This window comes from Butyrivibrio sp. ob235 (assembly GCF_900109475.1).
Classification (GTDB): Bacteria; Bacillota; Clostridia; order Lachnospirales; family Lachnospiraceae; genus Butyrivibrio.
Genome location: NZ_FOBE01000010.1, coordinates 57,672 through 115,342, shown reverse-complemented (window position 1 = coordinate 115,342; position 57,671 = coordinate 57,672). Strand labels below are relative to the sequence as shown.

General features: G+C 42.7%; 52 protein-coding genes (2 of these 52 cut by a window edge). 45 read left to right on the top strand and 7 right to left on the bottom strand.

Annotation, left to right across the window (positions count from 1 at the left end; translation table 11 throughout):
- From argJ to BMW61_RS09550, 10 genes are all read left to right on the top strand, one after another.
- Positions 1-1,189, top strand: partial view of a bifunctional ornithine acetyltransferase/N-acetylglutamate synthase gene (gene argJ / locus BMW61_RS09595; RefSeq protein ID WP_091821356.1) — the 3' portion only. It extends 35 nt beyond the left edge of the window; 1,189 of the gene's 1,224 nt are visible here — the last part of the coding sequence; its start codon lies beyond the left edge, outside the window; it ends in the stop codon at positions 1,187-1,189.
- 32 nt (positions 1,190-1,221) lie between these two features.
- Complete coding sequence (gene argB / locus BMW61_RS09590; RefSeq protein ID WP_022762868.1) at positions 1,222-2,106, top strand: acetylglutamate kinase; 885 nt, start codon at positions 1,222-1,224, stop codon at positions 2,104-2,106.
- Between the two features lie 11 nt (positions 2,107-2,117).
- A complete protein-coding gene (locus tag BMW61_RS09585) occupies positions 2,118-3,296 on the top strand; it encodes an aspartate aminotransferase family protein (protein ID WP_091821353.1) in 1,179 nt (392 codons plus the stop codon).
- A 33-nt stretch (positions 3,297-3,329) separates the two neighbouring features.
- Positions 3,330-4,871 (top strand): sugar ABC transporter substrate-binding protein, encoded by a 1,542-nt coding sequence (locus BMW61_RS09580; protein WP_091821318.1) that lies wholly within the window; start codon positions 3,330-3,332, stop codon positions 4,869-4,871.
- Positions 4,872-5,033: 162 nt separating this feature from the next.
- Positions 5,034-5,807 (top strand): helix-hairpin-helix domain-containing protein, encoded by a 774-nt coding sequence (locus BMW61_RS09575; protein ID WP_091821315.1) that lies wholly within the window; start codon positions 5,034-5,036, stop codon positions 5,805-5,807.
- Between the two features lie 22 nt (positions 5,808-5,829).
- Positions 5,830-6,510, top strand: a complete 681-nt coding sequence (locus BMW61_RS09570; RefSeq protein WP_022762864.1) for a response regulator transcription factor — start codon at positions 5,830-5,832, stop codon at positions 6,508-6,510.
- A gap of 31 nt (positions 6,511-6,541) precedes the next feature.
- A complete protein-coding gene (locus tag BMW61_RS09565; protein WP_022762863.1) occupies positions 6,542-8,014 on the top strand; it encodes a sensor histidine kinase in 1,473 nt (490 codons plus the stop codon).
- A gap of 8 nt (positions 8,015-8,022) precedes the next feature.
- The gene (locus tag BMW61_RS09560; RefSeq protein ID WP_022762862.1) at positions 8,023-8,961 is read left to right on the top strand and encodes a GerMN domain-containing protein; all 939 of its coding nucleotides are present in this window, start codon (positions 8,023-8,025) and stop codon (positions 8,959-8,961) included.
- Positions 8,962-8,999: 38 nt separating this feature from the next.
- Positions 9,000-11,225, top strand: coding sequence for a DNA internalization-related competence protein ComEC/Rec2 (locus tag BMW61_RS09555; protein ID WP_091821312.1), 2,226 nt, complete (start codon positions 9,000-9,002; stop codon positions 11,223-11,225).
- 147 nt (positions 11,226-11,372) lie between these two features.
- Positions 11,373-11,663: a hypothetical protein gene (locus BMW61_RS09550; protein ID WP_026498067.1), complete on the top strand. Its 291-nt coding sequence runs from the start codon at positions 11,373-11,375 to the stop codon at positions 11,661-11,663.
- Between the two features lie 84 nt (positions 11,664-11,747).
- On the opposite strand, the gene BMW61_RS09545 is transcribed toward BMW61_RS09550, so the two are convergent.
- Positions 11,748-12,152: an acetolactate synthase gene (locus BMW61_RS09545; protein ID WP_022762859.1), complete on the bottom strand. Its 405-nt coding sequence runs from the start codon at positions 12,150-12,152 to the stop codon at positions 11,748-11,750.
- An 89-nt stretch (positions 12,153-12,241) separates the two neighbouring features.
- On the opposite strand from BMW61_RS09545, the gene holA reads away from it, so the two are divergent.
- The 3 genes from holA to BMW61_RS09530 all read left to right on the top strand — a co-directional run bounded on the left by holA (position 12,242) and on the right by BMW61_RS09530 (position 15,133).
- Positions 12,242-13,258, top strand: coding sequence for a DNA polymerase III subunit delta (gene holA / locus BMW61_RS09540; RefSeq protein WP_022762858.1), 1,017 nt, complete (start codon positions 12,242-12,244; stop codon positions 13,256-13,258).
- 20 nt (positions 13,259-13,278) lie between these two features.
- Entirely contained in the window at positions 13,279-14,037 is a 759-nt protein-coding gene (locus tag BMW61_RS09535; protein ID WP_242876684.1) for a DUF1653 domain-containing protein, read from the top strand.
- A 70-nt stretch (positions 14,038-14,107) separates the two neighbouring features.
- Positions 14,108-15,133 (top strand): glycosyltransferase family 2 protein, encoded by a 1,026-nt coding sequence (locus BMW61_RS09530; protein WP_022762856.1) that lies wholly within the window; start codon positions 14,108-14,110, stop codon positions 15,131-15,133.
- A 77-nt stretch (positions 15,134-15,210) separates the two neighbouring features.
- Here the strand turns inward: BMW61_RS09530 and BMW61_RS09525 are convergent, their stop codons facing one another.
- Together BMW61_RS09525 and BMW61_RS09520 are read right to left on the bottom strand one after the other, a co-directional pair.
- The gene (locus tag BMW61_RS09525; RefSeq protein ID WP_044958795.1) at positions 15,211-15,927 is read right to left on the bottom strand and encodes a phosphatase PAP2 family protein; all 717 of its coding nucleotides are present in this window, start codon (positions 15,925-15,927) and stop codon (positions 15,211-15,213) included.
- A gap of 130 nt (positions 15,928-16,057) precedes the next feature.
- Complete coding sequence (locus BMW61_RS09520) at positions 16,058-17,032, bottom strand: diacylglycerol/lipid kinase family protein (RefSeq protein WP_022762854.1); 975 nt, start codon at positions 17,030-17,032, stop codon at positions 16,058-16,060.
- A 145-nt stretch (positions 17,033-17,177) separates the two neighbouring features.
- Between BMW61_RS09520 and glyA the strand changes: the two genes are divergently transcribed.
- Positions 17,178-18,416 carry a serine hydroxymethyltransferase gene (glyA, locus tag BMW61_RS09515; protein WP_022762853.1) on the top strand — a complete coding sequence of 413 codons (1,239 nt, stop codon included), beginning with the start codon at positions 17,178-17,180 and terminating at the stop codon, positions 18,414-18,416.
- Positions 18,417-19,264: 848 nt separating this feature from the next.
- Entirely contained in the window at positions 19,265-20,557 is a 1,293-nt protein-coding gene (locus tag BMW61_RS09510; RefSeq protein ID WP_049946116.1) for a glycoside hydrolase family 3 N-terminal domain-containing protein, read from the top strand.
- Between the two features lie 102 nt (positions 20,558-20,659).
- On the opposite strand, the gene fliD is transcribed toward BMW61_RS09510, so the two are convergent.
- On the bottom strand, positions 20,660-21,454 hold the full coding sequence (fliD, locus tag BMW61_RS09505; protein ID WP_022762851.1) for a flagellar filament capping protein FliD: 795 nt from the start codon (positions 21,452-21,454) through the stop codon (positions 20,660-20,662).
- 249 nt (positions 21,455-21,703) lie between these two features.
- Between fliD and BMW61_RS09500 the strand changes: the two genes are divergently transcribed.
- The 5 genes from BMW61_RS09500 (at position 21,704) to BMW61_RS09480 (ending at position 26,565) form a co-directional block, all read left to right on the top strand.
- On the top strand, positions 21,704-22,021 hold the full coding sequence (locus tag BMW61_RS09500; protein WP_022762850.1) for a hypothetical protein: 318 nt from the start codon (positions 21,704-21,706) through the stop codon (positions 22,019-22,021).
- Positions 22,022-22,126: 105 nt separating this feature from the next.
- On the top strand, positions 22,127-23,380 hold the full coding sequence (rlmD, locus tag BMW61_RS09495) for a 23S rRNA (uracil(1939)-C(5))-methyltransferase RlmD (RefSeq protein ID WP_091821306.1): 1,254 nt from the start codon (positions 22,127-22,129) through the stop codon (positions 23,378-23,380).
- 800 nt (positions 23,381-24,180) lie between these two features.
- On the top strand, positions 24,181-24,939 hold the full coding sequence (locus BMW61_RS09490) for a hypothetical protein (RefSeq protein ID WP_049944874.1): 759 nt from the start codon (positions 24,181-24,183) through the stop codon (positions 24,937-24,939).
- 143 nt (positions 24,940-25,082) lie between these two features.
- A complete protein-coding gene (locus tag BMW61_RS09485) occupies positions 25,083-26,240 on the top strand; it encodes a helix-turn-helix domain-containing protein (protein ID WP_026498075.1) in 1,158 nt (385 codons plus the stop codon).
- A gap of 100 nt (positions 26,241-26,340) precedes the next feature.
- On the top strand, positions 26,341-26,565 hold the full coding sequence (locus BMW61_RS09480; RefSeq protein WP_175475153.1) for a polysaccharide deacetylase family protein: 225 nt from the start codon (positions 26,341-26,343) through the stop codon (positions 26,563-26,565).
- A 75-nt stretch (positions 26,566-26,640) separates the two neighbouring features.
- Here the strand turns inward: BMW61_RS09480 and BMW61_RS09475 are convergent, their stop codons facing one another.
- Positions 26,641-27,402 carry a helix-turn-helix domain-containing protein gene (locus BMW61_RS09475; protein ID WP_091821299.1) on the bottom strand — a complete coding sequence of 254 codons (762 nt, stop codon included), beginning with the start codon at positions 27,400-27,402 and terminating at the stop codon, positions 26,641-26,643.
- A gap of 195 nt (positions 27,403-27,597) precedes the next feature.
- Here BMW61_RS09475 and BMW61_RS09470 point away from each other — a divergent pair, with 195 nt between their 5' ends.
- From BMW61_RS09470 to truA, 11 genes are all read left to right on the top strand, one after another.
- Complete coding sequence (locus BMW61_RS09470; RefSeq protein ID WP_091821296.1) at positions 27,598-28,200, top strand: rhomboid family intramembrane serine protease; 603 nt, start codon at positions 27,598-27,600, stop codon at positions 28,198-28,200.
- Between the two features lie 24 nt (positions 28,201-28,224).
- Complete coding sequence (locus tag BMW61_RS09465; protein ID WP_091821293.1) at positions 28,225-28,806, top strand: phosphotransferase; 582 nt, start codon at positions 28,225-28,227, stop codon at positions 28,804-28,806.
- Positions 28,807-28,861: 55 nt separating this feature from the next.
- Positions 28,862-29,608 carry an aminoglycoside adenylyltransferase domain-containing protein gene (locus tag BMW61_RS09460; RefSeq protein ID WP_091821290.1) on the top strand — a complete coding sequence of 249 codons (747 nt, stop codon included), beginning with the start codon at positions 28,862-28,864 and terminating at the stop codon, positions 29,606-29,608.
- Positions 29,609-29,679: 71 nt separating this feature from the next.
- Positions 29,680-30,444, top strand: a complete 765-nt coding sequence (locus BMW61_RS09455) for a class I SAM-dependent methyltransferase (protein WP_022763072.1) — start codon at positions 29,680-29,682, stop codon at positions 30,442-30,444.
- Between the two features lie 38 nt (positions 30,445-30,482).
- The gene (locus BMW61_RS09450; RefSeq protein WP_091821287.1) at positions 30,483-31,604 is read left to right on the top strand and encodes a DUF362 domain-containing protein; all 1,122 of its coding nucleotides are present in this window, start codon (positions 30,483-30,485) and stop codon (positions 31,602-31,604) included.
- Between the two features lie 23 nt (positions 31,605-31,627).
- Positions 31,628-32,326: a DNA alkylation repair protein gene (locus tag BMW61_RS09445; protein ID WP_091821284.1), complete on the top strand. Its 699-nt coding sequence runs from the start codon at positions 31,628-31,630 to the stop codon at positions 32,324-32,326.
- Between the two features lie 114 nt (positions 32,327-32,440).
- A complete protein-coding gene (locus tag BMW61_RS09440) occupies positions 32,441-32,983 on the top strand; it encodes a glutathione peroxidase (protein WP_022763075.1) in 543 nt (180 codons plus the stop codon).
- Positions 32,984-33,024: 41 nt separating this feature from the next.
- Positions 33,025-34,209, top strand: coding sequence for an aldo/keto reductase (locus BMW61_RS09435; protein WP_091821281.1), 1,185 nt, complete (start codon positions 33,025-33,027; stop codon positions 34,207-34,209).
- 114 nt (positions 34,210-34,323) lie between these two features.
- Positions 34,324-36,066 carry a putative bifunctional diguanylate cyclase/phosphodiesterase gene (locus BMW61_RS09430; RefSeq protein ID WP_091821278.1) on the top strand — a complete coding sequence of 581 codons (1,743 nt, stop codon included), beginning with the start codon at positions 34,324-34,326 and terminating at the stop codon, positions 36,064-36,066.
- A 102-nt stretch (positions 36,067-36,168) separates the two neighbouring features.
- Positions 36,169-36,774, top strand: a complete 606-nt coding sequence (thrH, locus tag BMW61_RS09425; protein WP_026498081.1) for a bifunctional phosphoserine phosphatase/homoserine phosphotransferase ThrH — start codon at positions 36,169-36,171, stop codon at positions 36,772-36,774.
- Positions 36,774-37,526 (top strand): tRNA pseudouridine(38-40) synthase TruA, encoded by a 753-nt coding sequence (truA, locus tag BMW61_RS09420; RefSeq protein WP_091821275.1) that lies wholly within the window; start codon positions 36,774-36,776, stop codon positions 37,524-37,526. The genes thrH and truA overlap by 1 nt, the downstream gene beginning before the upstream one ends.
- Positions 37,527-37,544: 18 nt before the next feature.
- Here the strand turns inward: truA and BMW61_RS09415 are convergent, their stop codons facing one another.
- On the bottom strand, positions 37,545-38,195 hold the full coding sequence (locus BMW61_RS09415) for a hypothetical protein (protein WP_091821272.1): 651 nt from the start codon (positions 38,193-38,195) through the stop codon (positions 37,545-37,547).
- A 331-nt stretch (positions 38,196-38,526) separates the two neighbouring features.
- Here BMW61_RS09415 and BMW61_RS09410 point away from each other — a divergent pair, with 331 nt between their 5' ends.
- The 10 genes from BMW61_RS09410 (at position 38,527) to BMW61_RS09365 (ending at position 51,605) form a co-directional block, all read left to right on the top strand.
- Positions 38,527-39,576, top strand: a complete 1,050-nt coding sequence (locus BMW61_RS09410; RefSeq protein WP_091821270.1) for a polysaccharide deacetylase family protein — start codon at positions 38,527-38,529, stop codon at positions 39,574-39,576.
- Positions 39,577-39,594: 18 nt separating this feature from the next.
- Entirely contained in the window at positions 39,595-40,575 is a 981-nt protein-coding gene (locus BMW61_RS09405) for a polymer-forming cytoskeletal protein (RefSeq protein WP_242876682.1), read from the top strand.
- Positions 40,575-41,267: a UMP kinase gene (pyrH, locus tag BMW61_RS09400; protein WP_022763083.1), complete on the top strand. Its 693-nt coding sequence runs from the start codon at positions 40,575-40,577 to the stop codon at positions 41,265-41,267. Before BMW61_RS09405 ends, pyrH begins: the two co-directional genes overlap by 1 nt.
- Before the next feature lie 24 nt (positions 41,268-41,291).
- A complete protein-coding gene (frr, locus tag BMW61_RS09395) occupies positions 41,292-41,843 on the top strand; it encodes a ribosome recycling factor (protein WP_022763084.1) in 552 nt (183 codons plus the stop codon).
- A gap of 165 nt (positions 41,844-42,008) precedes the next feature.
- Positions 42,009-42,737: an isoprenyl transferase gene (locus tag BMW61_RS09390; RefSeq protein ID WP_091821267.1), complete on the top strand. Its 729-nt coding sequence runs from the start codon at positions 42,009-42,011 to the stop codon at positions 42,735-42,737.
- 19 nt (positions 42,738-42,756) lie between these two features.
- Complete coding sequence (locus BMW61_RS09385; protein ID WP_091821264.1) at positions 42,757-43,584, top strand: phosphatidate cytidylyltransferase; 828 nt, start codon at positions 42,757-42,759, stop codon at positions 43,582-43,584.
- Positions 43,585-43,738: 154 nt separating this feature from the next.
- Entirely contained in the window at positions 43,739-44,881 is a 1,143-nt protein-coding gene (gene dxr / locus BMW61_RS09380; protein WP_091821262.1) for a 1-deoxy-D-xylulose-5-phosphate reductoisomerase, read from the top strand.
- The gene (gene rseP / locus BMW61_RS09375) at positions 44,882-45,937 is read left to right on the top strand and encodes an RIP metalloprotease RseP (RefSeq protein ID WP_091821259.1); all 1,056 of its coding nucleotides are present in this window, start codon (positions 44,882-44,884) and stop codon (positions 45,935-45,937) included.
- 10 nt (positions 45,938-45,947) lie between these two features.
- Positions 45,948-47,006, top strand: a complete 1,059-nt coding sequence (gene ispG / locus BMW61_RS09370; protein WP_091821256.1) for a flavodoxin-dependent (E)-4-hydroxy-3-methylbut-2-enyl-diphosphate synthase — start codon at positions 45,948-45,950, stop codon at positions 47,004-47,006.
- Between the two features lie 21 nt (positions 47,007-47,027).
- Entirely contained in the window at positions 47,028-51,605 is a 4,578-nt protein-coding gene (locus BMW61_RS09365) for a PolC-type DNA polymerase III (RefSeq protein WP_091821253.1), read from the top strand.
- 267 nt (positions 51,606-51,872) lie between these two features.
- Here the strand turns inward: BMW61_RS09365 and BMW61_RS09360 are convergent, their stop codons facing one another.
- Entirely contained in the window at positions 51,873-52,754 is an 882-nt protein-coding gene (locus tag BMW61_RS09360) for an acyltransferase domain-containing protein (RefSeq protein WP_091821250.1), read from the bottom strand.
- Positions 52,755-53,480: 726 nt separating this feature from the next.
- Here BMW61_RS09360 and BMW61_RS09355 point away from each other — a divergent pair.
- The 4 genes from BMW61_RS09355 to BMW61_RS09340 all read left to right on the top strand — a co-directional run.
- Positions 53,481-55,139: a beta-N-acetylhexosaminidase gene (locus tag BMW61_RS09355; protein WP_091821247.1), complete on the top strand. Its 1,659-nt coding sequence runs from the start codon at positions 53,481-53,483 to the stop codon at positions 55,137-55,139.
- 127 nt (positions 55,140-55,266) lie between these two features.
- Entirely contained in the window at positions 55,267-56,754 is a 1,488-nt protein-coding gene (locus BMW61_RS09350; RefSeq protein ID WP_022763093.1) for a GGDEF domain-containing protein, read from the top strand.
- Positions 56,755-56,767: 13 nt separating this feature from the next.
- Positions 56,768-57,532, top strand: a complete 765-nt coding sequence (locus tag BMW61_RS09345) for an inositol monophosphatase family protein (RefSeq protein ID WP_091821244.1) — start codon at positions 56,768-56,770, stop codon at positions 57,530-57,532.
- Between the two features lie 20 nt (positions 57,533-57,552).
- Positions 57,553-57,671: the beginning of an AlkZ-related protein gene (locus BMW61_RS09340; protein ID WP_026498088.1), read on the top strand. The gene runs 571 nt beyond the window's last position; 119 of the gene's 690 nt are visible here — the first part of the coding sequence; its start codon is at positions 57,553-57,555; its stop codon lies off the right edge, out of view.

Sequence of the window (57,671 nt, the reverse complement as noted above, 5' to 3'; positions counted from 1 at the left end):
AGGTTTCAAGGCAGCAGGCGCAGAAGCAAATATAAAATATAAAGATCGCAAGGACATGATGCTTATTTACAGCGAGTCACCTTGCACGGCAGCAGGCGTTTTCACAAGCAACGTGGTAAAAGCGGCTCCGGTCCTTTGGGACAAGGAAATATGCAGTGGAATTCAACCCGTACATGCAATAGTAGGTAATTCGGGAATTGCCAATGCCTGTACCGGTGAGGAGGGTAAAAAGGTTTGTGCAGATACAGCTGCCGAAGTGGAGCTGCTCCTAAACCTTCCGGAGAATTCTGTTCTGGTTGCATCCACAGGTGTAATCGGTATGCAGATGAACATGGATGCAATAAAGCGCGGCATTGCGCAGATGGTTCCGCAGCTTTCGGATTCAGAAGAAGCCGGGACAGATGCAGCGAAGGCAATAATGACAACAGATACTTATCCCAAACAGATGGCTGTTACATTTGAAGTGGGTGGTAAGCAGTGCACCATGGGAGCCCTGGCAAAAGGATCCGGGATGATTCATCCTAACATGTGCACAATGCTTTCATTTATAACAACAGATGTTTCGATATCACATGAACTTCTTCAGAAGGCCTTGAAGACAGTGGTTGTGGATACCTTTAACATGATTTCCGTTGACGGAGACATGTCAACGAATGACTCTCTCATGGTTCTTGCAAACGGAGAAGCAGGAAATCTGGAGATCACGGAAGAAAATCAGGATTACGAAGCCTTTAAGGAAGCTCTTTTCACTATCTGTAAGGAGATGGCGAGAAAGCTTGCGGGTGACGGAGAAGGTGCAACCGCACTTTTCACAGCACATGTTATGAATGCGGATACAAAAGAAAATGCCAGGACACTGGCAAAGTCTGTTATCTGCTCATCCCTTACAAAGGCTATGATATACGGACACGATGCTAATTTCGGACGCATTTTATGTGCACTTGGCTACTCGGGTGTACTGTTTGATCCGGATAAAATCGAGCTTTCGGTTGAGAGCTGCGATGGAAGCCTATTGTTATTTAAAAACGGAGAGCCGCAGGCTTTTGATGAGGAATATGCATCTAAAGTACTTTCGGCAAAAGAGGTTATCGCGAAGGTGGATATGCATTCGGGAAGTGAGGAGGCCTGTGCCTGGGGCTGCGATCTCACCTATGACTATGTAAAAATCAATGCTGATTACAGAAGCTGACACCCGGTATTTAAAGAAAAAGGAGAGGAACCATGGATACAGATATGCAGGAAGTAATGAAAAAAGCTGAGGTGCTGATCGAGGCACTTCCTTATATTCAGAAGTTTAACCGCAAGATCATCGTCGTAAAGTATGGCGGAAGTGCTATGGAGAGTGAAGAATTCCAGAAGAATGTCATCAAGGATGTGACACTGTTAAAGCTCGTCGGCTTCAAGCCCATCATCGTCCACGGCGGCGGAAAAGCAATCAGCAAGTGGGTAGGCAAAGTCGGAAAGGAAGCGGAGTTTGTAAACGGCCTTCGCGTTACCGATGAAGAGACCATGGAGATAGCTGAGATGGTTCTTAATAAGGTGAACAAGTGCCTTGTAAGAATGGTTCAGGAGCTTGGCGTTAAGGCAATCGGAATAAGCGGCAAGGATTCCGGACTTTTGAAGGCTAAGAAGAAGTTTTCAGGAGGTCAGGATATCGGCTTTGTCGGGGATGTCGAGAAGGTAGATCCCAAGATCCTTTACGATCTTATGGACAATGATTACCTGCCTATCATCGCACCTGTAGGAATGAATGAGAACTTTGAGACCTTCAATATAAATGCGGATGATGCGGCCTGTGCCATAGCTAAAGCCGTAAATGCCGACAAGCTTGCTTTCCTTACGGATATTGAGGGAGTTTACAGGGATATCAATGATCCATCCTCGTTTATTTCAAGACTTACCTGCTCTGAGGCGGATGCGCTTATTGCGAGCGGTAATATAGGCGGAGGAATGCTCCCCAAGCTTGAAAATTGCTCAAATGCAGTAAAAGAGGGAGTTCACAGAGTGCATATTCTTGACGGAAGAATACCGCATTGTCTGCTGCTTGAGTTCTTTACCAATAAGGGTGTCGGAACCATGTTCATGCCCGACGGAGAGGAGATTTGAAAATGGCAACCATGAAAGAATATATTGATGAAGCCGAGCGTGATCTGCTTCACACCTACAACAGATATCAGGTGGTACTTGATAAAGGCGAGGGTGTTCATCTCTATGACATAGAGGGAAAAGAATATCTGGACTTTGTATCAGGCATAGGAGTTTTTGCTCTGGGATACGGTAATAAAGAGTACAACGATGCTCTTAAGAACCAGATTGATAAGGTTATTCACACCTCAAATTATTATTACAACGTGCCCGCAATAGAAGCGGCCAAAAAGCTTAAAGAAGTTTCCGGTATGGACCGTGTATTTTTTACAAACAGCGGGGCAGAGGCTGTTGAGGGTGCGCTCAAGGCAGCAAGAAAATACGGCTTTTTAAAGGACGGAAGGACAGATCATGAAATAATCGCAATGAATCATTCCTTCCACGGAAGAACCTTCGGGGCACTTTCCGTTACCGGAAATGCTCACTATAGGGACGCTTTTCAGCCTATGATAGGTAACATCCGTTTTGCAACCTACAATGATTTTGAGAGCGTTAAAAAGCAGGTTACAGATAAAACAGTTGCCATAATAATGGAAACCGTTCAGGGTGAGGGTGGAATTTATCCTGCAACTGAGGATTTCTTAAAGAATGTAAGAGCACTTTGCGATGAAAAGGATATTCTTCTTATTCTTGACGAGATACAGTGCGGTATGGGAAGAACAGGCTATATGTATGCATGGCAGAAGTTTGGTGTTAAGCCCGATATCATGACAACAGCCAAGGCGCTTGGATGCGGAGTGCCGGTAGGTGCTTTCTTGATGACTGAAAAAGTGGGACAGAATTCACTTGTGGCAGGTGATCATGGTACTACTTACGGTGGTAATCCCCTTGCCTGTGCGGCAATCGACAAAGTCCTTGATTTATTCGAGACTAAACATATAATAGATAACGTGAGACAGGTTTCGGAATATCTCGAAGAGCGTTTGGACGATCTGAAAAATCGCTATGATTTCATCGTGGATCGCAGAGGCAGCGGACTTTTACAGGGACTTGAACTTGATCGTCCCGTAGGAGAGATTATCGGAAAAGCGCTTGATAAAGGACTTATTCTTATAAATGCAGGAACAAATGTTATCAGATTCATTCCTCCGCTTGTAATAACAAAGAAGGATGTTGACGATATGCTGGATATTTTGGAAGCTTGTCTTTAAGTAATCACTAAATATTTTTATGTGAGGTTATCTATGAAGATAAGATTCAGGCTGCTTGGAGCGGTTCTGGTTATAGCACTGCTCGGAGCAGCTTTTTATTATTCCAGGTCAGGAATAAATCTCCATGAGGAGCGTTCGATTTTCGGCGCAAATGACAAGACAACCATAAGACTGTGGTACACTGATGATTCCATGACGGATTATCTTACCGGTAAGGCTGTTGAGTACAATAAGAAGAGTAAGACCACCAGAGCTGAGATACAGCTGGTTTCCGGTCTTGAGTATCTTGAGGAGATAAGTAAGGCATCTGTTCAGGGTGACAATTATCCCGATGTTTTCATCATGACACACGACAGCCTTGAGAAGGCTTATCTTGCAGGACTTGCTGAGGAAATAAAAAAGCCGGAGCTTCTGGAGGATGAGACTCTTGGTTTTAGTGATGCTGCGAAGAATTCGATTACCTATAAGGGAAAATATATCGCATATCCCTACTATTTTGAAACAAGTTCACTTTTATATAACAGAACTTATCTGGAAGACGAGGTACGCGCGCGCAGACAGGCTGAGCTTGATGCTGCGGAAGGCGAACTTGCGCAGGCAGCTGCGGATGCCGGAGAGATAGAGGGCGAGGATATCACAGAGGCCGAGGATGCACCTGTACCTGAAATCAGTGAAGATGCCGAAAATGCAGATGGCGCAGAGTATGTGGAAGAATCCGCGATTTCCGCTGAAGAGGTAGAGGCGGGTGTTAATGAGATGCTTCCTTCCACTATCGAAGATATTCTTCTTTTCGCAGATAATTATAATGCCCCTGATACTGTTGAATCGGTATTCAGATGGGATGTTACCGATATTTTTTATAATTATTTCTTTGTGGGTAATTATCTTAATCTTGGTGGACAGTCTGGAGACGATACCAGTCAGATCAATGTCTACAATGAAGATACTATCAACTGCATGAGCTTTTATCAGCAGCTCAATCAGTTCTTTGCCATAGATGAGAGTGTGGTTACTTATGAGAATGTTTTGCAGGACTTTATTGACGGCAAAACAGTATTTACCGTTGCGACAACCGATGCTGTAGCTAAAATAGAAGAGGCTAAGGCTGCCGGCAACTGCAGCTTTGAGTATGGGGTGACCACAATGCCGGCTCTTAACGATACCTATGGAACAAGAACCATGTCCGTTACTGAGTGTCTGGTGGTTAACGGATACTCGGAGCATCAGGAAAAAGCGAATGATTTTGCAGCTTTCCTTTGCAGTGAGAACACAGATACTTGCTATACAATGAGTGGCAAGCTTATCGCGCACGAGGGGATCCCTTACGGAAATGATTCGCTTGATTCCTTTGTCAGCGTTTATGCCAAATCGGTTCCCATGCCCAAGCTTATGGCTACCAGTAATTTCTGGGTACAGCTTGAGATTGCCTTTTCCAATATATGGGAAGGTGCAAATGTTAACGATACCTTAAAAACATTGTCTGAAAATGTTAAGCTTCAGATAGGCGGAACAGAGGTTACTGAGGAGCGGCTTCCGGATGCTTCTATCGTTATTACCGAGGGGCAGGAAGAATAAATGTTTACAAATTAAACAAAAGAATACTCTTTATGGCTGTCTTTTTTGTAATTGTTACGAAAATATTACAGCCATCTTGTTTTTAAAAATCTTTTCCGTTATTATGTTTATTGGACTTAACTAAGTCTATGCGTGGTGGGGCCTCCACATTGTGGAGGAAACATGCATAAAAATATTACGAAAAGCTTTATAATTTCAATTTTGACCGGGATGCTTATATTATCCGGATGCAGCAGGAAAAATGCTGAACTGGTGCTCACAGAGCCGGACAGAACCTCTGAGACTGTTTCAGTACAGGATGATAGGCCGGAGTCTGATGCTTCAGGGAGCGAATCTGCCGAAACTCAAAATTCTTCATCAGCAGATTCAGTTAGCTCTGCGGAGGCGGATACAGCCTCAGATACGACAGTAAAAGAGGAAAAAAGCAATCTTCCCGAGACAATCATGGTTCATGTGTGCGGAGCAGTTCTCTGCGAGGGAGTGTATGAACTTCCGGGTGGCAGCAGAGTTGTTGATGCTGTTAAGGCAGCAGGTGGCTTTTCAGAGGAAGCGGACAGCGATTATATAAATCAGGCGTTGGTGCTTTCCGATGGTGTTAAAGTCAAAATTCCGACTCTGGAAGAAACTGCAATTTCTGCGCAAAACGGGAATGTTCAGACAGATATTTCCGTTGAACCGGGTAGTGATACAGCGGGTGTGACCGGGATGAATGAGGACAGTTCTTCTTCCTCTGAATCTGAGGGCGGCAAGGTCAATATCAATACAGCTGATGAGACCCAGCTGTGCACAATTCCGGGCATAGGACCGGGCAGGGCAAAAAATATTCTTGCCTATCGTGAAGAAAACGGTAAATTCGGAACAATCGATGATATCAAAAAAGTTTCAGGTATCAAAGATAAGTTCTTTGCAAAAATAAAAGATTATATAACAGTTTAAAGAATTAAATGGAGTGGAAGAAATGGCGAAGAAGGTACTGGTTGTTGATGATGAAAAGACAATTGTAAAAGGAATACGTTACAGTCTTGAGCAGGATGGTATGAAGGTTGATAGCGCTTTTGATGGTGAGGAAGCCTTGCAGCTTGCACATGCCAATACCTATGACATTATTCTACTCGATGTTATGCTTCCGAGAATGGATGGTTTTGAAGTTTGTCAGCAGATAAGGGATTTTTCATCCGTACCGATTGTTATGCTTACAGCTAAGGGTGATGATATGGACAAAATCCTTGGCCTTGAGTACGGAGCTGATGATTATATTACAAAGCCTTTCAATATACTCGAGGTTAAGGCCAGAATAAAGGCAATCATGAGAAGAACCACTAAACCTGAGACACAGGCTAAAGTGCTTACATTTGGAGATCTTACGATCAATGAAGAGTATAGAAGAGTATATGTTGGCGACAGAGAGATAAATCTTACCAGCAGGGAATTTGATGTTCTTGAGTTCCTGGTATCTACTCCGGGCAAGGTTTACAACAGAAGTGAACTTCTGCACGCTATATGGGGAGAGGATTTCCCCGGAGATGAGAGAACGGTTGACGTTCATGTTAGGAGACTCAGGGAAAAGCTTGAGGTTAATCCCAGCGAGCCAAGGTATGTAAGAACAAAGTGGGGATCAGGCTATTACTTCCAGGCATAAATGAGATTCAGGCAAAAATTTTGGAGCCAAGATGATATACAACCCATTTAAAAGTCTTAGATTTAGAATATTTTTGATTGTTTTTCTCACGGGGCTTGTTTCATGCCTCGTGATTCATTCTGCAATTCTTGAAAGCTACGAGGATCGTGCTGTCAATGTCAGAGAATCGGAAGTGTCTACGCAACTGATGATTCTGGCGAATCACCTGATAAATTACAATTATTTTTCGGATACGACTTCTGATGTCATAAACGCAGAGCTTGACCTTATTGCGAACCTTTATGACGGGAGAGTTATTGTCATTGACAGTGATCTGAAAATTCGCAAGGATACATACGGCATAAGTGAGGGAAAAACCATAATTTCCGACGAGGTAGTCAAGTGTCTGAAGAATGGTACCTCAGGATCAACTGCCGTTTATGACAAGAATAACGGCTATATTGAGATGACGGCGCCGATCATGGAGACGCTGACCTATGAGACAGGAGATGTGGCCCGGAAGGAAGAAAAACAGGATGTTGTCAGAGGCGTTCTGCTGATAAGTGTTTCGACCGATTATATCAGTGCTACCATGGATATTCTGACAAGAAGAGCGATGACGATAGAGGTTATTGCCATAATTGTAATCCTTGTTATGGCCTTATATATGTCAGGAAGACTTCTTAAGCCTTTTGACAGAATTACATCTGCTATCAATGACGTTAAGGCAGGATTTACAAACGAACCTATAGCAGGATCTGATTATTATGAGACAGAACACATTATAAATGCGTTTAATCAGCTTCTCCTCCGAATGAATGCACTTGACGCCTCAAGACAGGAATTTGTTTCTAACGTTTCTCATGAGCTTAAAACGCCCATTACATCCATGAAGGTGCTGGCAGATTCTCTAATTATGCAGGAGGATGTTCCGAATGAGGTCTACAGGGATTTTATGGAGGATATAGCAGCTGAAGTAGACAGAGAGAATCAGATAATAAATGACCTTCTTGAGCTTGTCAGAATGGATAAGAAGGCTACAGCACTAAATATCACTTCAGTTGACGTGGTTCAGATGATGGAGATAATCCTTAAGCGAATCAGGCCTATTGCTCAGAAGCGTAACATAGAATTGACATTGGAAACTACAAGAGAGATAACAGCTGAAATTGATGAGGTTAAGCTGTCACTGGCACTTATGAACCTTGTCGAAAATGCGGTTAAATATAATAAGGACGACGGATTCGTCAAGGTTAAACTGGATGCAGACCATCAGTATTTTACCTGTGAAGTGAGCGATTCGGGAATAGGTATTCCTGAGGACAGTCTCGACAGGATTTATGAGAGATTCTATAGAGTCGATAAATCAAGATCCAGAGAGATCGGTGGCACAGGACTCGGTCTCGCAATTACTCACAGTGCGATACTGATGCACAGAGGAACAATAGAGGTTAAGAGCGAAGAAAATGTGGGAACTACCTTCACGGTTAGAATCCCTCTGATTTACATGCAGTCACTGGAATAACGGGAGATATGAATACTACATTAAAAAGATTAGTAAACTTAATATTGTGTCTTATGCTTGTTGTTCTGTGCATGACCAGCTGCGCGAATCAGGCTAAGGAAGATGATCCGAACAGGGTACAGGTATACTACCTCAAATCTGATGAGAACGGTATGGTATGCGAAGACTATCATGTTCTCTCTGATATGACAAACACAAAGGCAGTAATAGAAGAGCTTCTCGCAAAGATGAGAACAATGCCGGAAAAGCTCGAATATGAGGCACCTATTTACGGCCCGGTTAATCTTCTTTCGTATAAAATAAATGGTGATGTACTTACGCTTAATTTTTCAAGTACCTACACCACTACCGAGAAGACTACGGAAATTCTGGACAGAGCGGCAATGGTTCGTACACTGACACAGGTTCCCGGCATTCAATATGTGACTTTTACTGTTGAAAATACACCGCTTTTGGATAGTAATGGGAATATCATAGGCAACATGTCTGCAGATAACTTTGTTTATAACGCAGGTAATGAGATAAATACCTATGAGAAGGTTGAACTCGTTCTCTATTTCGCTACGGATGATGGGGAGGAACTCATACCGGTTTACAGAAGTGTCGTGTATAACAGTAATATTCTTATGCAGAGACTTGCTATAGAACAGTTGTTGAAAGGACCAAATACAGATTTGGCACTTCCGACGCTCAATCCTCAGACAAAGATAAATTCCGTTTCTGTAAGAGACGGCGTATGTTATGTTGATTTTGATGAAGGAATCCTTACGCAGGTGGGCAATGTCAGCCCTAAGGCGGCGTTATACTCTCTTGTTAACACTATTTGTGAAACCGCAGATGTTAACAAGGTTCAGATATCTGTGAATGGGCAGACTTCTGCCACTTTCATGGAAAATGTATCTCTCGATACAATATTCGAGAGAAACCTTGATATAGTCAGGGAATAATCTGCTTTTTGCGGTTTATATTTGTTGGGAATATATAAATGAAGCGACCGCTATGCGCTGTTGGGGGATTATTCGCGGCGGCTGTCTTTTTTCTGCTACTGGTAATACAGATGCAGGAAGGCTCAGAACTGCCTGATCGGGCAGTTGTTACAATTACCGGAACCATATGTGGTAAAGAAGAAAAAATCAGTTCCTATACAGGAGAAAAACAGATTGTTTTGTACCTGAAAAAGGAAGACGGAAGGAAGATTATGCTCTATCTGGATGATGCAGGGTATAAGCTTCCTATGGGATGTATCCTCAAGGTCTCAGGAAAAGTGAGAAACTTTCCGGAGAGTAGGAATCCCGGAGAGTTTGACAGTCGAAGCTATTACAGAATTTTGAAAATTGAATACAGTCTTACGGATGTGAAAATTCTTGGAATCGGTGGAAGAGAAAATGTGCCGGAGGAATTGTTGTACAGAGTCAAGCAGAGCTTTGAAGAGATTCTGGATAGAACAATGAATTCCGAAGATTCCGGAGTAATGAAAGCTATACTTCTGGGAGATAAGAATTGGCTATCAGATGATATTAAAGATGCATTCAAGAAAAACGGCATTATCCATATTATTGCGGTGTCCGGCGTGCACATATCAATTATTGGAATGTCTCTTTACAGGCTTCTTAGGAAAGTGGGCGTGAAAATTCCGGCAGCAGCTGCTATTTCGGTTATAGTAATGCTTATGTACGGAGTTATGTGCGGAATGAGTGCATCAGCATTCAGAGCAATTGTTATGTTTGCTGTCCATCTGGGAGCGGATATTATAGGCAGAACCTACGATATGTTGTCAGCTATGTCTCTTTCCGGAATAATGCTTCTTGTCTCATGTCCGTTATATTTGAAACACAGTGGTTTTTTAATGTCCTTTGGCGCTGTTATAGCGATAGGCTATGTGCTTCCTGTTATGCCTGACACTATCAGAACAGGTAAGCTTAAGTTTATGGCAGCAAGCCTTTCCATAATGCTTGTTACCTTGCCGGTGAATATGTGCTTTTATTACACATATCCGGTTTATTCCATAGTCCTCAATCTGTTTGTTCTTCCGCTTATGTCTGTGCTGATCCTTTTGGGAATAGCGGCTATTATTTTTGGCTATGTATTTCTTCCCGCAGGGATAGTGAGCGGAATAGGATGTCACCTGATATTGAAATGGTTTCTGCTTTGTTGTAATACCGGAAGTTCAATACCCGGCAATACATGGTATGCGGGACATCCTGAGATTTGGCAGGTTTTGATTTACTTAATCCTTTTGGGAGCATTTGTTATTATTAAGCTCAAAACCCATAAGCCGGTTCCGAGTACAGATTCTGCAAAAAGACGATTGGATGAAATCAGAGAGCGGAAGTTTGACATAATAAGGCATGTTTTTTTGTTTGCAGGTTTATGCGTTTTATGCCTGAGAATAAGGCCGGAACTGCGGATAACTGCTTTAGATGTCGGCCAGGGTGATGGAATAGTTATAGAGACTAAAACCGCCAATTATCTTATAGATGGCGGTAGTACATCCAAGAAGCAGGTTGCGAAATATCAACTGATACCTTTTTTGTCATATCAGGGAATCGGCAGGCTTGATGCAGTGATCATGACACATGAGGATGAAGATCATGTGAGCGGAATCCTCGAACTTTTTGATGAGGTGGAAAAATATAAGGGAGCCATAAAAATCGATAATTTGATTCTCCCTAAGGTTGGTGACAGCTCAAAGGGTGAAAAATATAGAACTCTTGAAGAAAAAGCAAGAGAGCTGGGGATAAATGTTTCATACATCGGCAGAGAAGATAAGATCAGAAACAGAGATGTTGAGATAGAATGTCTTGGCCCCGTTAAAAATATGATAACAGATGAACCCAATGCATATTCAACCGTTCTGTATATAAAAAAAGGCAGTTTTAAAGGGCTTTTTACCGGTGATGTGGATGGCGTGGGCCAGGATAACCTGCGTGCCTATGTGGGAGCTCACAGAGATGAATTTGCGGACATAACACTGCTTAAAGTGGCTCATCATGGCAGCAGATATACTACGGATGAGGCTTTTCTTGATATAGTTCATCCCAAAGTAGCATTTATAAGCTGTGCACAGAATTCACAATATCATCATCCGCATAAAGAATTACTTGAAAGACTTGACAATATAGGTGCAAAGACCTATATAACCGCGCAAAATGGGGCAATTACAGCATTAGTGAATGATAAAAATGTGAAAATAAAAACGTACTTGGATTAATCTTATAATCGTGAGAATTATGATTTGGGCATAAAACGGCATTATTGTCAAGTACGAGTTATGAACAAAACTGTTCATTTTCCGTAAACTATAGACTAATTCATTCCTTTATAATGTGTGTTAGAGAAGGAAGAGATGAGGTGAGTAATGAAGAAATTTGTTGCGGGCGCCATGTTAGTATTTTTGGTGCTGCTGGGAGCTTTTAGTTTCTCAGGAATAGTTCATGCTTCATCAGCTGAGAATTCAGCTGTTATGTATGAGACAACAGAAAATTCTGAAAATGCAGACTCAGACGATAGCGAGGGGGAGGAAGAGGCTGAGGTTCTCGGTGAGAAGCGAGATCAGTCTGATAAGTTTGTCCTCGGTATCGAAATTGCTATATCTCTGACCTTCGCAATTGGACTCATCGCTGCCAGTCATGGCGCAGATGTCAAGTGAGTCGGGTATGAAATTATATATATACTTGAAGACCGCAGGCTGGGGAGCCTGCGGTCTTATTCGTGTATAGCATTTTATATGTTATTAAATGGATTTGTATCCCTTGTTTACCAGGATATTCTCAACAGCGTAAATATCATCTGTATGCATAACCATGATGGGAAGACCTGATTCACGATTGAAGGACAGATAGATATAGTTAACATTGATATTGCTCTCGTAAAGTGACTTCAAAATGTTGTCCAGAGCTCCAACAGCATCTGGACACTCTATTCCAAGAACATGAGTGGTCTTGCAAATATAACCTTCATCACCGAGAACCTTGATACATTTTTCCGGATCTGAAACGACCATTCTGATTATTCCGTATTCGGCAGAGTCATTCGTAACCGATCCGAGAATATTTATGTCATTTTTCCTGAGAATTCCTGTGATATTCTGAAAACACCCCTTTTTGTTTTCAGCGTAAATAGATACCTGCTTTAACATTATGACTCCTCCCATAAAAGATTAAGCCGAAACCTCGCTTATTATGTTATAATATACAACATATTGTGATTGTGGGGCAAGGAAATAATATGGCTGCAAAGAAGACGACAGATTATCCTGTCAAGCAAAAGCAGATAAATGAGGATATTCAGACAGGTAAATTCAGGCCATGCTATCTTGTATACGGCGAAGAGGCCTATTTGCGCAACCAGAACAGGGATAAACTTCGTGAGGCCCTTCTTGGCGGTGGAGATAAGATGAATCTCCAGCACTATGAGGGCGCAGGGATTAATCCCGCTGAGGTAATTGACATGGCCGAGACGCTGCCATTTTTTGCAGAGAGACGTGTCATAGTCATTGAGGATAGCGGATTTTTTAAAAACGGATGCCCCGAACTTGCTGATTATTTAAAGAACCCTGCCGAAACAACTGTTTTTTTATTCGTGGAATCGGCAGTTGACAAGCGAAAGGACATGTATAAGGCAGTAAGTAAGGCCGGCCTTGACATAGACTGCGAGACACCGGATGAACAGATGCTATATAGATGGATTACCGGGAAAATGAAGGCTGAAGGTAAAACGATTAGCGCCAGGGCTATTGCGTATTTTATCAGCCGTGTCGGAACCGATATGTCCAATATGGTCCACGAGATGGAGAAACTCATCAGTTACACTCTCGGAAGAAATGAGGTGACTGAAAAGGATATAGATGCTGTTTGCGCCAACTGGCTTACAAGCAGGATTTTTGAGATGACAGATGCTATTGTTATGAAAAATCAGGCGAAGGCGATGAACATCTACTATGAACTGCTTGCGTTAAAAACCGCACCGGAACAGATTCTTGCGCTCATTATGAGACAGTTCAACCAGCTCCTTCAGGTTAAGGAGATGACCGAGTATTCTGCCAATAAGGGCGATATAGCCAAGAAGCTGGGAATACATCCGTTTGTTGCGGAAAAGCTTATGGGATGGTCCAGAAGCTACCAAATGAAGGATTTAAAGGATTCGCTTGAGATGTGCCTTTCCAGCGACGAGGCTGTAAAATCAGGCAAGCTTGACAGAATCATAAGTGTTGAAATGATTATAGTTAAAGCGTCATCAAGATGAATGTAAGGAGGGAAATCATTTTGCATAGACCTAAACCACAGGAATTTTACAGACATTTTAAAGGAGGAAGATATCAGGTTATCACCATTGCAAGGGATGCGGATACAGGTGAAGAACAGGTAGTGTATCAGGCACTTTACGGTGATTACACTGTTTACTGCAGACCTCTTAGTGAATTTGTCTCGGAGGTTGACAGAGATAAATATCCTAATGCGGATCAGAAGATGAGATTCGAACTTTTTGCGCCCTATGAGAACAAGGCGGATGAGGAAATATCAGCTGCTCCCGTAAAAACGAAAGAAGTAACACCTGTTACTCCTGTAGAAACAAAAGAAGTAACACCTGCTTGTGAAAAAGAGGAACAAGATAATGTTATAAGGCCTCAGACGGATGTGATAAAAAAACGGGCGATTGATATGCTGAAAAGTGCCAATACTCCGATGAAAAAGGAGGAGAAGGAAGACAAAACGTCTGATAAGGTGATTAAGCCGGATCCTGATAATGAGATTAACAGCAATTATATGAATCGCACGATCGAGGAGGAAGCCGAGGACTTTGGAATGAACCCTCTCGTGGTAAGATTCCTTGATGCAAGGAATTCCGCTGAGAGAATTGAGGTTCTCAATCTTATAAGACCGGTTGTTACCAATGATATGATTGATGTGATGGCAATGTCCATAGATACAGAGATTCCCGGGGATGATCCGGATGTAAGATGCGCAGAGCTCAGAGAGTGCCTTGTGACAAAGCAGCGATTTGAGGTTACCAGACTTCGCTGACAGGCTAGAATGCCGTTACGAAAAGATAAAAATGCAAATCCATATGATTTTTAAGGAGATATGAAAAGAGATGAAGTTATTAAGTATTGCAGTTCCATGTTACAATTCGCAGGATTATATGAGAAAGTGTATCGATTCACTTCTTGTCGGAGGCGAAGAGGTAGAGATTCTTATTGTGGATGACGGATCAAAAGACGATACGGCAGCAATAGCTGATGAGTATGCTAAGAAGTATCCCACAATCTGCAAGGCAATCCACAAGAAGAACGGTGGACACGGATCAGCAGTAAATACTGGACTTGAAAATGCTACAGGTCTTTATTTCAAGGTTGTTGACAGTGACGACTGGGTAAAAGAGATAGCTTACAGAAAAATACTTACAACTCTTGAGGAATTTGTTGTAAGTGGCGAGAGACTCGACCTTCTTATCAGCAATTTCGTTTACAACAAAGAGGGTGAGCAGCGCCATAAGGTGATGCGTTATAACAGAATGTTCCCCATTGAGGAGCTTTTCACCTGGGATGATGTTAAGAAGATATCCATAGGACATTATCTTCTGATGCATTCCGTAATATTCAGAACAAAGCTTCTTAGAGACTGCGGTCTTAAGCTTCCGGAGCACACATTCTATGTGGATAATATCTATGTATTTAATCCGCTTCCGTTTGTTAAGACGATGTATTATCTTGATGTCAATTTCTATTATTACTACATCGGAAGATCAGATCAGTCTGTAAACCAGGAGATCATGATCTCAAGACTTGATCAGCAGGTAAGAGTTAACAAGCTGATGGTTGATTATTATGTTGAAAATATCGGAATGATAAAGTCAAATAAGAAAAGACATCACTATATGTTTAATTATCTTGAGGTTATCACTGCTATTTCAACAATACTTATGGTTGTGTCCGGGACAAAGGAAAATCTTGAAAAGCGCAAGGAGCTCATGAAATACATCAGAAACAGAAGTTTTCTCTTGTATGCTAAGCTTCGCTATCGTATCGAGGGAATTTTTGTATATCTTCCCGGAAAGGGCGGAAGAAAGGTTACAATGGCAGGCTATAAGATTGCCCGGAAATTGTATAATTTCAATTAAAACTGTCGCAGTACAAGTTCAAATAAAAAAGCATGGCTGTTTTCATAAAGCCATGCTTTTATTGTTGTTGTTATAATTTACTGCAGCGCTCTTCTGGTCTTTTGCCTTTCGTCGAAACGGTGATATGCGTTCACGATAAGCTCACTCTTATATACTACCAGGTTGGAACATACTGCAAAGATGATTCCTCCAAGAACATCTATTACCGAATGCTGCTTAATGAACATTGTTGAAAGAATGATCAGTATGCAGAAGACGAGAGAACTGTTCTTGAGCCACTTCTCAAAACGCTTGGAATTGGAAATGGCAAGGTGTGTGCCGATTGCATTGTACACATGAATGCTTGGCCAGAGATTGGTCGGCGTATCCGTCTTGTACAGATTCTGAATCATGTGTGTGAAAATGTTATCCCTCGGCATTACCGCAGGTCGCATATACTGTATATTGGGCCAGATAGATGAAATGATCAAAAACAGCGTCATTCCGGTGAAGAAGAATGCTGCATTCTTGAAAAAGTCTTCCATATCGTACATTAGCAGGAACAGGAAGAAGAAGAATGAGCAATAAACAAACCAGCCCAAATACGGGATGATGAAAATCTCCAGGAACGGGATTTTGTCATCTAAAGCTGCGTGAATTTCTGTATAATGTAACTCCTTGGTACCTTCCAGATGGAAAAACCATGTGAAGTAAACAAATGCGTAAATTATTACCGGTATGAGGCATCTGATGGTATCTTCCAGTCGTTCTTTGGTCCAAGGCTTGTCAAACCACTTTGATGTTCTCTTTTTCATAAATAAATACACCTTTTAATGATAGAAACAAACTAATACTACCGATTTCTACTATATCGCAGTGCAAATCTTTTATCAAACACAAAACTGTACAAAAATTATAAAAAAAATATAAAATACTATACGTTTTTCACGATAAAAGGCTCAGTTTTTGCTGTAAACAGGTGAGCGTAATAGCATCGGATTTTAATAAAACCTCTCCGTCGGTATGAACCCATAAAGGAAGAGCGGTACGGATTTTTATTTCCTTTGCTCTTATATGGTGGATTCCTTTCTGACCATAGTGTTTACCAAAAAAGGCCAGGGGCAGTGCTTTAAAGATCCGAAATGTGCTCATGTCGCCGCCTGCAATGAGATCAAAATAGCCATCCTGCAGATCCGCATCCGGGGCGAACTTAAAGCCGCCGCCTTCATAGTGGTGGATCATGGCTGCTGCAAAAATGAGATGGTCTATGTGAATGTGTTGATTATCATCCGTCTCAATATCACAGGAGGGCTGATCGGCGTGAAGTATTTGCCTGATTGCAATCGAACCGTAGGTGAGTTTACCAAGGCCCAGCCTGTTCAGGAAATTCTTAGTATTTGAAGAAAGTGCTTCTTCACAAACCGCGGCGTCAAAACCTATTCCTGCACTGACATCAAAACGTCTGTCGGAAGCGATTCTCTCATCGTGAAGTCTGGAGAAGGTCTTTGTCATATGATCATAATGAACATTGCCTATATCCAGCTTTCTTACTACTTCTTCCTTCAAAATTCGATCTATCAGGTCTTCTGGATTTTTCGGAAAATCCAGATCGCGGACGAAATCATTTCCGGATCCAAGCGGAACAACGCCGAGGCGCACTCTATCAAAATCCTGAATGCCGGATATTACTTCATTTAGGGTGCCGTCTCCACCCATTACAACAATATTTATAGGCTCTGAAGAATCTTCACCGATCTTCTTTTCAGTAAGCTTCTTCACAACGCTCATGGCGTGCCCGGGGCCCTTGGTAAAGACAACCTTGTAGGGTTTCCCCAGAGTCTTGCATTTTTCCTCAAAAATGTTGTAGATATTTTTGCCGTTCCCCGATCTTGCTGAAGGATTAACTATACAGTAAAACATTATTTCATACGCTCCCGAAATAAAACTCTTATTCATTTTAGCAAATGATTTCTGTTTTGACACCTATATCATTATATGCTATGATACTTCACAATTGCTTTAGCACATTAAAACGTCAAATTATCGAAGTGGAGGAAATGCCGGTATGTATTCATTGGATGAAGTAAAAAATGTCGATCCTGAGATCGCTGACCTCATCGTAGAGGAGATGGAGCGTCAGAACGATCATATTGAGCTGATCGCATCTGAAAACTGGGTAAGTAAGGCTGTTATGGCAGCTATGGGTAGTCCCCTTACCAACAAGTATGCGGAGGGCCTTCCGGGAAAACGTTACTACGGCGGATGCTATGTAGTAGATAAGGTAGAGAACATTGCAAGAGACAGAGCAAAAGAGCTTTTCCATTGTGACTATGCAAATGTTCAGCCTCATTCCGGAGCGCAGGCTAATCTCGCAGTTCAGTTTGCACTCTTAAAGCCCGGTGACACAATTCTTGGTATGAACCTCAGTCAGGGCGGACATCTTTCACACGGAAGCCCGGCTAATATATCCGGTACATATTACAATGTAGTGGCTTATGGTGTTGATGAGAATGGCTTCATCGATTATGAAGAGGTCAAGAGGCTTGCCAAGGAGCATCAGCCCAAGCTTATCATCGCAGGTGCATCTGCATACTGCAGAACAATTGATTTTGCAAAGTTCCGTGAGGCAGCTGATCTTTGCGGTGCTGTTCTTATGGCTGATATCGCTCATATTGCAGGACTTGTTGCAGCAGGCGTTCATCCGAGCCCGTTCCCGTATGCTGATGTTGTTACAACGACAACTCACAAGACCTTAAGAGGCCCCAGAGGTGGTCTTATTCTCTGGAATCAGGCAGCTCAGGATAAGTATAAGTTCAACAAGGCTGTATTCCCCGGAATTCAGGGTGGCCCGCTTGAGCACGTTGTAGCTGCTAAGGCAGTATGCTTCAAGGAAGCTCTTACTCCCGAGTTCAAGGAATATCAGCAGCAGATTGTGAAAAATGCAAAGGCACTCAGTGAAGGCCTTATGAGCAGAGGTGTTAAGATCGTTTCGGGCGGTACAGACAACCACCTCATGCTTATCGATCTTACCAATTTTGATCTCACAGGTAAGGATGTTGAGGCATGGCTTGATGATGCACACATCACTGCAAACAAGAATACAATACCCAATGAAAAGCAGTCTCCCTTTGTTACAAGCGGTATCAGACTCGGAACTCCTGCAGTTACTACCCGCGGAATGAACGAGGAGGATATGGATAAAATTGCGGAAGCAATTTCAATCGTAATCAAAGGAAAAGGCGAGAAAAATGATGAGGCAAGAGCAATCATCAAAGAATTGACTGCAAAATATCCGCTTATATAAAAAATTTAGCAAAATATTAGAGCTGACCTTAAATTTTTATATTTAGGGCCAGCTTTTTTCTTTTGATTTTATACTTTATTTCGAGAAGAGAATTCGGTATTTTGAATTGTACAAATATTATGACTATTACAAACAATTTATCAGATAATCGATATTTTTATACGAAATAATCTAATATCAAAAATATTTTTTAAAAAATGTATTGACAATTATATCCGGCATGTGTATACTACGATTAAAGATAAGAGAAAGAGAAAACTTCTTTCAGAGAATTCAGCAGGGTGCTGAAAGAAATGGAGGTACGGTCCAAAGGGAACTTAAGTTTTTACTCTAATTCTTAGTTATTAAATTTTTCGGAAAGGAAGGTACAGACCGCCGAACTATTTAACACCACAAACAATAGTGAATTTCCATCACAACGAGTCTTAGTACATGACATGGTGGCGTTTAGCATGATCGTCGTATCATCCGTCACAGCATACGAGTGCAAAGGTTAATGGAACGGGCAGAGTTGAGAAAGTGGAGGAAAGTCCATTGGACAACGAAACACAATTTGAACATGAGTAAGGGCGAATGCATAGATAGAAATGCACTCGCCCTTATTCGTTTTGCTGCGCAAAACAAATAAGGGAATTATGCACACGAGCGCATATTGAATTTGTTGCCTTCGGCAACTGCGCTCGGCGCAGGTATTTTGCAAGCAAAATTCCATCTCTGGCGTTTATGGTGGCCTTCTACATAATTCTACAATATTTTGTGTCCAACATCTTCCGAAGTGGTAGAAATTGTGGTTTTAGTATGATATACTAAATCTAAGTTTTTTAGGGGATTTTCCATGGGGAGGATATATGGAAGACAAAATGAATATTAGTAACGGTTCTGAAAGAGATGTTCGCAGAGAGCTTAGGAGACAACGCAGGATCAAGGCCCAGGTTACAGCATATGTTATAACCGGTGTTTTGGGTGTTTCTGTTGTTTCGGCCGCCTTTCTTGGCGTTAATAGCATCGTGAAGGCCGTTAAGGACTATAATGCTTCAGTGGAGGAGGCAGTGGCTGAAGCTAAGCAGGTGGGAGCAGAGCAGGCAGCAGTGGCTTCTCCTGAGGAGAATATCACTGAATCAGAGGTTCAGAGTACTGATGCTATGCTTGATAATATTGTGGATACCTGCATTTCCGAGATGCCGCTTGAGGACAGAGTGGCAGGCCTGTTTATGGTATCACCCGAGCAGCTTACAGGCTCGGATGCTGTAGTTAAGGCCGGGACAGCAACACAGGATGCCCTTTCACAGTATGCAGTTGGTGGACTTTTCTATGTAACCAAGAATATTAAGGATGAGGCTCAGATCAAGGATATGCTTAGTTCTACCGCATCAATGAGCAAGTATCCGCTTTTCATATCAACCACAGAGGTTGGCGGAGAGAAGAGTCTTGTGGCAAATGGTCTTGGACTTGATCCGGTGGCGTCTCCCACAGAGCTTGGAGCTTCCGGTAATGCCGATGAGGCTTATAATACAGCTTCAAGAGTTGCTGACTATCTCAATGCCTACGGCTTTAATCTGAATGTTGGTGTAAATGCCAACCTGACTGATTCAGGCACATCATTCGGTACAGATCCGCAGAACGTATCGGCAATGGTTGCCAAGACGGTTGAGGGACTTCAGTCCTTTGGTGTATCCGCAGGACTTCAGTATTTCCCGGAGACTATTAACAGCGGCAATTCCATAGAAGGGCTTCAGGATGCACTTAGTCCCTTCAGAGCAGGAATTGATGCCGGTGCAAGTATGATTATGGTATGTACTGCGCCTTCGATGGGAATCACAGGTGATGAAACACCTTCATGCCTCAGTTCTGTTGTTGTACAGGATCTCCTTAGAGGGCAGCTTGGATTTGACGGAATAATAATTACCGATTCACTTTCAGATCTTGCAGACAGATATTCCTCTGCAGATGCAGCAGTAGCAGCCATCCAGGCAGGTGCGGATATGATTTTCCTTCCTGCGGATTTCGTTGATGCTTATCAGGGAGTACTTGCAGCAGTGCAGAATGGTACGATAAGTGAGGAGAGAATAAATGAATCTCTTCGCAGAGTATACAGAGTGAAATATGCTAACCGTGTTGAGGAGATTACCTCCGGCCAGTAATTTTTTTACAAATTTGAGCAATCAAATGCCGCCGCATCAGCCATAAGGCCGATAGCGGCGGCTATTCTTAAGTACGCCTTTCGGCGAACGTTCACCATTTCATCAGATAAAGGAATCCAAAATAGAGGATAGATCCGAATTCATGGTTCCTGCCTTTGAGTAGGTTGAAGAACTTGAAGCGGCTCTTGAAGCGGAGGTCTCAAGACTTGTTGCGGCCTGAGATACTTTATAACCAAAGCCTGCTTTCTGGGTAAAAATATTCTGTGTGGCTTCTGCTCCTGCAGCTTTAAGTTTATCTTTGTCGAGCGAGAGCTTGCCATCATCTTTGATACTGATTCCTATGGAGGAGAGTTCACTCTTATAGGAATTTGTAATCTTTCCGAGATAGCTTGCTCTTGTATCTGTTGTTACATCAGAAATATCTCCGGTGGAATCAATAAGCTTATTATAGCTGCTTACAAAGTTTGAAACAGCACTTGATATTTTTGACATGTCATAGTCATAAACCTTTGATTCAGCACCATCCTCATCTTTGACAGTCTGCCACGTCTTTTCGAAAACAGAGTTGTCGCCGGTCTTGGACAGAGTATCAAGTTTTGATGCAACATCCTTAGCATTGGATGAAATAGCTGAATATTGTTTTTTTTCTGCGGCTTTGGACTTTTCAGTCTCGGTGGTCTGTCGCGTGGATTCTTTTTCGGTTTTATCTGCAGAATCTGCTTTTTCGCTGTCTATTTTCTTGTAATATGCTGAAACCAGCTTTCCATAACTTCCGTTTTGGATGGAGGAGTAATCGGAAAGCATACTTGACAGTCCGGACATGAAGTTGGTCGATGAAGAGCTACCGGACATACTGCTAAATAGGGTGGAATAATCCATGTTAACGTTTATTCCCATATACATCACTCCTTTGATCTTCGGGGCTATAGACACCCGGAAAAACAGCATCCATGCTGTTTGTATACTACTCCTACTTTATTTTTACACCCATACCCCTGATTTTTCAAATGAAAAGACCATTAACACTATAAAGAATGTGTAAAAATAAGCGGTTTTGCGAATGTTCTGAAGTGTTATTTACAAACATGATTGGGCTAGTGTAAAATATAGTGGATTTCAGATAGATTGAGAGGATTTGAACGATTTATGTCATCTATTATACAAAATGATCAGGTGTTTAATAATGAAGTTTCTTTTTGCAGAGTTTACAGCAAAGAGAGCAAGAGAATATTAGAAGAGCGTTTTCTGGCGAATCGTATTTCTTACTACATTGACTGGCAGGACAAGAGCTTCCTGCAGCGTCTGTTTGGTTCTGATAAGGATAAAATTATGTGTACAATCCGCATCAACAGAGCAGATGTTGAACGCGCGTTGGAACTTGTTTCCGGCCTCGAAGATGTCAAGATCAGAGATTTTGGCGATAGGAAGGGCAGAAACAGTAAGAACAAACCCAAGAAGAAATAATGTCAGACCTCCGGAATAGCCGGAGGTTTTTCAGGCTATAGAGGGTATATGCTTTCTCATTAAAGGAGAAGGTGTCAGCGAAGCTGACGGATGAGGGTATAAATAATGAATAAAGATAATACACCAAGAAAGAACGAAACAACTAAAAGTCGCGTGACTCCCAAGGGAGACGGTGCTGCAAAGAAGCCTTCTGTCAAAAGGACACCCGGCAAGTGTCCTGTTTCCAAGAAGTGCGGCGGCTGTCAGATGATCGATGTGTCCTACAAGGAGCAGATCAAAAGAAAGCACAAAAGAGTTGAAGAACTGATCGGAAAATATGGAAAAGTTGAGCCCTTCATGGAGATGGAACATCCGGAGCATTACAGATGTAAAGTTCATGCGGTTTTCACTCATGACAGAAAGGGTAATCCTGTATCCGGAATATATAAGGAAGGGACTCATGATGTAGTCCCTGTTGACGCATGCTATCTTGAGAATGAAAAAGCAGATGCTATTATTGCAACCATCCGAGGAATGCTCAAGTCCTTCAAGATTAAAACTTATGATGAGGACAACGGATTTGGCCTGTTCAGACATGTTCTTATAAGAGTTGGACACAATACTGGAGAGATAATGGTTGTTCTTGTGTTGACATCGCCGATTCTTCCTTCGAAGAACAATTTCGTGAAGGCGCTGCTGAAAGAACATCCGGAAATAACAACAATTGTTATTAACGTCAATGATAAGCATACAAGCATGATTCTCGGCGATAAAGAGAAGGCAATCTACGGACCCGGCTTTATCTACGATACCGTATGCGGCATGAAATTCAAGATTTCACCCAAGTCCTTCTATCAGGTTAACCCTGTTCAGACAGAGAAGCTTTATTCCAAAGCGGTTGAACTTGCGGGACTTACCGGAAAAGAGACAGTCCTTGACTGCTACTGCGGCGTTGGAACTATTGGTATTATTGCAAGTCCGAAGGCCGGTGAAGTTATCAGTGTGGAAATCAACAAGGATGCAGTTCGTGATGCAAGATTAAATGCAAAAATGAATGAAATTAAGAATATCACGGTATATGAAAATGACGCCAGCAAGTTCATGGTGCAGATGGCAGAGGCGGGAGATCACGCAGATGTTGTCTTCATGGATCCGCCTCGTTCAGGTTCAACCGAGATTTTTCTCGGCTCCATGTTTAAGCTGAACCCCGACCGTGTTGTATATATTTCCTGCAGCCCCGATTCTCTTGCAAATGACTTGGAGATCATAACCAAGAATGGGTACAAAGCGGAGCGAATCATACCGGTTGATATGTTCCCGTTTACCAGGAGTTGTGAGACAGTAGTTCTCTTGACGAAGAGAAGCGTAAGCGCAGGCTGAGCCTAGAGACTACGCGTTGTTCCGCTCTCGCCTGCCTGCAGGCGAAAGCGGAACTTCCACGCGAAGTAGTTGTGGGAATTGAGATAATTTAGTTTAGGAGTGTATTAGAGACATTTCGTGATGGGATGTCTCTTTTTAATTTGCACTTATTTAAATTTGTTGCTATAATCTGTCTCATTCTGAACGAAGGCAGTGAGATGCGTATCGGAGACACTGCTGATTTCCATTTTGATAATAAAGATAATTGAATATAGTCCATTTATTTATGAGGATATGAGCTGCTTGATTCTTCTTTATCGTATTTTGAGGTGTTAAGCACCTTTTCTGTTGTGCCGGAGATATGTACAGGGTACCTTTGGCGAAATAGCACTGCTGAAAGATAAGTGATGAATGTTTGCGGCAGTTGTATTAACCATTACTGTACTGCTACAAAGTTTATTTTTAATAAATGCGGTAGTTAAAAAAGTATGCCGCTACTGCCACTATAAAAATATATGCATAATGCGGCAGTGTCATATATGTATATTGAAATGCTACAAAAACAAATATTTGGATATGTGGCAGTACAGGAAGTAAAAAAATAACTGCCGCAACAATACAATATGGGAGTTGTGACAGAAAAGATGGGGCGAAATGCGCTGCTACAAAACTGAAAATAATAGTTTGCGGTAGATGTAGTAAGCCTAAACATAATGCTGCAAAAGCTTGGTTCACGATATGCAGCAGAATAATTGAGATTAAGAAAGGAATATTTTATGCAAGGACTGGAAGAATTACTAAAGGAGGAACAAAAACGGCTAATGAAGATAAAGAAATGTGTAGAAGATAGGTTATCTTCAGCACCGGAAGGAACTCTAAGAATTACAAATTGCGGAAAGAGACCGCAGTATATGCTTTGTACAGGCAAGAATGAAAAGTGTAAAAGGCAGGGTGAGTACATAAGGCGAGAAAATAGCAATATAGTGAAGCCTCTTGCGCAGAAAGCATATGACAAGAGAATTAAAAGAATTGTTGACCGAAGACTAAAGCAACTGGAAAACATTTGCAATGAATATAAAGACGATGAACTACTGGAGATATACAATTCACAAAGTGATATAAGGAAAAACATGGTAGAACCTGTTGAAACCCCATTCGAGCAGAGAATTCAGAAGTGGAAGGAGGTTCCATATCAAGGGAAAGGATTTGCTGAAGGGGCTCCGGTGATACTTAGCAAAAAAGGAGAACGAGTACGATCAAAATCAGAGAAAATTTTGGCGGATACATTTTATGATATGGGAATTGAGTATAAATATGAGTGTCCACTGTTACTGAAAGGATATGGTACCATATATCCGGATTTTACATTGCTTAGTAAAAGAACCGGGAAAGAAGTATACTGGGAACATGATGGGAGAATGGATGATCCCGATTATGCAGATAAAGCTATTAGAAAAATAGATTCATATATTGCTAATGGAATAATTCCCGGAGACAGATTGATAGTAACCTATGAAACATCAAATTTTGTTTTAAGGGATAGGACAGTTAAAGAACTTATACATGCTGCCATATTATAAATACATAACAGTAAAACATTCTGATTCAACGCTAAGTTGTATTTTCTCCGAGAACAAGTTGTTAGGAATCCTCTTTGGTTTCTGCTAAATTGAAGTTATCAAAGATGCATCTATTGAAAAAAACTGAAAAGAGGTAAATGCATATGTCGCTAGGAAACAATATAAAAAAATATCGTCATGATTTAGGATATACACAGGAAGAACTGGCAGGTATTCTTTGCATTACAAGCCAGGCCGTTAGCAAATGGGAGAGCGGGTCAGGGCTTCCTGATGTTACTCAGATAGTTCCGTTGGCACAGGCTTTAAACGTATCAACAGATGCATTGTTTGGATTTAATACTGAGATCTATGATGTGAATTTTGCAGAGGAAGTGGAGCAGAAAGCTAATACTCTTCGAGATAGTGGAGAACAGTCTCAGGGAGCTTTAAATGCAGTTCAATATTTGGATCAACAGTGCGAAGAGAATATATTTAATTATGGTATTATGACTAGCTTTGTTCAGGCTGTTGGGCATATGAGCCGCTATGTAAATCCAAATAATTCTTATTACTCCGGGCTTATGGAGAATGATGGTAAGGAATGGAAACAGCTTATTAGGAGAACTGAAAACAGAGCGATGCAGGTTATTCGATACTCAGGAGATAAGGCGCTTGTGGATAAATGCCACTTTTCACTTGCATGGCTTTGCTGGCACTCAGGTGAATGGGAAAAGGGCATGCAGCATGTTGAAGCCCTTCCTTCTATCAGCAACAATATGCTTAAGGAAACGCTTCTACCATACTTTATAAGCATTGACACGGAAGAAGGCAGGGAGAATTGGAAGGGACAAATCCGTGACAATTATCAAAACTTCATAAGAGCTTTAAACAAGCAGATTTTATATACTGCTGAAAGTATGATGTGGGTCAGTCCATTAAATGAAGTCGAGGAAAAATGTTTTTGGGGATTATCCATCATGGACAAATTTATGGAAAATGAAAAGATGAAAGCGCATTGTCAGGGATATTATCGAGATACCTATAAGTTTTTAGTTGCAGCATATTTGAGGAATGATATGCCGGGGAAAGCTGCCGAGGAATGGAAGAAGCTATTAGGGAAAATTGATGAATATGTTGAATTCTGTTCTGAGATAAATAAGAAGGAACCAAAAGAAGTAGTGCGCATTTATGGCAATGCCGCCGCTCGCAATATGGAAATTTATACCAGAGAGTGGATAGACAGTAAATTACAGTTTATGCTTGGCCAACTTCGAAGCTGGAGTAAAGAAGATGTATTTTCTGAATTTGAAAAATTAGTCTAACGTTGTGATAAACGCCGCACATATTATATGTTGACTGTGTTATTATAAAGGCATGTGTTTTCTGGTGGGAAAACATATGCCTTTTATTGGAGAAATAGCAATGATAAGAGCATTACTTACAATGGATGATTTTTCAACAAGGAATACGCCTGCAATTGTGGATTATCTGGAAGAAAAGAATATACCGGTAATCATGTTTGCGTGGGGACAGAATGTAGAGCAGTATCATGATGAAACTGAAGAAATGGTGCCTGGATATTACAAACAGTTTCTGGATGAATGCCTTATGAAAGGCGTTGAATTTGTTGCACCGAAATTTAAGTAAAAGTTAACGAAATGATTATGAAAAAAAGTCCGTTTCAAGCGAAAATGAAACGGACTTTTTGATACTTTATTTGGATCAGTTTTCACATAATCTATGTAGGAGTCCTTTGATCACATACAAAAATAGCGCAATAAGACAAGCGTAAAATAGCGTTAATACGCATACTGCCAAAGTGGGGCCTATGGCTTCAGGGACGGAGAGATTCTGCATAGTAAGAACAAAACCAATGAGACTTGAGATTGCGCCTGCAAGAATTGTAATCTTTATTCCCAAACCTATAGCATCTGCAGATCTTTGTGCCAATGCCGGAAGTTCTTCCGAAGAAACTGACTTGTGTGCGAATGTAAGTTTAATGCCTCTGAAGAAATTGTAAAACTGTCCTGATGCCGCAAGACCTATAAGCTGAATACCAAGAACAGCAAACAGAGAAGGTGCATCAATAAACCATATCACCTGACCGACACCGCCTGATATTATGACTATAATATATAGAAACATTACCAGAAGAATGAGCCCTATAACAGTCCCGATAACTCGGCCTTTTTCCCTTTTCTTTTCATTTTCACTATCTTTAATAAGTTGAACCATATTGTCTTCCGCCTTTCCGTTATAATTCTCTGTGGTCAGGTGCTCGCCGGATAATAGTTCGTTGATATTTATCTCCAGAACTCTGCACAAATCAGGCATGATTGAAGTGTCGGGCATTCCGCGGCCATTTTCCCATTTTGAAACCGTTTTGTCGCTAACGCCAATTTCATCAGCAAGTTGTTTCTGGGTAAGACCTTTTTCTTTCCGTAAATCGCATATGAACATTCCGGTTTTCGTCTGATCGAGCATAAATGCCTCCTATCCACAGGTTTTCGGTTACAACTATAGCGTAAAGCAGATACATTATCATTGTAACCCTACGCAAAGGAAAGTGACTATACCCTGGCGCTACATTGTGCTCTACTAACCGTAGAGATACAAGATTTAGCATGATATTATAAGAACAAAAAGTTTGCCGGCAGACAGAAGCATGATGAACATTGGATGATGAGTAAGATTTGTAAAAACAGTTTTGCAGCAGTGATAAGTATAATTTTTGTGGCAGTTTTCCTGGTCAACTTGGGACTATCACGAAAATACAATTTGATTATGATTGTTTTAACCGGTGGCGGAAAACTTGTAGATTTATTGGGAGCATCGAAGGAGACTCTTTTTAATAAACGGGAGCTTTATAGATTAGTTACTAACGGATATTTGCATCCAACTGTATGGCATCTGGCAGCCAATGTTTATGCACTATGGTATGTGGGTTTATATATTGAGAAAAAATTGAGTAAGCCATTCATTTGTCTTATATATCATGTCGGACTATTTGTTTCGGGAGCAGTTTTTTTGTTGATATTTCCGAATGGATACATGTATGGCGCATCTCCGGCTATATTTTGTTTTCTTGGATTGATGGCTATGTGGTTTATCAGGGATAGTTCGTTACTGCATGAATATAAGGAATTATGTGGGAATCGTTACCTGCTATTCTATATGATTCTATCTAATTTCCTTGGGTTAGGAACATTTGTTGTTCATTTAACAGGATTTTGTGTGGGATTATTATTGGGATTTGTTGTAAAGAAAAAGAGAAATGCGTAATTTCAAGTTTAAAGGGGATAAACAATGACAGAAGAACAATGTTCAGAGAATCATTTGGCTATTACAGATCTGTTTACGAATTATTCTCAGAAAGGATATGCGTTAGGCAGGGTGATTGGCGATATTTTTCCGGTATCCGGCGGCCTAATGCACAAAATGTTTAAGGTTCAGACTGATAAGGGAACCTATGCGGTAAAGTGCCTGAATCCGGAAATTATGAAGAGGCCGGGAGTCTTTGATAATTATGGAAGGGCGGAAGCTTTGGAAGCTATCCTTGAGGACAATGACATTCCGATAGTTCCGGCTTTATCTTTTAAAGGCAAAAAGATGCTGAAAGCAGATGGTAGATATTTTTACATCTTTAAATGGCAGGAAGGCCAAATAACAGACTGGAACAATATTTCAGAAGAGCAGTGTAATAAAGCTGGGGAGATACTTGGAAAAATACATGCTATTGATCCGAAAAATGATGAGGAATCTGATCCAGAACTTTCAGAAATAGATTTTAGAAGATATTTGAAAAAGGCTAAAGAAAAAGAATGCAGCATCGCATCTTGCCTTGAGCTTTCACTACAATTGGCAGAATCAGGTATCTGTACTCCATAGAGAAGGATATCTGTGCGGTGCTAGGTGAACTTCCTGCGCCAGAGAAAGGAATGGTATGAAGGAACTATTATACAAATTTGTCAGGAAATCGCGGGAGATTTTACAAGATAATTTGACAGGCATTTATTTACACGGTTCAGCCGTGATGGGATGTTTTAACCCTGAAAAGAGTGATCTGGACCTGATTGTGGTCGTGAATGAACCTGTGCAGGATGACGTAAAGCGAAGATTCATGGATATGGTCGTGGAAGTTAATGAGGAAGGTCCTGCTAAGGGCATTGAGATGAGCATTGTAACGAAAAATGTGTGCAAGCCCTTTGTTTATCCTACGCCCTTTGAACTTCATTTTTCAGAAATGCACAAAGGATGGTATAGGGACAATCCGAAAGATTATATCCTGAAGATGAAGGGATCAGACAAGGACTTAGCGGCTCATTTTACTATAATCAGTAAACGAGGTAAGTGCCTGCTCGGACTACCTATAGAAGACGTTTTTGAACCTGTTCCTAAGGCTGATTATCTGGACTCGATATGGGAAGATATAGCTGAAGCACAGGAGGACATCATAGATAGCACGATGTACACTACTCTTAATCTAGCAAGAGTGTTGGCATACAGGAAAGAAGAACTGATTCTCTCCAAAAAGGAAGGCGGGGAATGGGCTCTTGATAACGTTCCCGAAGAGTATCATACACTTATTAGAGCGGCTATGTGTGAATATGCTGATGCCGCGAAAACCGCTTACGATCATGCTCTCGCAAAGCGATATGCGGAATATATGTTACGTGAAATACAGAACTGAAAAAAGTAGTTCGTTTCAGAGAGAAGACACAATTCTAAGGGAATAACCGGAGTGGAGAAAGGAGACCGGAGATGGAATTCAGAAAAGTATTTGATACTATACCTGAGCAGTTTGATAAGTACCGTCCAAGGTATAGCCAGGAACTGTTTGATTATTTGATAAGCTATGCAGAGATTGGCCCAGGGAAGTCAGTTCTGGAGCTTGGCCCCGGAACCGGTCAGGCGACGGAACCTGTTTTGAAGACAGGATGTGACTATCATGCCATAGAACTCGGTGAACATCTTTATCAGAAGATGAAAGAGAAGTTTGGACAGTATGAGAATTTCCATATCGTAAATGATGACTTCATTACCCATGATTTCACAGATGAAAAATATGATCTCATATACTCTGCAGCAACTATCCAATGGATTCCGGAGCAGATAGCTTTTTCAAAAACTTTTGATCTGTTAAAGCCCGGCGGAATCCTGGCAATGATGCTTACAAAATCTGATTACAAGACCTCAAATGAAGAACTGTATAGCAATATTCAAAAGGTTTACGATGAGTATTTCAAACCGGAAACGGAGTATACACATGGTTCGTTTCGCTGCGAGAATGCGGTGAATTACGGCTATGCGAATTTTGAAAAGCGAGAGTTTTATGGACAGCGCGTGTTTACAGCAGACGAATATGTAGCCTTTTGCGGAACTCACTGCGACCACATAGTGCTTCCGGAGCCCTACAAGACAAAATTTTATGAAGGAATAAGGAGCGCGGTTATTGAAGCCGGAAATAGGGTTGTTTTTGATGACACATATGTTTTATATATGACAAGGAAACGTTATAATATTTAACAGGGAAAAATAGATATTATATGTCAGGAGGTTTCTTTATGGGCAAGGCAAAGGTTTATTTCACGGATTTTAGAACAAAACTGGATCAGAGCCAGGGCGTAAAGCTTCAAAAACTGATCCGAAAGGCAGGAATCGGTGATATTGATTTTGAAGGAAAATTTGTTGCAATCAAGATGCATTTCGGAGAGCTTGGCAACTTTTCATATTTAAGACCAAACTATGTGAAGGCGGTTGCAGATGTCATCAAGGAACTTGGAGGTAAGCCGTTCCTGACAGACTGTAATACACTGTATCCCGGAAGCCGCAAGAACGCGGTTGATCATCTGTACAATGCAGAGGTCAACGGCTTTAACAGTGTGACAACCGGATGCTATGTTATCATCGCAGACGGCCTCAAGGGCACTGATGAAGCTACAGTTCCGGTGCCGAACGGAGAGTACTGCAAGGAAGCATATATCGGAAGAGCTCTTTACGATGCGGATATTATTATCTCGCTTTCGCACTTCAAGGGTCATGAGATGACAGGCTTTGGCGGAGCTATCAAGAACATCGGTATGGGCGGCGGGAGCCGCGCAGGAAAAATGGTTCAGCATAACGATGGCAAGCCTATAGTGCATCCCGACCTTTGCAGAAGCTGTAAGCAGTGCGCTAAGGAATGCGGTTCTGATGCAATCTCATATGAAACCGGCAAAGCCGTAATAAATCAGGACCTTTGTAAAGGCTGCGGACGCTGCATTGGTGCCTGCGCTTTTGATGCCATATCGAATCAGAGTGGAACGGCTCTTGAATCCCTATGTTCGAAGATGGCTGAATACACGGCAGCTATCTGCAACGGAAAGCCCTGCTTCCACATCTCGCTTATCATGGATGTTTCGCCAAACTGCGATTGCCATGGTGAAAATGATGCGCCGATTCTTCCCAATATCGGAATGCTGGCATCCTACGATCCGGTGGCGCTTGACCAGGCCTGCGCTGATCTTTGCCAGCAGGCAGAGCCTATAAGAAACAGCCAGCTTGGCGATCACCTTGCACAGGAGGGATGGCATCATCACCACGATCACTTCCTTGATTCCAATCCCAATGTTAAGTGGAAAGAGACGCTTGAGCATGGAGAAAAGATTGGACTTGGTACAAGAGAGTACGAGTTGATAAGAGTTTAAGCAGATCGTTCACTGGGGGAAACATGAGCAAAATTACAGAAGAGATAAGAGAAGAACTCTTTAAATTGCAGGACGAAAAATATCGCGATTTTCAGGTAAAACTGATTCCCGGAAAGGACACCGAAGTAATGATCGGTGTCCGGACACCGGACTTAAGGAAGTATGCGAAGCAGCTTTCTAAAAAAGAGGACATAGCGGATTTTTTGACTGACCTTCCTCACAAATATTTTGACGAGGATCAGATACATGCCTTCGTGATATCCGAGATAAAGGATTATGGAAAATGTATAGAGGAGGTGGAAAGATTTCTTCCCTATGTTGATAACTGGGCAACCTGTGATCAGATGTCACCAAAGGTCTTTAAGAAAAATAAGACAGAGCTTCTTTCTTACATAAAAAAATGGATTTCTTCAGACAAAACCTACACCATAAGATTCGGGACCGGTATGCTCATGCAACATTTCCTGGATGACGATTTTGATATATCATATCCGGAAATGGTAGCTAAAATCAGGTCTGACGAGTACTACGTCAATATGATGACCGCATGGTATTTTGCAACAGCCCTTGCGAAACAGTATGATGCGATACTTCCGTTTATAGAAGATAAACGTCTCGAGCCCTGGACTCACAATAAAGCAATACAGAAATCGGTCGAAAGCTATCGGATTACACCTGAGCAGAAGGAATACCTGAAAAGCTTGAAAATCCGGACAAAATAGCATTTGAAAATAAAACTCTTGACAATATAGATTGCGTGCAATATAATAGCGTTAAATTAAGACGATGATTTATTGCTATCAACGCAACAGTTTTTATTTATGGAGGTTTATACCATGGGATTTTATGATTTTTCAGTAACTAACGCACAGGGCGAAGAGATTTCAATGGAGAACTTTAAGGGGAAAGTTGTTCTTGTTGTAAACACAGCTACCGGATGCGGTTTTACACCTCACTACAAGGATATCGAGGATATGTATGAGAAGTTCCACGATCAGGGCTTTGAAGTTGTAGATGTTCCCTGCAATCAGTTTGCAGGCCAGACACCCGGAACAGACGATGAGATTCACGAGTTCTGCCAGCTTCATTACAACACAAAGTTCCCTCAGATGAAGAAGTCTGATGTCAACGGAGAGAATCAGCTTCCGCTCTTTAAGTATCTCAAGGAGCAGAAGGGTTTTGAAGGCTTTGGCAAAGGCCCCGCAGCACTTGCAATGGGCGTAATGCTTAAGAAGATTGATAAGGATTACAAGAACAATCCTGACATCAAATGGAACTTCACAAAGTTCGTAGTAGACAGAAACGGTGAGGTTGTTGCACGCTTCGAGCCCACTGAGAAGATGGAAAACGTCGCAGCATGCGTTGAGAAGCTCATTTAATAGTACGACCCCTTTTTGCAATATGGGAGGAGAAGGTGACTATGAAGTATAGGAAAAACCGAAATGGGGAAGAAATCTCAGCTCTCGGATTCGGATGCATGCGTTTTCAGAAAAATGCAACCGGCGGTATCGACATGCAAAAGGCGAACGATCAGATAATGAGAGCCTTTGAGCAGGGTGTTAACTACTATGATACTGCCTATATCTATTCCGGAAGTGAAGCAGCTATAGGTGAGATTTTTGAGAAAAATAATATCAGGGATAAAATCAATATAGCGACAAAGCTGCCGCAATATCTTATAGCCAGTAGGGAAGCTATAGATAAATATTTCAAAGAGCAGCTTTCCAGGCTTCGTACGAATTATATCGACTATTATTTAATGCACATGCTCACTGATATTGAAGCTTGGGAGAAACTAAAGAGGCTGGGAATTGAGGACTGGATTGCCGAAAAGAAGGCTTCGGGTGAGATAAGAAACATCGGTTTCTCATTCCATGGCAATTCCGATATGTTCATAGAAATCTTAAATGCCTATGACTGGGACTTCTGCCAGATTCAGTACAACTACCTTGATGAGGTATCACAGGCGGGAAGAAAGGGCATTGAGGCAGCAGGAGAGAAGGAAATTCCGGTTATCATCATGGAACCTCTTCGCGGAGGAAAACTGGTTAATCTCCTTCCCGAGAAAGCCAAGAGACTCATCGCCGAAGATGAAAAACACAGAACCGCGCCGGAACTGGCATTCAGGTGGCTTTGGGATCAGCCTCAGGTAACCTGTATCCTTTCCGGAATGAACAGCCTTGAAATGGTTGATGAAAACTGCCGCGTGGCATCGGATGCGGAAGTGGGCGATTTTACCGAAAAGGATTTTGCTCTTATCGAACAGATAAAGAACAGTATCAATGAGTCAATGAAGGTTGGCTGCACGGGCTGCGGCTACTGTATGCCCTGCCCCAGAGGAGTGGACATTCCCACTGCTTTCAGATGCTATAACACGATGTACACCGAAAATAAGAATTCCGGTAGATGGGAGTATATGCAGACCATAGGATTGCAGAAGAAGCCGGCGCTTCCCACTCAGTGCATCGGCTGTGGAAAATGTGAGAGTCACTGTCCTCAGCACATACACATAATAGAGGAGCTTAAGAACGCCGACAAAGCGCTTAGACCGCTTCCTTACAAGATTGCGATATGGGCTGCAAGTAAGTTTCTTTACAGAAAATAATTATTGTTTTTTTATTTCAAGTTAATTCTTTTATCATTCCGCATAGGCTACAATTTAAATGGCGGTATGGGTTTTGAAATGCCATACTTAGCGTTTTTTATGAGGGGGTAGCGGATGACTGAAGTTAAGAAAAGAACAAGAAGTAAAGCTGTAAAGATTAAAGACGGAGGTATTCCCCAGGGAGTACCGGCCGGATTTTTCATATACAATGCCGAGGATCCGGGGAAAATAGTTTTCGCGGATGAAAATATAGTAAAGCTCTACGAATGCGATTCGCTGGACGATTTCATGAATCTTACCGGCGGGTGTTTTAGTGGAATGGTCTATTCTGAGGACTACGGAGCAACCCAGGGAGCCATAAGCAAGCAGACCGTTTTTGGTGCCATGCGACACGATTACGTGCGTTATCGAATACAGACCAAGAGCGGAAAACTCAGATATGTAGAGGATTTTGGTCACCTTGTCCACGCTGAGGGCGGGGTGAGCTATTACTATGTCTACATAGTGGATATAGATCAGAACGAATATTACAACAATAATAAGAACAGCTACGCCGAGTCACAGGTTCTTGAGATGAATCAGGAGATGGATTCTCTTACCGGCATGTGGAATCAGGCGCACTTCTATCAGGTTGTTCAGGAAAAAATGACGGATATGGAAATCAGAAGACAGGGAATAACCGTCATTTATTTCGATCTTAATCATTTCAAGCTTTTTAATGAAAAATACGGATTCCAGAAGGGTGACGAGCTCTTGTACGATATTGCAAGACTTCTGTGGCACTCTTTTTTGGAGCGCATGGTTGCGAGATTTTCCGAGGATCATTTCGTGGTATGTACCTTTTCAAGAGATGTTGAATCAACGGTACTTAAGATTCACGATGATGTGGCCAAACTTGTTCCGGGTGCAAAGCTTGAGATAAAGGCAGGCATCTATAAGGTTGAACAGGACTGCAACGATATCGGCCTTGCCTGTGACCATGCAAGGCTTGCGTGCAAGAATATCAAGAAAAGATATGACATACCATATGCTTTTTATAACGAGGATATTCATTCCAAGCTTCAGATGCAGCAGTTTGTCCTCGATAATATCGATGATGCTGTGGAGAATGAGAATATCAAGGTGTTCTATCAGCCTGTGATTCGTACCAGAACCGGAGAAATCTGCGGTTATGAGGCTCTTGCAAGATGGAAAGATCCCGAGAAGGGATTGATTTCGCCGGGAGGCTTTATTGAAATTCTCGAGGAACACAGACAGATTCATAAGCTTGATATGTTTATGGTAAAAAAGGTCTGCGAGGACTATGCCGACCTCAGGGACAGAGGCGAGATGATTGTTCCTGTTTCCATAAACCTTTCAAGGCTTGATTTCAACCTCTGCAATGTCATTGATGAGATTGAAAAATACAGAAATGACGTAAAAATGCCGGTAAATATGCTGGATATTGAAGTTACCGAGAGTGCCCTCATGGAGGATGATGCGCTTATAAAAAGAGAAATCGATCACTTCAGGGAGCTTGGCTATCAGGTGTGGATTGATGATTTCGGAAGCGGCTATTCTTCCCTGACCACGATTCTTGACTACAAGTTTGATACGCTAAAACTTGACCTTGCCTTCTTAAGGCAGTATGACAGGAACCCAAAGGCCGGAACCGTACTAGGCTTTATTATCCAGGCCGCACACAGCCTCGGGCATGTCACTTTGACAGAGGGCGTGGAGACAGAAGAACACTTTGAGTTTTTAAAAACAATCGGTTGTGATAAGGCGCAGGGCTATCATTTCGGAAAACCGCAGCCCATGGAAGAAAGCAGAAAACATACGACTTTCCAGGGAATGACATGGGAAAAATGCAGATAAAATGCTGATTTTATATTCATTTTTTCAAAATATATGGTAAACTACTTAACAATAACGCCTTCCCCTAGGGGGAAGGCACAATAGTACGAGGAGGATGAAAAAATGTACGTTACCTGTTTGGATTTGGAAGGTGTTTTGGTTCCTGAGATATGGATTGCTTTTGCTGAAGCATCAGGAATTCCCGAACTTAAGAGAACCACAAGAGACGAACCTGATTACGACAAGCTCATGAAGTGGAGAATCGGAATTCTTAAAGAGCACGGACTTGGACTTAAGGAGATTCAGGACACTATTGCTACAATCGATCCCCTGCCGGGTGCAAAAGAGTTTCTTGATGAACTCAGATCTATAACACAGGTTATTATTCTTAGCGATACATTCACACAGTTTGCAACACCTCTTATGAAAAAACTGGGATGGCCTACAATTTTCTGCAACAGTCTTGAAGTTGCGGATAACGGCGAAATCACGAATTATAAGATGCGCTGCGAAAAGGGTAAACTCACAACTGTCAAGGCTCTTCAGAGCATAGGATTCGAAACTATCGCAAGCGGAGACAGCTTTAACGACCTTGGAATGATCGAGGCCAGCAAGGCAGGCTTCCTTTTCAGAACAACAGATCAGATTAAGAAGGATTATCCTCAGTTCCCTGCATTCGAGACCTACGACGAACTGCTCGGAGCAATTAAGGAACAACTCAAGGCTTAATGAAAAGAAATTATAAATTTACACTCAGCTATGACGGAACCAGGTTCTTTGGCTGGGAGAGACAACCAAATAAAGATATGACCATCCAGGGCAAGCTCGAAGCAGTGCTTACCAGAATGGTGGGACTCCCGGAGGGAGAATCAGTTCAGGTAATAGGTGCCGGACGAACAGATGCCGGAGTTCATGCCAGGGCTATGACGGCTAATGCTATGCTTGATACGGATCTTACGGAAGAGGAGATTCAGAACTATATGAATCAGTATCTTCCGGAGGATATCAGCATCAATGATGTCAGAGCTTGCGCTGAGAGGTTTCACAGCAGATATAACGCCCTGGGGAAGACTTACAGATACACCTGTTATTTTGGTAATTCCAAGCCGGTATTCGACAGGAAGTATGTCACTGTTCTTGAGAACAAACCAGATGTGGAGCTTATGAAAAAAGCGGCCGAATATATAATCGGAACGCATGATTTTAAGAGCTTTTGCGGGAATACCAAGATGAAAAAGTCCACGGTAAGATGCATAGACAATATCAAAATCGAGGAGAGCGGCCCTCAGATAAGGTTGTATTTCCATGGAAACGGCTTTTTACAAAACATGGTCAGAATAATGACAGGAACTCTTCTTGAGGTTGGCTATGGCAACATAAAACCTGAGGAGATGAAGGATATCATAGAAGCCTGCGACAGACAAAAAGCAGGCCCCACGGCACCGCCGCAGGGCTTATGTCTCATGAAGGTTGATTATTGAGATAGGACGCCCGCCAATTTACATATCACTGGCTACTGAATATGTAATGAGATAATTATCATACTCGGGGTGGAGCTGACCGAGTTCCTGGGTGTTGGAACTGCCGCTTCTTAAGGAGTAAGCGCTGTCACCGAGATTCACGTGATCGAAGGCAACAGGGGAACCATCCTTGAAAAATATGGTTCTTACATTTACAAGACTGGTATCCTCGGAGGAGTAGTTTGTACCGGTTACTTCAAGCACACCTTCCTGTGATTCCACATCAACATTGACAGAGTCATATTTGCAATCTTCTGTGATGCCGGTCATAAGAGTATAGGAATAGCTTGCAACGTCCTTTAATTCTGAGTTTTTGAACTGTCCATAGAGAATAAAGGATTGGCCGTTTTTGATTGCCGAAGCACTGTCGTATACGGTTTTTATCGGATTTCCGTTTCCTCCGACAGCAAAGAATTTTGCAACTACCGACAGATCTTTTCCGGATTTGTTTGTTGCTATCACAACATATTCACTGTGCAGATTATCGGAGTCCATGATAAGATACTCGCCGTTGATCTGCAGACCGTCTGTCAAACCCTGTCCGCTGGCTGCCGTAATTGTAAATGAAGAATTTGCGAAAATGCTGATAAAAACAGCGATTGTGATAATAATTCCGTAGATTTTCCTCATACCCCTTTTCCTCCTGTTTCTTTGGTGTAATTAGAATAGCAAACGATAATAAATCCACCATAAAGGAAATCTAAAAAATCTATATACTGGGGGCTTTTCGGCTTACAAAATTTTTGCCTTATCTTTAGTACTTTTTTCCACTTGACAACAGAAACACAGGACAGGACTTAAGGCATGAAATCTAAGTGCATTTTTCTCTTTTTGTACCCTTTAAAATATGATATAATCTTGTTTGGCTATGTAGGTAGCATGGGAGGCTGTGGAAGAAGTTTTTTTGCGTGGCCCGGCTGCCTTTTAGACATAACAGCAAGTTGGAAATGTGGTAATTATTATGGCAACAAATACGGGGGGTCACGGACAGAGCACGGATCGTTCCCGGAGAATCCGTTTTTTAAGAAGACTGATTCTCGTATCCATTGCAGCTTCATGCCTCATTCCCACCGGTTTTTGCATTTTCCTTGTGATCAAAAATATTCGTACCAATAAGATGCTTGATAAGGCGAAATCTGAACTTAGCTGGTACGAGGAGCATTTCGGGGAGGAGACGCTTGCCGGCGGAGATCCTGATAATCCTGACGCAGATGCTTCTGAAGATGAGACAGCAGATATAGCAGTACAGGAGACGGATGAGACAGAGGATGACACTCCGGCGGTTGATCCTGAGATCAGTAGCGGAGTTGCCGGTGAGGATGTTAAGTCCACAGAGGATGAATCATCCGATGAGGCGCCGGATGGAGAGCAGGAGGAATGGGACGGCATAAGAAGAGTTTATATAACCTTTGATGACGGGCCCAGTTCATCAACAAATCAGATACTTGATATTCTTGACAGCTATGGGGTTAAGGCGACGTTTTTTGTAACCGGTAAGGAGGGTGAAGAGAACGAGAAGCTTTACAGGCGCATAGCAGCGGGCGGTCATACACTGGGGATGCATTCATACAGCCATAAATACAGTGAGTTGTACGAATCACTCGAAAGCTTTTCGGCTGATTTACATAAACTGCAAACATATTTATATGAGATAACAGGTGTCTGGTCAGAGTATTACAGATTCCCCGGAGGAAGCTCCAATACCGTGAGCAGGGCTCCGATGGATCAATTGATAAATTATCTTGACCTTGAGCACATTACATATTTTGACTGGAATGTGGCCAGCAGTGATGACAGCGGCATCAATAAAGATGTGATAGTTGCCAACGTTATGACCGGGGTGCCTAAATTCCATGAAGCGATAATACTGCTTCATGATGCGGCGGATAAGCCCGCGACAGTGGAGGCGCTGCCTGAAATTATCGAACAGGTTCAGGCGCTTGATAACACAGTGATAGTTCCGATAACAGATGATACGTTACCGGTTCAACATATCAGCAATTCTCAGTAAGGAACGGAGGAAAGAGAAATGGGATTTTTTTCAGAGCTGAAAAGTGATCTCTCTCAGGCTGCAAAGACAATAATGCCTGAGGAAGGTGAGGAAGCTAAGATCCTGGATGCAACTGCGGAAAAGGAAGCTGCTTCAGAAGAAGTTGAAACAGCTAAGACCAAGACAGAGGCAGAGGTTAAGAAGGATCTGAACGATATGCTTGATCACCTTGACGATATTAAGCTCGACGAGGGTGAGTCAGAAGAGTCTTCTGAAGCGGTCATCGAGACCGAGGAAGAGACTGTAGCAGAGGTTGTGATTCCACAGGAGCCTGAAGCAGAGGAAGAAATTTTCGAGGAGCCTGAGGATGTTATTGAGGACCTCAGCACAATCGAGGAGGAAGAGGAGGATACAGTAGCAGATCTTTCAGCTTCACTTAGTGCAATTGAGTCAATTGCAAAGGAGAAGACAGAGGAGATGCCTGTATACCAGGAGAGAAAGACAACAAATTATAATAATGGGGGATTTGGATCAATGGACATTCAGCAGCAGACACCTACAGATGAAGTAGCCAGCATTACAGAGGGTATGAAAATAGTTGGTAATCTTGAGACAACAGGCTCACTTGACCTTGTTGGTAAGATTACAGGTAACGTAACCTGTCTCGGTAAGCTCAACGTTACAGGTGAGGTTGAGGGTGATTCCAAGGCAGCAGAGATCTATGCAGAGGCAGCCAGAATCACAGGTGAAGTTAGAAGTAACGGAAGCGTTAAGATCGGACAGAGTACAGTAGTTATCGGTAACATCTATGCTACAAGCGCTGTTATCGCAGGTGCTGTAAAGGGTGACATCGATGTTCCCGGTCCTGTAGTTCTTGATACTACTGCAATCGTTATGGGTAACATCAAGTCTCAGTCAGTACAGATCAACAACGGTGCCGTTATCGAAGGTAACTGCTCTCAGTCTTATGCTGAGGTTAATCCTTCCGCATTCTTTGATGGACTTAAGGGACAGAAATAATGAGAATACTTTTAAAACTTAGTGGTGAAGCACTTGCCGGACCTAACAAAACCGGCTTTCATGAAGAGACAGTTCGCGGAGTAGCACTCCAGGTTAAAAAGCTTGTAGATGACGGAGTTGAAGTAGGTATCGTCATCGGAGGCGGTAATTTCTGGAGAGGACGCACAAGCGAGAACATCGACCGCGTAAAAGCAGATCAGATCGGCATGCTTGCTACAATCATGAACTGCATTTATGTGTCCGAGATTTTCAGAAGCGTAGGTATGATGACAAACATTCTCACACCTTTTGAATGTGGTTCATTTACCAAGCTTTTCTCGAAGGACAGAGCAAATAAATATTTTTCAAAGGGAATGGTTGTATTCTTTGCCGGCGGCACAGGACATCCCTATTTCTCAACAGATACGGGATCAACTCTCAGAGCTATCGAGATCGAGGCAGACGTTATCCTTCTTGCCAAGGCTATCGATGGAGTATATGACAGCGATCCTGCTACCAATCCGAACGCTAAGCGCTATGACACAATAAGCATTGACGATGTGGTTGCACAGAATCTGCAGGTTGTTGATATGACAGCGTCCATCATGGTTAAAGAGAATCATATTCCTATGAGAGTATTCGCTCTTCAGGAAGAAAATAGTATAATAAAGGCAGCAAGTGGCAACTTCAACGGAACCACTGTTACCGCATAAAAAAATAATCCGGAGGATAAGTGTATGAATGAAAAAGTTAAAATCTACGAAGAGAAAATGACGAAGGCTTTTGATTTCCTTGCGCAGGAGCTTGCTTCTATTCGTGCAGGACGCGCTAATCCGCATGTTCTTGATAAACTCAAGGTGGATTATTACGGAACACCCACACCTATTCAGCAGGTTGGTAATGTTTCCATTCCCGAGGCGCGCATGATTCAGATAGCACCCTGGGATAAGAGTCTTATCAAAGATATTGAGAAGGCTATACTTGCATCCGACATCGGTATCACACCCAGCAATGACGGTGCTGTTATCCGTCTTATCTTCCCTGAGCTCACTGAGGAGCGCAGAAAGCAGCTGGCTAAGGATATCAAGAAGAAAGGTGAGGATGCTAAGGTTGCAGTAAGAAATATTCGTCGTGACGGAAATGATTCCTTTAAGAAATTAAAGGGCACCGACGTTTCAGAGGATGAGATTGCTGAACTTGAAGAAGATCTTCAGAAGATGACCGATAAGTTCGTTAAGAAGATTGACGAAGCGGTTGAAGAAAAGAGCAAAGAGGTAATGACAGTCTGATTTCGGAACCTCTTTATTCAAAATTATAAGAAAAAGAGCCTGTGGGTTACAGCACAGGCTCTACTTACATTTATAGGAGCCTTCCTTTCTGGGGATGAATGCAGAAAAAATAATGCCTTCCCCCCTTTGGGGGAAGGTGCCCCGAAGGGGCGGATGAGGGTAAATATGGAAGAAAACACAAAAATACCACAACATGTCGCTATAATACTTGATGGTAACGGCCGATGGGCCAAAGCAAAGGGCCTTCCCCGAAACTACGGACACAAACAGGGAGCTAAGGCTGTAGAGGATATCCTTGTTGTTGCAAGAGATATGGGCATTAAATATTTGACAGTGTATGCTTTCTCTACAGAAAACTGGAACAGACCCGAGACTGAAGTTACAGCCCTGATGATGATACTCAGACAGTATCTTAAGAGCAGTATCAAGAAGTCAATGAAGAACAACGTACGTTGTCAGGTTATCGGCGAGCGCAGCAAGCTCTCAGCCGACATTCAGGATGCAATCAATGAGCTCGAGACCGCAACAGCAGGTAACACCGGTCTCACTTTTACTATAGCAATTAACTACGGAAGTCGTGATGAAATTGTACGCGCTGTCAGAGAAATTTCACAGGAGTGCAGCAATGGCAAAATTTCGGCGGCTGATATAACAGAGCAGATGATATCGGAGCATCTGGATACTTCGAATATCCCGGATCCCGATCTTCTTATCCGCACCTGCGGAGAGCAGCGCCTCAGTAATTTCTTATTATGGCAGTGCGCTTATACAGAGTTTTACTACACAGATATTGCATGGCCCGATTTTGACGAAGCAGAGCTTCAGAAAGCGGTGGATGCGTATGCAGGCAGGAACCGTAAGTTTGGCGGTTTGAAAACAGAGCCGGAAGAGTAAAACATAAAAGGGGAAATATATGAAGACTAGAGTAATAAGCGGAGCAGTACTGGTAGTTCTGCTTATATTGACGCTTGTGAGCGGCGGTTATGTGACTGCAGGAGTTTTGCTCTTTGTATCACTTGTTGGATACCATGAACTTTCAGGTGCTTTGAAGGTTCGCGCTGCGGATGAAAAGATGAATCTTCCGGAGTTAATCGGAATGGCTGCGGTAACTCTTTATTACATACTGCTTTTGTTGAAGGGCGGAGATATGCTCTTTTTAGTGGTAGTAATAATGTCACTTTTTGTGGCAGAGGCTGTTATTTTCGTTTTTTCATATCCGAAATATAAAGCTAATCAGATGATCGGATCCGTATTTTCGTTTATATATGCACCGGTGATGCTCGCATTTATTTATCTGCTGAGGGCGAAGCCGGAGGGGCACTTACTTGCATGGATTCCGTTTGTTGCGTGGATATGCGATACCTGTGCCTATTTTGCAGGCAGTGCTTTCGGCAAGCATAAGCTTTGCCCGCTTCTTTCTCCCAAGAAGACTATTGAGGGAGCTGTGGGAGGCGTGCTTGGAAGCGTTGTGGCAGGAGTTATTTTCGGATACGTTTATTCTAAATATACAGATACAACACTTTCCGCGCAGATTTGTATGACCAGCTTTGCTATTATCACATTTGTGGCGGGTTGTCTGTCTCAGGTGGGAGACTTGATCGCCTCCGGAATCAAAAGGGAGCATGATATCAAGGACTACGGTAAACTCATCCCGGGACACGGCGGTATTATGGACAGATTTGACAGTGTGATTTTTATCACTCCCGCCATCTATTTCCTGGCACTATTATTTATACGTTAAAAGAATAAGCCTTCCCTTTGGGAAGGAAATAATAAAGCCTTCCCCTTTGGGGCGCACGACATCCGGGGGATGTCGGTTCTGCGCGGACCGGAGCGGAGCGAAGACAGGTGGCGCGAAGCGCCGGATGAGGGGAAAATCATTACGAGGTAAATTTATGAGAAAAATTGTACTACTCGGTTCAACCGGTTCCATAGGAACGCAGACTCTTGACGTTGCAAGAGCCAATCCCGACGGTCTTAAAATTGTCGGCATAGCTGCAAACAGAAGCGTTGACAAGGTTGAACAGCAGGTAAGGGAATTCAGACCCAAGTATGTGGCAATGTATGATGAGGATGCCGCAAAGGACCTCAAGATAAGACTATCCGATATGCCTGTTAAGATATTATCCGGTATGGACGGACTTGTTGAAATATCACAGGTAGAGGAAGCAGATACGGTTCTTACGGCTGTTGTCGGCATGATTGGCATACGTCCAACTATGGCAGCAATTGAAAGCGGCAAGGACATAGCGCTTGCCAACAAAGAGACGCTCGTCACCGCAGGTCATATCATTATGCCTCTTGCGGAGAAAATGAACGTGAAGATCCTTCCCGTTGACAGTGAGCACAGTGCGATTTTTCAATCACTTAACGGCGAGCCGAAAAGCAAACTCGAGAAGATACTTCTTACGGCATCGGGCGGTCCCTTCAGAGGGAAAAAGCGCGAAGAACTTACAACCATGACAGTGGATGATGCTTTAAAGCATCCCAACTGGGATATGGGCGTAAAGGTTACAATCGATTCCGCATCCCTTGTAAATAAGGGCCTTGAGGTTATGGAAGCAAGATGGCTTTTTGATGTATCACTTGATCAGATACAGGTTATCATTCAGCCTCAGAGCATAATCCATTCAATGGTACAGTTCGTTGACGGAGCTGTAATGGCACAGCTTGGCGTTCCGGATATGAAGCTGCCTATTCAGTATGCACTTTTCTATCCCGACAGAATGCCTATGGATGAAAAGAGGCTAGATTTCTTTGAGCTTTCTCAGATTACTTTTGAGAAGCCCGATACGGATACTTTCCTTGGATTAAAACTGGCTTATGATGCTGCCAGAGCAGGCGGAAGTATGCCTACAGTATTCAACGCGGCCAATGAGATGGCTGTTAAGAAGTTCGTAAACAGGGAGATTAAATTCCTTGATATTTACGAGATGATTTCGAGTGCGATGTCTCACCATCAAAAAATTGAGAACCCTAATCTTGAGGAGATTCTCATGGCTGAGGCTGACACTTACAAATATCTGGAGAATAAATAAATGCTTGTTAGTTTAATAATCTTTTTTGTAATTTTCGGAATACTTGTCACCACCCATGAACTGGGCCATTTCCTTATTGCCAAGGCAAACGGCATAAGAGTTTTGGAATTCATGATAGGAATGGGACCTGCGATTTTTAAAAAGCAGAGAGGTGAGACATTATATAGCATAAGGCTTATCCCTTTCGGCGGAGCCTGCAGATTTGAAGGCGAGGATGATATAGACGGAGAAGATCATGGTTATGATGAGCGTTCTTTCCCCAATGCTAATGTATGGGCTAGAATCGCGGTACTCTTCGGAGGTCCCTTCTTCAATTTCATCACTGCAATTATTCTTGCGGTAGTTGTAGTTGCCAATTCACCCTGGGCATTCCCGGTGGTATCAGGTATCACGGATGAGAACTCCGCAGCTGCAGAGGCAGGACTTCAGGAGGGAGACCTCATTGTAAAAGTCGACGGCGAAAGAATTCATCTTGCTTCCGAAGTTACACTCATATCTCAGTTCAGTAAGGGCGGAGTTATGCAGATCGATTACGAGCGCGATGGACAGCTCTATCACACAGATCTTACTCCTCACTATGATGAGGAGCAGGGCAGATACTTTATGGGAATCTACCTCGGAAAATATGAGAGGGTTACAGGACCCAAGGTTCTTGCCTATGCGTGGTACGATGTCCTTTATTACTTTAAATCTACTTACAGAAGTCTTGCACTTTTGATACAGGGAAGATTGTCACTTGGTGACGTGTCTGGTCCTGTCGGAATGGTGAAAATTGTTGACGATACCTACGAAGCGGTAAGCCCGTATGGATTATCTTCAGTTATACTTACAATGCTTGAACTTTTGATACTGTTATCCGTTAACCTCGGAGTGATGAACCTCCTTCCGCTTCCCGCATTGGACGGTGGAAGACTTGTGTTCCAGTTCGTCGAGGTACTTCGCGGAAAGCCCGTTCCGAGAGAGAAGGAAGGCATGGTTCACCTCGTCGGAATGGTAGTACTTATGGCCTTCATGCTTGTTGTAGTCATAAGTGACGTATCTAAATTCATGAAGTAAGGAGGCATTCATGACATATCGAGATAACACGAAAGTAGTTCACATCGGTAACAAGGTAATCGGCGGTGGCAATCCGATCATGATCCAGTCCATGACCAACACACCCACTGAGGATGTGGAGAAAACCGTAGCGCAGATACTTGCTCTTGAGGCGGCAGGTTGTGACATCGTTCGCAGCACAGTTCCGAATCAGGAAGCGGCAAATGCCATTAAAGAGATAAAGAAGCGCATACATATTCCGCTGGTGGCAGATATCCATTTTGATTACAAAATGGCGATTGCAGCTATGGAGAATGGCGCAGATAAGATAAGAATAAATCCCGGAAATATCGGTTCAAAGGATAGAATTGAAGCAGTTGTTAAAACCGCGAAGGAGAGGAACATCCCCATCAGAGTCGGTGTTAACAGCGGTTCCCTTGAAAAGGAACTTGTGGAAAAATACGGCGGCGTAACAGCAGAGGGCCTTGTGGAGAGTGCTCTTGATAAGGTTGGAATTATCGAGGACTTCGGCTATGACAACCTTGTTATCAGCATCAAATCTTCCAACGTTATGCTTTGCGTAGATGCACACAAAAAGCTCGCAGAAAAGACAAATTATCCGCTTCATGTAGGAATTACAGAGGCAGGAACTCTTTACGGAGGAAATATCAAGTCTTCTATCGGACTTGGAATTATCCTTAACGAGGGCATCGGCGATACAATCCGCGTATCCCTCTCAGGCGATCCTACAGAGGAGATTCGCACTGCCAAAATGATACTTAAGACACTTGGCCTTAGAAAGGGCGGAATTGAAGTGGTTTCCTGTCCCACATGCGGAAGAACCAAGATTGACCTCATTGGACTTGCCAATGAAGTTGAGAAGATGGTTCAGGAATTCCCGCTTGATATCAAGGTTGCGGTTATGGGCTGCGCAGTAAACGGCCCCGGTGAAGCCAGGGAAGCAGATATCGGAGTTGCCGGCGGTATCGGTGAGGGACTTCTTATCAAACGCGGCGAAGTAATTAGAAAAGTTCCGGAGGCTGAGCTCATCAGCGCCCTGCGCGATGAACTTGTTCATTGGAACGATTAATATATCGAAAGAGACCAACGTATGAGAAAACCATTCTTGGAGGTTTTCCAGACCTTAAAACTGGACCAACACACAAAAGAAGAACTGTCAGATGTGCAGGTTGAGAAAATATCCACCACCGAGAAAAAGGATCTCGTACGCATCTATTTATCCAGCAACCGTCTTATCGAAAAGGCGGATGTTGTAAAGGCAGAGAAGGAAATTAAAAATCAGCTTTTCAAGGAGACCAACCTGAAGGTCAAGATTTATGAAAGGTTCTTTCTCTCTGCACAGTACACACCCCAGAATCTTCTGGAGATGTACAAGGACAGTATTCTGCTGGAATTCAAGAACTATGATCCAATAGAATATACGATTTTAAAATCCGCGGACTTCTCGTTTCCTGAATCAGACCGAGTGGAACTGATTCTCGAGGAGTCTGTTATTGCTGAGAAAAAATCTGAAGATATACAGCGCATTTTGGAAAAAATCCTGAATGAACGCTGCGGTTTTGCTGTGAAAATGGGCATCACCTATAAGAAGGCGACTGCTAAAAAGAAGGAAATAGATTATTCCAAGGAAACTTCAAAGCTTGCCAAGAGACTTGAAGAGGCCGAGGAGAGATCCGAGCAGAAGCACAAGGAAAAGGAAGAAGCAGCTGCTGCAAAGAAAGCAAAGGCAGAGGGAGCAGCTTCCGGAGAAAGTGCAGGAAAAGATGCTTCAAAGAATTCCCAGCAATCAGCCGGCAGCAAATTTGGCGGCAGTAAATTTGGTGGTGGCAGCAAGTTTTTCAAAAAGGGCACCGGCGCTGGATTCAAGCGCTCCGACGATCCCAATGTCATCTACGGAAGAGACTTCGACGAAGAGACCATCTCCATGGAAGAAATCGTGGGTGAGATGGGTGAAGTTACTGTCAGAGGAAAAATCATTAACTATGACAGACGAGACATCCGTAATGAGAAGGCTATTCTCATTTTCGCAATGACTGATTTTACCGACACCATTACTGTTAAGCTTTTCGCAAAACAGGAGAATGTGCCTGAGCTTGAGAAGGATATTAAGCCCGGTGCATTCCTTAAGGTGCGCGGAATTGCCATGGTTGATAAGTTCGATCATGAGGTATCAATTCAGAGCGTTGCCGGAATCCGCAAGATACCAGACTTTACCGTAAAGCGCGTTGATGAAGAGGAAGTAAAAAGAGTTGAGCTTCACTGTCACACCAAGATGTCCGATATGGACGGAGTGTCTGAGGTAAAGGACATCGTCAAGCAGGCCTACAAGTGGGGCATGCCCGGAATTGCCATCACAGACCACGGCGTAGTTCAGGGCCTTACCGATGCGAACCATGCCTGGGAGGATCTCTGGAGCGCGGAAAAAGCAAAACGCAAGGAGGCGGGTGACAAGAATCCCGACAGACAGGACTTTTTCAAGGTAATCCAGGGTGTCGAGGGCTACCTCGTAGACGACTTAAAAGAGATAGTAATTAACAACAAGGGGCAGAAGCTTGAGGGCTCCACCTTTGTAGTATTCGATATAGAAACAACGGGCTTTTCGCCTGTGAACAACAAGATAATTGAGATAGGCGCAGTAAAGATGAAGGATGGAGAGATTCTGGATCGTTTTTCGGAATTTATCGATCCTCTTGAACCCATACCCTTCAGAATCACCAAGCTCACCAGCATAACCGATGACATGGTAATCGGCTGTCCCACAAGGGATGAGATTATCCCTAAGTTCGTGGAGTTCTGCGGCGACGCTATTCTTGTGGGACATAATGTCAGCTTCGATATCAGCTTTATCAATGAAAACTGTAAGCAGCTTGGCATCGACGTTGACTACACAACTGTTGATACCATGGGACTTTCGAGGGCGTTTTATCCAAACCAGGCAAAGCATAACCTTGATGCACTTTGTAAGACACTGGGTGTTGTCAATGAACACCATCACAGAGCGGTTGATGATGCTGAGTGTACTGCCAAAATTTTCCAGAAGTTCATACCGATGATTCAGAATGAAGGCGCGGACGACCTCACCAAGGTCAACGACCTCGGAGCATCGACACCGGATCTTGTAAAGCACCTCAGGACACACCACATCATTCTTCTTGCCAAGAATACGGTGGGACGTGTGAACCTGTATACGCTTATAAGTAAGTCCCACGTCGACTATTTTGCCAGATTCCCGAGAATTCCCAAGAGCGAATTGATCAAGCACAGGGAGGGACTTATTATCGGTTCGGCCTGCTGTGCGGGAGAGCTCTACGGCGCTGTTGTCGAGGGGCGCGCTGAGGATGAGATAGCAAAAATTGTAGACTTCTATGATTATCTGGAAATCCAGCCGGTTGCCAACAACCATTTCATGGTGGACTCAGAACGCTATGAGGATATAAACTCGGATGATGATATTCGTGAAATAAATAAGAAAATCGTTAAGCTCGGCGAGCAGTACAACAAACCGGTTGTAGCAACCTGTGATGCACATTTCCTTAATCCCGATGATGAGATTTACAGAACCGTCATAATGGCGGGAAAAGGAATGGCAGACGAGGAACCGGCTCCGCTTTTCGTGCGCACGACTGCTGAGATGATGGCGGAGTTTGATTATCTGGGAGCTGCCAAGGCCAGAGAGGTTGTAATAGAAAACACCCGGGACATTGTGAAGAGATGCGACAGTATTTCCCCTGTCCGCCCCGACAAGTGTCCGCCTGTCATCGAGGATTCTGACGGTATTCTTACCAGAATCTGTTATGACAAGGCTCACGAAATATACGGTGAAAATCTCCCTGAGATAGTTGAGGAGAGACTTGAGAGAGAACTGAATTCAATCATAAAGAACGGCTTCGCGGTTATGTATATTATTGCGCAGAAGCTGGTTTGGAAGTCCGTGGAGGACGGGTATCTGGTTGGTTCCAGAGGTTCCGTAGGATCTTCTTTCGTTGCGTTTGCATCGGGAATTACCGAGGTTAATTCCCTCTCACCGCACTATGTGTGCCCGAAGTGCAAATACAGCGATTTTGATTCTGAAGAAGTATTGAAATACGGCGGTAATTCAGGCTGTGACATGCCTGATAAGCGCTGTCCAAAGTGCGGTCATATGATGGATAAGGACGGTTTCGACATTCCTTTTGAAACCTTCCTTGGATTCAAAGGAGATAAGGAGCCCGATATCGACTTGAACTTTTCCGGAGAATATCAGTCTAAGGCGCATAAGTATACCGAGGTTATTTTCGGTTACGGCCAGACCTTCAGAGCCGGAACAATTGCTGGTCTTGCGGATAAGACTGCCTATGGCTTTGTTAAGAAGTATTATGACGGTATCGGCGTCGGCAAGAGAAGATGTGAGATCGACAGAATTACTCAGGGCTGCATCGGTATTAGACGAGGAACAGGTCAGCATCCCGGCGGTATCATAGTACTTCCCGTGGGAGAGGATATTAACTCCTTTACACCGGTTCAGCACCCCGCTAATGATATGACGACGGCGACCATCACGACGCACTACGATTATCACTCAATCGACCACAACCTGCTAAAGCTTGATATTCTCGGACACGATGATCCGACGATGATAAGATTCCTTCAGGATTGTACCGGACTTGATCCCAAGACGGTGCCGCTTGATGATAAGAATGTCATGGAACTTTTCATGAGTACGAAGTCGCTCAACATCACGCCTGACCAGATAGGCGGGACAAAGCTTGGATGTCTCGGACTTCCCGAGTTTGGAACCGATTTTGCTATGAACATGGTTATCGATGCGCAGCCGACATCGCTGTCTCACCTTATTCGTATTTCCGGTCTGTCACACGGAACCGACGTATGGCTTGGAAATGCGCAGACCCTTATTCAGGAAGGCAAGGCTACAATCGATACCTGTATCTGCTGCCGTGATGATATCATGATCTACCTGATCCAGAAGGGACTTGATAAGTCTGAGTCCTTCAAGATCATGGAGGCGGTTCGTAAGGGAAAAGTTGCCAAGGGTAAGGAGAGCAACTGGGAAGCCTGGAAAAATGATATGAAGGAGCATGATGTTCCGGATTGGTACATCTGGTCCTGCGAGAAGATTAAGTACATGTTCCCAAAGGCGCACGCTGCAGCATATGTTATGATGGCGTGGCGTATAGCTTACTTCAAGGTTTATGTACCTCAGGCCTTCTATGCGGCATGGTTCTCGATAAGAGCTAAGGCGCTGAACTATGAGCACATGTTCCAGGGTGAAGGCACTCTTCACATGTGGATGACTGAATACAGAAACAAGGGCGATGAGATGACTAACGCCGAGCAGAACGAGCTCGCAGCCATGAGACTTGCGGAAGAGATGTACGAGCGTGGCATCGAAGTTATGCCTATCGATATCTTCAAGGCAGCCTCCAGATCTTTCACAGTCTGGGGTGACAAGATAATGCCCAGCCTTCTTAGTATCGACGGCCTTGGTGAAAAAGCTGCCGACCAGATCGTAGAAGCAGTTAAGGACGGTCCCTTCATTTCAAAGGACGACTTTAAACAGCGCACCAAGTGCCCTCAGGCAGTTGTCGACAAAATGGCTGAAATGGGACTTCTCGGAGATATTCCCGAGTCCAACCAAATCAGTATCTTTGACTTCATGATGGGAGGTTGATTGAGAGAATAAATGAAATAGGTTTATGCTATATCAAAATACGAGTAACTATTTACGGTATGATGATAAAAGCATAAACCTATTTTTATAAAATTATGAAAATGGATTTACCAAAAACTAAAAGAAGATAAAAAATATGCGGTATAATAATAAAAAAGCCAAATTACAAACAAAGCAACAAAACAGTTAAAACAAAGCGGTAAAACCTAATAACCAAGAAGCATAAGAGAAAGAAATCCAAAGAGCAAGATGTTATAAGATCAAGTATTATAAAAATATTCGTTTCAAGCTTCCTTTTGCACATCCCACTTTACCGCCATCCATCAGATATTTCTTCATGTTTCTTTGAAGAGTAGTGTTTTCTGGGAGAGATTTTAGCCATAGAGATTCAGTACTATTATTTAATATCTGATGCCTGAGCTGCTCATTTGATCCTTGCTGTTCAAGCTGCCCGTCTGCTATTTTCCTCTCAAACTTATCTTGATTAGTAAGACTCTCTATCTGTCCGCCCGCCAGCTGATATACCCACTCTAGGAAATCCATGGGCTCAGGATCAACTTCATCAATATCAAATGCATTCTGGAATCGTATGATACGCGAATCAGGAGACAACAACTCCTTCAAAGCAGGAGACAAAAGCCAACTATCAAGCAGAATTGTATCTGAATCTACTTCCGGAAAATACTTCCAGAAGAACTCTTTTGCATCAGTAACAGAACTGTTCAACAGCTCAGCTTCAAGTCGAGCATCCGACGGAATGTGCATACTGAGAGAACTACTATCTTCTACCAGTTCATATTCCAGCTCACCAATTCTGAAAAGCTTTGCTTCCGCCTGCCTTGTGGTCCAGAAGGCTCTGTCATAGCCGTAGCTTTCATAGGAAGTATGATACTCATTTACAAATCTTGAAAAACACCCCATCGTCGCTAGGAATATCTCTTCGGGAAAAAGCCTCCATGCATCGTTTTCTCTGCTTCTTACAGATATCAGAAGATGTTCGGTAAGACTCTTTACTCCTGGAAGCGTTTCCTCACCTGTTTTTGCACATAAAATGACAGCATCCAAGACTTCATCAGGCATGCTGATTTTTTGAAGAAGTGACAGTAATGAGGATTCTTCATTTTGTATTGGGCTTGTTCTTGTTTCCAATATTTTTAGTCTCCATTCTATGGATTTTTTTATTCTATCCCCAAATTTCCTTTATAAGCTAATGGCTGAATTGATATACCGGACTTGGCTATTTCATAATAACGACTTTTTATAAACTATATTTCAAAACAATCACATCATGATAATATATCTATATAACTAAATTAATCTACGAAGTAGATATAGTCAAATGACTTACTGAATCAGATTCGTGTTGAATAATACTTCAAGAAGATGATTTATGGAAGATTATTTGCCGGGGGTTGCGCTTATTATGCTCCGAAATACCAAGATAATGGGAAAACATAGAATATCTGGGTACAAGACTTTTTGTTGTTTACCAATATAATTGTAGCTTCACATTTATCATGGTATAAGAAGTAGCAATTGCTACCAAGAAAAAGACCAAATGGCAAATATCTTGGTAAAAAATCAGCAAGTCATTACCAAGAAAAACACTAAATAACAAATATATGGGTACAAATCAAACAAGTTACAGCCAAGAAAAAAAGAAAACAACATATATCTGGGTAAAGGTCATACAAAAGTATACCAAGATAAACAAAAATTAAAGGAAATCTTGGTAGCAACCATCAAAAAGAGTACCAAGAAAATTGCAAATCAATTCTTTTCTTGGTAATAACCGACATACATCAAGAAAAACATTATCGCTAAAAAACTCACATCAAGAAAAATATAGATTAACCATGAAAGAAAGGAGCCTCCATGAGTATCACAAAACTTCGAGAACTGGGTGTTATGGTAGATTGCTCGAGAAATGCAGTCATGAACATACCGGCATTAAAGGAACTCATAAAAATATGTCATGAATTTGGCTATGACTACATAGGGCTCTATACCGAGGACACCATCGAGGTGACAGGTGAGCCATACTTTGGACATCAAAGAGGGCGCTATACGAGAGAAGAAATACAGGAAGCCGATACCTATGCGCATAGCCTTGGCATGGAGCTTCGACCTTACATACAGACGCTTGCACACATCAACCAGATTACCGGATACACGGAATACAGCGAATGCATAGATGTTAATGACATCTTGCTTGTTGGGAATCCGCGCACGGAACAACTAATCGACAATATCTTTAAAACCGTCTCCGAGACTTACTCTACACGAAAAGTGAATATCGGGATGGATGAAGCTCACATGGTGGGACTTGGAAAATATCTTGAACTTCACGGCTATCGGAACAGGGTTGATATCATCCTTGAACACCTTGAGCTAGTTGTGAAAATATGCAAAAAGTACGGCTTGCAACCCCAGATGTGGAGCGACATGTTTTTCAGACTTCTTACAGCTGGAGCATATGGAACGGAAAACAGCGAAGCTGCCAAGGAACTATCTGAAAATCTGTCCAAAATTAAAATTCCTGACGGACTTGAGCTTGTCTATTGGGATTATTACAGCACAGATGAAAAGCACTATGAGATGATCCTGGACCAGCATAAGGCTCTCACCTCGAATACCTCATTTGCAGGCGGTGCCTGGAGATGGATGGGCTTTGCGCCTTACAATTCCTACAGTCTTCTTATTACAAAGGCGGCAATAAAAGCCTGTCTTTCAAAAGATATCGATTCCGTAGCCATGACTGCCTGGGGAGATGACGGCACGGAGTGCAGTATTTTTGCGGTACTGCCTGTGCTCTATGAAGCTCCAAGACTTGGCGGAAAACTACCTACTGACAACAATTCCGGTTCCAAGGAAGACAAAGTGCAAACATTTACAGCCATCACCGGTTACACGCTTGAAGAATTCATGCTCCTTGACCTTGTTAATCCAAACTGCGAAGGTAAAAAGAAAAACAACCTCTCCAAGATACTGCTTTTTAACGATCCGTTGCTTGGCTCCTTTGACAGCCTTGTTCCGGACGGCATCTCTTCTTACTATGAAAAAACTGCCCAGAAACTTTTCGATGTAACCCGAAAAGGTGAGCGTCGCTTTGACCATATTTTTGATTCAATGGGAAAGCTCTGCTTGGTATTAGCACATAAAGCAGACTTTGGATGCAGACTTAGAAAGGCCTACCAGGCAAACAACACACAAACGTTAAAAGTCATAGCAAAAGAAATCCCGCAAATAATCAATCTCCTCGATGCTTTCTATGAAGCCTTCAGAAAGCAGTGGCTCTATGAAAACAAATCTTACGGCTTCGAAGTGCAGACGGTCCGCATCGGGGGATTAAAACAACGCCTGGCGGACATAGCACTATACCTGGATGACTACCTTGGCGGAAGACTGGACAAAATTCAGGAACTCGAAACAGAAACTCTGCCTGTTGGCTACATTCTCGAAGGAGCCTCAGCAAACGAGGCTGAATTTAGCAGTTATCAGAAACTTGTAACCACAAGTAGACTTTCATGGTGATTGTTTTCATAAAACTTTAATTTGAGCATTTTGTTTGCACGATAGTATACTTATATTACGGAATTTTGATAATGAATAACTATGTTCACTAAAAGCATCAACGTGATTTAGGGGGCAATGAAGCATTATGTTCATGAACATGAAAAGGGCCAAGCTGACGGCTTGGGGAATGGCAATCTGCTTTTTGCTGATTCATGTACTTATGATCAGTATTTTTATTCAGTGCGGCGTTACGCCAATGGCGAAGTTTAACGTGTTCAGCATTGTCTTTTATATTTTTATGCTTTTCGTTGTTTATAAAGAGTGGCTGCAACTCTATGCGGTCGCTGTTTACCTGGAAGTTGCGGCTCACATGGTGCTTGCGGCGCTGCTCACCGGGTGGGGCAGTGGTTTTCAGATCACTCTTATAGGCATGAATGTTCTGGCATTTTTTGCTGAATACACGGGGAGAACTCTGAAACTGAAATACATACGTATGATGCCGATGTGCATACTTGGCATGATCTTTTATCTCTCCGTATATGTGTATCTACACTTTAATCCCGCGCCGTATGCCCTCCCTGAGAAGGCGGAATTCTGGCTTTCGATACTATGGGGCGTTATCGTTTTTGTAATCAATCTGTTCGTGTTACAGTTCCTCGTTATAATAGCCAATAAATCGGAGGAACAGCTCGAATATCAGCTTTCTCATGATAAGCTCACAGGCCTTCCCAACAGATATTATCTGACTAATCACCTTGATACGCTTCAAAATGGAAAAGAGGATTATTGGATAGCGATTTCCGACATAGACGATTTTAAGAAGGTTAATGATACCTATGGACACAACTGCGGAGACTATGTTCTGAAAACTGTTGGCGAAATATTGTCCGACAGAGGAGCGCTGTGCTGCAGATGGGGCGGAGAGGAATTCCTGTTTGTCGCGAAAACATCCGAAATACCCAATGCCTATGAGTTTTTGGAGAAAATCAGGAAAGAGATTGAAAAGCAGGATTTTGATTACGAGGGAGTGCCGTTTAAAGTTACGATGACTTTCGGGGTATCAGCTTCAGAAGGGAAAAGAGTACATGATATAATTCATGATGCCGACGAGAAACTGTATCTTGGAAAACACAGTGGAAAAAACAGAGTAATAACTTCAAGGTATTCAGTGGAAAATCCTATTTTGGAGATTCAGGATCCGCTCACTCGTGTTAAGAACAAAGTCGCTTTTGAAAAGACAGAGGAATCTTTGAATCTGGATATACAGCACGGAGCAGCCAATTTCGGAATAGTTTTGATCAGCCTTAAAAATGTGGATGAGATTAATAAAAAGCATGGACAGGATAAGGGCGATGAGTATATCTTAGGTTCATGCAAGTTAATTTGCGGAGTTTATATCAACTCCCAGGTTTACAGAATTAAGCCGACAGAATTTGTTGTTGTCATAACGGGCAGCGATTACTATGCGCGCGGTGAACTGATGGCTGATCTTTCGGACGCATTCAAGAGATCGACTGATAGCAGCGATAATAATCCCTGGCACAGATATGAGGCTTCTATCGGGATGGCCGTATATAATGAAAATTCCAAAGACGTCTCGGAGGTTTTAAATCGAGCGAGGAGTCGGTTTTGAAAGGAATGTAACAATGATTGAAAAAATAAAAAATATTGCACGTAGGGCCGGAGACATAATGAAAAAGGCCGAGCGTCCCAAAATAATGGAAAAGGCCGGGCATGCCAATTTTTGCACAGAGACGGATGAAAAAATCCAGGCGTTTCTTATAGAGAAGTTGCAGGAAGTTCTTCCCGAAGCACAATTTCTGGGTGAGGAAGACGGTCAGGACGTGTTCTCATCAAAAATGGAAAAGGGCTACTGTTTTGTGCTCGATCCGATAGACGGAACCTCCAATTTTATCTATGAATACAGACCGTCAGTGGTTTCTATAGGCCTTTTGAAGGATGGAAAACCGCATATGGCAGTAATCTATAACCCGTTTGATGACATGATGTTTTCAGCACAGGCGGGACAGGGCGCTTACATGAACGGCGAAAGAATAATGTCCACAGAGGCGCCGCTTTCAGATTCTCTGGTGGTATTTGGCACAGCGCCTTACTACGCGGGGCTTCAGGAGAGAACCTTCGAGATAGCAAAGAAGATTCTGCCTCTTTGCGTAGATCTTCGAAGATCCGGAACCGCGGCGTGGGATATGTGCTGCGTTGCTCTTGGCAGATGCGCTTTATATTTCGAGATGAGAGTGCAGCTTTGGGACTATGCTGCGGCTGCGCTTATCGCACAGGAAGCCGGTTGCACGATTACGGATATTGATGGAAAACCGCTCGAATTCAGGGGCCCCACCTCTGCACTTTGCAGGGCGAGAGGAATCAAGGAGATTCCTGAGTGCTTTTTATAAAAAAGCAAAAGGGAGGAAGTATGACATTTTCAGATGACTTCGTAATAAGCTCAATGGATGATCTTATGGCCATCATCGATGAAATGGGTTTTGTTCCGTTTTTCGAAAATGAGATAGAGGGCTTTTCAATTGAGGAGCA

Excerpts from the sequence above, each read along its gene's own strand:
- BMW61_RS09480 (WP_175475153.1), top strand. The coding sequence starts at position 26,341 with ATGATAAGAGCATTACTTACAATGGATGATTTTTCAACAAGGAATACG.
- BMW61_RS09365 (WP_091821253.1), top strand. The coding sequence starts at position 47,028 with ATGAGAAAACCATTCTTGGAGGTTTTCCAGACCTTAAAACTGGACCAA.
- BMW61_RS09485 (WP_026498075.1), top strand. The coding sequence starts at position 25,083 with ATGTCGCTAGGAAACAATATAAAAAAATATCGTCATGATTTAGGATAT.
- BMW61_RS09500 (WP_022762850.1), top strand. The coding sequence starts at position 21,704 with ATGTCATCTATTATACAAAATGATCAGGTGTTTAATAATGAAGTTTCT.
- BMW61_RS09460 (WP_091821290.1), top strand. The coding sequence starts at position 28,862 with ATGAAGGAACTATTATACAAATTTGTCAGGAAATCGCGGGAGATTTTA.
- BMW61_RS09405 (WP_242876682.1), top strand. The coding sequence starts at position 39,595 with ATGGGATTTTTTTCAGAGCTGAAAAGTGATCTCTCTCAGGCTGCAAAG.
- BMW61_RS09450 (WP_091821287.1), top strand. The coding sequence starts at position 30,483 with ATGGGCAAGGCAAAGGTTTATTTCACGGATTTTAGAACAAAACTGGAT.
- argB (WP_022762868.1), top strand. The coding sequence starts at position 1,222 with ATGGATACAGATATGCAGGAAGTAATGAAAAAAGCTGAGGTGCTGATC.
- holA (WP_022762858.1), top strand. The coding sequence starts at position 12,242 with ATGGCTGCAAAGAAGACGACAGATTATCCTGTCAAGCAAAAGCAGATA.
- BMW61_RS09585 (WP_091821353.1), top strand. The coding sequence starts at position 2,118 with ATGAAAGAATATATTGATGAAGCCGAGCGTGATCTGCTTCACACCTAC.
- BMW61_RS09465 (WP_091821293.1), top strand. The coding sequence starts at position 28,225 with ATGACAGAAGAACAATGTTCAGAGAATCATTTGGCTATTACAGATCTG.
- BMW61_RS09430 (WP_091821278.1), top strand. The coding sequence starts at position 34,324 with ATGACTGAAGTTAAGAAAAGAACAAGAAGTAAAGCTGTAAAGATTAAA.
- BMW61_RS09410 (WP_091821270.1), top strand. The coding sequence starts at position 38,527 with ATGGCAACAAATACGGGGGGTCACGGACAGAGCACGGATCGTTCCCGG.
- BMW61_RS09355 (WP_091821247.1), top strand. The coding sequence starts at position 53,481 with ATGAGTATCACAAAACTTCGAGAACTGGGTGTTATGGTAGATTGCTCG.
- BMW61_RS09435 (WP_091821281.1), top strand. The coding sequence starts at position 33,025 with ATGAAGTATAGGAAAAACCGAAATGGGGAAGAAATCTCAGCTCTCGGA.
- pyrH (WP_022763083.1), top strand. The coding sequence starts at position 40,575 with ATGAGAATACTTTTAAAACTTAGTGGTGAAGCACTTGCCGGACCTAAC.
- glyA (WP_022762853.1), top strand. The coding sequence starts at position 17,178 with ATGTATTCATTGGATGAAGTAAAAAATGTCGATCCTGAGATCGCTGAC.
- BMW61_RS09530 (WP_022762856.1), top strand. The coding sequence starts at position 14,108 with ATGAAGTTATTAAGTATTGCAGTTCCATGTTACAATTCGCAGGATTAT.
- BMW61_RS09575 (WP_091821315.1), top strand. The coding sequence starts at position 5,034 with ATGCATAAAAATATTACGAAAAGCTTTATAATTTCAATTTTGACCGGG.
- thrH (WP_026498081.1), top strand. The coding sequence starts at position 36,169 with ATGTACGTTACCTGTTTGGATTTGGAAGGTGTTTTGGTTCCTGAGATA.
- BMW61_RS09580 (WP_091821318.1), top strand. The coding sequence starts at position 3,330 with ATGAAGATAAGATTCAGGCTGCTTGGAGCGGTTCTGGTTATAGCACTG.
- BMW61_RS09545 (WP_022762859.1), bottom strand. The coding sequence starts at position 12,152 with ATGTTAAAGCAGGTATCTATTTACGCTGAAAACAAAAAGGGGTGTTTT.
- BMW61_RS09445 (WP_091821284.1), top strand. The coding sequence starts at position 31,628 with ATGAGCAAAATTACAGAAGAGATAAGAGAAGAACTCTTTAAATTGCAG.
- BMW61_RS09440 (WP_022763075.1), top strand. The coding sequence starts at position 32,441 with ATGGGATTTTATGATTTTTCAGTAACTAACGCACAGGGCGAAGAGATT.
- BMW61_RS09565 (WP_022762863.1), top strand. The coding sequence starts at position 6,542 with ATGATATACAACCCATTTAAAAGTCTTAGATTTAGAATATTTTTGATT.
- BMW61_RS09475 (WP_091821299.1), bottom strand. The coding sequence starts at position 27,402 with ATGCTCGATCAGACGAAAACCGGAATGTTCATATGCGATTTACGGAAA.
- BMW61_RS09570 (WP_022762864.1), top strand. The coding sequence starts at position 5,830 with ATGGCGAAGAAGGTACTGGTTGTTGATGATGAAAAGACAATTGTAAAA.
- BMW61_RS09345 (WP_091821244.1), top strand. The coding sequence starts at position 56,768 with ATGATTGAAAAAATAAAAAATATTGCACGTAGGGCCGGAGACATAATG.
- BMW61_RS09550 (WP_026498067.1), top strand. The coding sequence starts at position 11,373 with ATGAAGAAATTTGTTGCGGGCGCCATGTTAGTATTTTTGGTGCTGCTG.
- BMW61_RS09470 (WP_091821296.1), top strand. The coding sequence starts at position 27,598 with ATGATGAGTAAGATTTGTAAAAACAGTTTTGCAGCAGTGATAAGTATA.
- rseP (WP_091821259.1), top strand. The coding sequence starts at position 44,882 with ATGCTTGTTAGTTTAATAATCTTTTTTGTAATTTTCGGAATACTTGTC.
- BMW61_RS09490 (WP_049944874.1), top strand. The coding sequence starts at position 24,181 with ATGAAGATAAAGAAATGTGTAGAAGATAGGTTATCTTCAGCACCGGAA.
- BMW61_RS09510 (WP_049946116.1), top strand. The coding sequence starts at position 19,265 with ATGGAAGACAAAATGAATATTAGTAACGGTTCTGAAAGAGATGTTCGC.
- BMW61_RS09415 (WP_091821272.1), bottom strand. The coding sequence starts at position 38,195 with ATGAGGAAAATCTACGGAATTATTATCACAATCGCTGTTTTTATCAGC.
- frr (WP_022763084.1), top strand. The coding sequence starts at position 41,292 with ATGAATGAAAAAGTTAAAATCTACGAAGAGAAAATGACGAAGGCTTTT.
- ispG (WP_091821256.1), top strand. The coding sequence starts at position 45,948 with ATGACATATCGAGATAACACGAAAGTAGTTCACATCGGTAACAAGGTA.
- BMW61_RS09525 (WP_044958795.1), bottom strand. The coding sequence starts at position 15,927 with ATGAAAAAGAGAACATCAAAGTGGTTTGACAAGCCTTGGACCAAAGAA.
- BMW61_RS09455 (WP_022763072.1), top strand. The coding sequence starts at position 29,680 with ATGGAATTCAGAAAAGTATTTGATACTATACCTGAGCAGTTTGATAAG.
- BMW61_RS09390 (WP_091821267.1), top strand. The coding sequence starts at position 42,009 with ATGGAAGAAAACACAAAAATACCACAACATGTCGCTATAATACTTGAT.
- BMW61_RS09555 (WP_091821312.1), top strand. The coding sequence starts at position 9,000 with ATGAAGCGACCGCTATGCGCTGTTGGGGGATTATTCGCGGCGGCTGTC.
- truA (WP_091821275.1), top strand. The coding sequence starts at position 36,774 with ATGAAAAGAAATTATAAATTTACACTCAGCTATGACGGAACCAGGTTC.
- BMW61_RS09350 (WP_022763093.1), top strand. The coding sequence starts at position 55,267 with ATGTTCATGAACATGAAAAGGGCCAAGCTGACGGCTTGGGGAATGGCA.
- BMW61_RS09385 (WP_091821264.1), top strand. The coding sequence starts at position 42,757 with ATGAAGACTAGAGTAATAAGCGGAGCAGTACTGGTAGTTCTGCTTATA.
- BMW61_RS09520 (WP_022762854.1), bottom strand. The coding sequence starts at position 17,032 with ATGTTTTACTGTATAGTTAATCCTTCAGCAAGATCGGGGAACGGCAAA.
- dxr (WP_091821262.1), top strand. The coding sequence starts at position 43,739 with ATGAGAAAAATTGTACTACTCGGTTCAACCGGTTCCATAGGAACGCAG.
- BMW61_RS09560 (WP_022762862.1), top strand. The coding sequence starts at position 8,023 with ATGAATACTACATTAAAAAGATTAGTAAACTTAATATTGTGTCTTATG.
- fliD (WP_022762851.1), bottom strand. The coding sequence starts at position 21,454 with ATGGGAATAAACGTTAACATGGATTATTCCACCCTATTTAGCAGTATG.
- rlmD (WP_091821306.1), top strand. The coding sequence starts at position 22,127 with ATGAATAAAGATAATACACCAAGAAAGAACGAAACAACTAAAAGTCGC.